60 protein-coding genes (2 of these 60 only partly in view) are annotated in these 54,396 nt (G+C 59.0%); 22 read left to right on the top strand and 38 right to left on the bottom strand.

Annotation, left to right across the window (positions count from 1 at the left end):
• The 5 genes from ACYZT5_RS24255 to ACYZT5_RS24235 all read right to left on the bottom strand — a co-directional run.
• Positions 1-469, bottom strand: the 5' end (the start) of a protein-coding gene (locus ACYZT5_RS24255) for a GGDEF domain-containing protein (RefSeq protein ID WP_462047730.1). Its footprint begins 1,604 nt before the window's first position; only the first 469 of its 2,073 coding nucleotides appear in the window; its start codon is at positions 467-469; its stop codon lies off the left edge, out of view.
• The gene (locus ACYZT5_RS24250) at positions 466-1,344 is read right to left on the bottom strand and encodes an endonuclease/exonuclease/phosphatase family protein (RefSeq protein ID WP_462047729.1); all 879 of its coding nucleotides are present in this window, start codon (positions 1,342-1,344) and stop codon (positions 466-468) included. The genes ACYZT5_RS24255 and ACYZT5_RS24250 overlap by 4 nt, the downstream gene beginning before the upstream one ends.
• Before the next feature lie 14 nt (positions 1,345-1,358).
• Positions 1,359-2,000, bottom strand: a complete 642-nt coding sequence (locus ACYZT5_RS24245) for a thiol:disulfide interchange protein DsbA/DsbL (RefSeq protein ID WP_462047728.1) — start codon at positions 1,998-2,000, stop codon at positions 1,359-1,361.
• A gap of 200 nt (positions 2,001-2,200) precedes the next feature.
• Entirely contained in the window at positions 2,201-2,812 is a 612-nt protein-coding gene (locus ACYZT5_RS24240; RefSeq protein WP_462047727.1) for a c-type cytochrome, read from the bottom strand.
• Positions 2,813-2,858: 46 nt separating this feature from the next.
• The gene (locus ACYZT5_RS24235; protein WP_123356939.1) at positions 2,859-3,149 is read right to left on the bottom strand and encodes a c-type cytochrome; all 291 of its coding nucleotides are present in this window, start codon (positions 3,147-3,149) and stop codon (positions 2,859-2,861) included.
• A gap of 191 nt (positions 3,150-3,340) precedes the next feature.
• Between ACYZT5_RS24235 and yihA the strand changes: the two genes are divergently transcribed.
• Complete coding sequence (gene yihA, locus ACYZT5_RS24230; protein ID WP_046044882.1) at positions 3,341-3,982, top strand: ribosome biogenesis GTP-binding protein YihA/YsxC; 642 nt, start codon at positions 3,341-3,343, stop codon at positions 3,980-3,982.
• Between the two features lie 301 nt (positions 3,983-4,283).
• On the opposite strand, the gene polA is transcribed toward yihA, so the two are convergent.
• A complete protein-coding gene (polA, locus tag ACYZT5_RS24225; protein WP_462047726.1) occupies positions 4,284-7,055 on the bottom strand; it encodes a DNA polymerase I in 2,772 nt (923 codons plus the stop codon).
• A 74-nt stretch (positions 7,056-7,129) separates the two neighbouring features.
• On the opposite strand from polA, the gene ACYZT5_RS24220 reads away from it, so the two are divergent.
• Both ACYZT5_RS24220 and ACYZT5_RS24215 read left to right on the top strand, forming a co-directional pair.
• Positions 7,130-7,420, top strand: coding sequence for a DUF2782 domain-containing protein (locus tag ACYZT5_RS24220; RefSeq protein WP_462047725.1), 291 nt, complete (start codon positions 7,130-7,132; stop codon positions 7,418-7,420).
• 58 nt (positions 7,421-7,478) lie between these two features.
• Complete coding sequence (locus ACYZT5_RS24215) at positions 7,479-8,429, top strand: homoserine kinase (RefSeq protein ID WP_462047724.1); 951 nt, start codon at positions 7,479-7,481, stop codon at positions 8,427-8,429.
• 118 nt (positions 8,430-8,547) lie between these two features.
• Here ACYZT5_RS24215 and znuA read toward each other — a convergent pair whose 3' ends face one another.
• Positions 8,548-9,468, bottom strand: coding sequence for a zinc ABC transporter substrate-binding protein ZnuA (znuA, locus tag ACYZT5_RS24210; RefSeq protein WP_462047723.1), 921 nt, complete (start codon positions 9,466-9,468; stop codon positions 8,548-8,550).
• A gap of 66 nt (positions 9,469-9,534) precedes the next feature.
• Here znuA and zur point away from each other — a divergent pair, with 66 nt between their 5' ends.
• Genes zur through ACYZT5_RS24190 form a run of 4 tightly spaced genes read left to right on the top strand, consistent with a single transcriptional unit; the run spans position 9,535 to position 12,337 of the window.
• Complete coding sequence (zur, locus tag ACYZT5_RS24205; RefSeq protein ID WP_462047722.1) at positions 9,535-10,017, top strand: zinc uptake transcriptional repressor Zur; 483 nt, start codon at positions 9,535-9,537, stop codon at positions 10,015-10,017.
• Positions 10,017-10,802, top strand: a complete 786-nt coding sequence (gene znuC, locus ACYZT5_RS24200; RefSeq protein WP_462047721.1) for a zinc ABC transporter ATP-binding protein ZnuC — start codon at positions 10,017-10,019, stop codon at positions 10,800-10,802. Before zur ends, znuC begins: the two co-directional genes overlap by 1 nt.
• On the top strand, positions 10,795-11,583 hold the full coding sequence (gene znuB / locus ACYZT5_RS24195; RefSeq protein WP_462047720.1) for a zinc ABC transporter permease subunit ZnuB: 789 nt from the start codon (positions 10,795-10,797) through the stop codon (positions 11,581-11,583). Before znuC ends, znuB begins: the two co-directional genes overlap by 8 nt.
• Positions 11,584-11,620: 37 nt before the next feature.
• Positions 11,621-12,337 (top strand): PA5502 family lipoprotein, encoded by a 717-nt coding sequence (locus ACYZT5_RS24190; protein ID WP_462047719.1) that lies wholly within the window; start codon positions 11,621-11,623, stop codon positions 12,335-12,337.
• A gap of 135 nt (positions 12,338-12,472) precedes the next feature.
• On the opposite strand, the gene katE is transcribed toward ACYZT5_RS24190, so the two are convergent.
• Positions 12,473-14,611, bottom strand: coding sequence for a catalase HPII (katE, locus tag ACYZT5_RS24185; protein ID WP_462047718.1), 2,139 nt, complete (start codon positions 14,609-14,611; stop codon positions 12,473-12,475).
• Positions 14,612-14,875: 264 nt separating this feature from the next.
• On the opposite strand from katE, the gene ACYZT5_RS24180 reads away from it, so the two are divergent.
• The 3 genes from ACYZT5_RS24180 (at position 14,876) to ACYZT5_RS24170 (ending at position 17,421) form a co-directional block, all read left to right on the top strand.
• Entirely contained in the window at positions 14,876-15,883 is a 1,008-nt protein-coding gene (locus ACYZT5_RS24180) for a methionine ABC transporter ATP-binding protein (protein ID WP_462047717.1), read from the top strand.
• Positions 15,883-16,557, top strand: coding sequence for a methionine ABC transporter permease (locus tag ACYZT5_RS24175; RefSeq protein WP_064675254.1), 675 nt, complete (start codon positions 15,883-15,885; stop codon positions 16,555-16,557). The genes ACYZT5_RS24180 and ACYZT5_RS24175 overlap by 1 nt, the downstream gene beginning before the upstream one ends.
• A 90-nt stretch (positions 16,558-16,647) precedes the next feature.
• On the top strand, positions 16,648-17,421 hold the full coding sequence (locus tag ACYZT5_RS24170; RefSeq protein ID WP_462047716.1) for a MetQ/NlpA family ABC transporter substrate-binding protein: 774 nt from the start codon (positions 16,648-16,650) through the stop codon (positions 17,419-17,421).
• 175 nt (positions 17,422-17,596) lie between these two features.
• On the opposite strand, the gene ACYZT5_RS24165 is transcribed toward ACYZT5_RS24170, so the two are convergent.
• The 5 genes from ACYZT5_RS24165 to ACYZT5_RS24145 are packed head-to-tail and all read right to left on the bottom strand — an operon-like array spanning position 17,597 to position 21,505.
• Positions 17,597-18,232: an SCO family protein gene (locus tag ACYZT5_RS24165; RefSeq protein ID WP_462047715.1), complete on the bottom strand. Its 636-nt coding sequence runs from the start codon at positions 18,230-18,232 to the stop codon at positions 17,597-17,599.
• Positions 18,229-19,128, bottom strand: coding sequence for a heme o synthase (cyoE, locus tag ACYZT5_RS24160; RefSeq protein ID WP_462047714.1), 900 nt, complete (start codon positions 19,126-19,128; stop codon positions 18,229-18,231). Before cyoE ends, ACYZT5_RS24165 begins: the two co-directional genes overlap by 4 nt.
• Positions 19,116-20,195 carry a COX15/CtaA family protein gene (locus ACYZT5_RS24155; protein ID WP_462047713.1) on the bottom strand — a complete coding sequence of 360 codons (1,080 nt, stop codon included), beginning with the start codon at positions 20,193-20,195 and terminating at the stop codon, positions 19,116-19,118. The genes cyoE and ACYZT5_RS24155 overlap by 13 nt, the downstream gene beginning before the upstream one ends.
• 10 nt (positions 20,196-20,205) lie before the next feature.
• Positions 20,206-20,799 (bottom strand): hypothetical protein, encoded by a 594-nt coding sequence (locus ACYZT5_RS24150; protein WP_462039651.1) that lies wholly within the window; start codon positions 20,797-20,799, stop codon positions 20,206-20,208.
• Positions 20,765-21,505, bottom strand: coding sequence for an SURF1 family protein (locus ACYZT5_RS24145; protein ID WP_462047712.1), 741 nt, complete (start codon positions 21,503-21,505; stop codon positions 20,765-20,767). Before ACYZT5_RS24145 ends, ACYZT5_RS24150 begins: the two co-directional genes overlap by 35 nt.
• A 70-nt stretch (positions 21,506-21,575) precedes the next feature.
• On the opposite strand from ACYZT5_RS24145, the gene ACYZT5_RS24140 reads away from it, so the two are divergent.
• Positions 21,576-21,779 carry a twin transmembrane helix small protein gene (locus ACYZT5_RS24140; RefSeq protein ID WP_094469789.1) on the top strand — a complete coding sequence of 68 codons (204 nt, stop codon included), beginning with the start codon at positions 21,576-21,578 and terminating at the stop codon, positions 21,777-21,779.
• 4 nt (positions 21,780-21,783) lie between these two features.
• On the opposite strand, the gene ACYZT5_RS24135 is transcribed toward ACYZT5_RS24140, so the two are convergent.
• The 4 genes from ACYZT5_RS24135 to coxB all read right to left on the bottom strand — a co-directional run bounded on the left by ACYZT5_RS24135 (position 21,784) and on the right by coxB (position 26,078).
• The gene (locus tag ACYZT5_RS24135) at positions 21,784-22,671 is read right to left on the bottom strand and encodes a cytochrome c oxidase subunit 3 (protein WP_462047711.1); all 888 of its coding nucleotides are present in this window, start codon (positions 22,669-22,671) and stop codon (positions 21,784-21,786) included.
• A 25-nt stretch (positions 22,672-22,696) separates the two neighbouring features.
• Positions 22,697-23,248, bottom strand: coding sequence for a cytochrome c oxidase assembly protein (locus tag ACYZT5_RS24130; protein ID WP_462047710.1), 552 nt, complete (start codon positions 23,246-23,248; stop codon positions 22,697-22,699).
• A gap of 27 nt (positions 23,249-23,275) precedes the next feature.
• The gene (ctaD, locus tag ACYZT5_RS24125) at positions 23,276-24,868 is read right to left on the bottom strand and encodes a cytochrome c oxidase subunit I (protein ID WP_462047709.1); all 1,593 of its coding nucleotides are present in this window, start codon (positions 24,866-24,868) and stop codon (positions 23,276-23,278) included.
• A gap of 82 nt (positions 24,869-24,950) precedes the next feature.
• Positions 24,951-26,078 carry a cytochrome c oxidase subunit II gene (gene coxB / locus ACYZT5_RS24120; RefSeq protein ID WP_462003434.1) on the bottom strand — a complete coding sequence of 376 codons (1,128 nt, stop codon included), beginning with the start codon at positions 26,076-26,078 and terminating at the stop codon, positions 24,951-24,953.
• A gap of 371 nt (positions 26,079-26,449) precedes the next feature.
• Between coxB and ACYZT5_RS24115 the strand changes: the two genes are divergently transcribed.
• Positions 26,450-27,100: a hypothetical protein gene (locus tag ACYZT5_RS24115; RefSeq protein ID WP_462047708.1), complete on the top strand. Its 651-nt coding sequence runs from the start codon at positions 26,450-26,452 to the stop codon at positions 27,098-27,100.
• A 122-nt stretch (positions 27,101-27,222) separates the two neighbouring features.
• Here ACYZT5_RS24115 and ACYZT5_RS24110 read toward each other — a convergent pair whose 3' ends face one another.
• The 6 genes from ACYZT5_RS24110 to ACYZT5_RS24085 form a co-directional block, all read right to left on the bottom strand.
• On the bottom strand, positions 27,223-28,749 hold the full coding sequence (locus ACYZT5_RS24110; protein WP_462047707.1) for a SulP family inorganic anion transporter: 1,527 nt from the start codon (positions 28,747-28,749) through the stop codon (positions 27,223-27,225).
• Positions 28,750-28,829: 80 nt separating this feature from the next.
• Positions 28,830-29,561: a carbonic anhydrase gene (locus tag ACYZT5_RS24105; protein WP_462047706.1), complete on the bottom strand. Its 732-nt coding sequence runs from the start codon at positions 29,559-29,561 to the stop codon at positions 28,830-28,832.
• 242 nt (positions 29,562-29,803) lie between these two features.
• Entirely contained in the window at positions 29,804-30,862 is a 1,059-nt protein-coding gene (locus ACYZT5_RS24100; protein WP_008152485.1) for a PA0069 family radical SAM protein, read from the bottom strand.
• 70 nt (positions 30,863-30,932) lie between these two features.
• On the bottom strand, positions 30,933-32,237 hold the full coding sequence (locus ACYZT5_RS24095; protein ID WP_462047705.1) for a c-type cytochrome: 1,305 nt from the start codon (positions 32,235-32,237) through the stop codon (positions 30,933-30,935).
• Between the two features lie 12 nt (positions 32,238-32,249).
• The gene (locus ACYZT5_RS24090) at positions 32,250-34,034 is read right to left on the bottom strand and encodes a GMC family oxidoreductase (protein WP_462047704.1); all 1,785 of its coding nucleotides are present in this window, start codon (positions 34,032-34,034) and stop codon (positions 32,250-32,252) included.
• 2 nt (positions 34,035-34,036) lie between these two features.
• Complete coding sequence (locus ACYZT5_RS24085; protein ID WP_462047703.1) at positions 34,037-34,777, bottom strand: gluconate 2-dehydrogenase subunit 3 family protein; 741 nt, start codon at positions 34,775-34,777, stop codon at positions 34,037-34,039.
• Between the two features lie 299 nt (positions 34,778-35,076).
• Here ACYZT5_RS24085 and ACYZT5_RS24080 point away from each other — a divergent pair, with 299 nt between their 5' ends.
• Entirely contained in the window at positions 35,077-35,721 is a 645-nt protein-coding gene (locus ACYZT5_RS24080) for a phosphatase domain-containing protein (protein WP_462047702.1), read from the top strand.
• A gap of 9 nt (positions 35,722-35,730) precedes the next feature.
• Here the strand turns inward: ACYZT5_RS24080 and ACYZT5_RS24075 are convergent, their stop codons facing one another.
• The 3 genes from ACYZT5_RS24075 to prlC form a co-directional block, all read right to left on the bottom strand.
• Positions 35,731-37,773 (bottom strand): M3 family metallopeptidase, encoded by a 2,043-nt coding sequence (locus ACYZT5_RS24075; RefSeq protein WP_462047701.1) that lies wholly within the window; start codon positions 37,771-37,773, stop codon positions 35,731-35,733.
• A gap of 114 nt (positions 37,774-37,887) precedes the next feature.
• Positions 37,888-38,175 (bottom strand): YheV family putative zinc ribbon protein, encoded by a 288-nt coding sequence (locus tag ACYZT5_RS24070; protein ID WP_462047700.1) that lies wholly within the window; start codon positions 38,173-38,175, stop codon positions 37,888-37,890.
• Complete coding sequence (prlC, locus tag ACYZT5_RS24065) at positions 38,172-40,250, bottom strand: oligopeptidase A (protein ID WP_462047699.1); 2,079 nt, start codon at positions 40,248-40,250, stop codon at positions 38,172-38,174. The genes ACYZT5_RS24070 and prlC overlap by 4 nt, the downstream gene beginning before the upstream one ends.
• A 76-nt stretch (positions 40,251-40,326) precedes the next feature.
• Between prlC and ACYZT5_RS24060 the strand changes: the two genes are divergently transcribed.
• Complete coding sequence (locus tag ACYZT5_RS24060) at positions 40,327-40,872, top strand: gamma carbonic anhydrase family protein (RefSeq protein WP_462047698.1); 546 nt, start codon at positions 40,327-40,329, stop codon at positions 40,870-40,872.
• Between the two features lie 26 nt (positions 40,873-40,898).
• A complete protein-coding gene (locus ACYZT5_RS24055) occupies positions 40,899-41,549 on the top strand; it encodes an HAD family hydrolase (protein WP_462047697.1) in 651 nt (216 codons plus the stop codon).
• A gap of 107 nt (positions 41,550-41,656) precedes the next feature.
• Here the strand turns inward: ACYZT5_RS24055 and ACYZT5_RS24050 are convergent, their stop codons facing one another.
• Entirely contained in the window at positions 41,657-42,733 is a 1,077-nt protein-coding gene (locus ACYZT5_RS24050) for an aminopeptidase (protein ID WP_462047696.1), read from the bottom strand.
• Between the two features lie 59 nt (positions 42,734-42,792).
• Here ACYZT5_RS24050 and ACYZT5_RS24045 point away from each other — a divergent pair, with 59 nt between their 5' ends.
• Together ACYZT5_RS24045 and ACYZT5_RS24040 are read left to right on the top strand one after the other, a co-directional pair.
• Positions 42,793-43,215, top strand: a complete 423-nt coding sequence (locus ACYZT5_RS24045) for a PA0061/PA0062 family lipoprotein (RefSeq protein ID WP_462047695.1) — start codon at positions 42,793-42,795, stop codon at positions 43,213-43,215.
• Positions 43,216-43,255: 40 nt separating this feature from the next.
• Entirely contained in the window at positions 43,256-43,678 is a 423-nt protein-coding gene (locus tag ACYZT5_RS24040) for a PA0061/PA0062 family lipoprotein (RefSeq protein ID WP_462047694.1), read from the top strand.
• Between the two features lie 6 nt (positions 43,679-43,684).
• Here ACYZT5_RS24040 and ACYZT5_RS24035 read toward each other — a convergent pair whose 3' ends face one another.
• Both ACYZT5_RS24035 and ACYZT5_RS24030 read right to left on the bottom strand, forming a co-directional pair.
• Entirely contained in the window at positions 43,685-43,918 is a 234-nt protein-coding gene (locus ACYZT5_RS24035; protein ID WP_008008029.1) for a DUF1161 domain-containing protein, read from the bottom strand.
• Between the two features lie 157 nt (positions 43,919-44,075).
• Entirely contained in the window at positions 44,076-44,507 is a 432-nt protein-coding gene (locus ACYZT5_RS24030) for an OsmC family protein (protein WP_008152515.1), read from the bottom strand.
• 240 nt (positions 44,508-44,747) lie between these two features.
• Between ACYZT5_RS24030 and ACYZT5_RS24025 the strand changes: the two genes are divergently transcribed.
• Positions 44,748-45,749 carry an LLM class flavin-dependent oxidoreductase gene (locus ACYZT5_RS24025; RefSeq protein WP_462047693.1) on the top strand — a complete coding sequence of 334 codons (1,002 nt, stop codon included), beginning with the start codon at positions 44,748-44,750 and terminating at the stop codon, positions 45,747-45,749.
• A 64-nt stretch (positions 45,750-45,813) separates the two neighbouring features.
• Here ACYZT5_RS24025 and ACYZT5_RS24020 read toward each other — a convergent pair whose 3' ends face one another.
• Both ACYZT5_RS24020 and ACYZT5_RS24015 read right to left on the bottom strand, forming a co-directional pair.
• Positions 45,814-46,038 carry a DUF1161 domain-containing protein gene (locus ACYZT5_RS24020; RefSeq protein ID WP_462047692.1) on the bottom strand — a complete coding sequence of 75 codons (225 nt, stop codon included), beginning with the start codon at positions 46,036-46,038 and terminating at the stop codon, positions 45,814-45,816.
• Positions 46,039-46,160: 122 nt separating this feature from the next.
• Positions 46,161-46,376: a dodecin gene (locus ACYZT5_RS24015; RefSeq protein WP_008027736.1), complete on the bottom strand. Its 216-nt coding sequence runs from the start codon at positions 46,374-46,376 to the stop codon at positions 46,161-46,163.
• A 155-nt stretch (positions 46,377-46,531) separates the two neighbouring features.
• Here ACYZT5_RS24015 and ACYZT5_RS24010 point away from each other — a divergent pair, with 155 nt between their 5' ends.
• Positions 46,532-46,858, top strand: coding sequence for an ElaB/YgaM/YqjD family protein (locus ACYZT5_RS24010; protein ID WP_008152522.1), 327 nt, complete (start codon positions 46,532-46,534; stop codon positions 46,856-46,858).
• On the opposite strand, the gene ACYZT5_RS24005 is transcribed toward ACYZT5_RS24010, so the two are convergent.
• A complete protein-coding gene (locus ACYZT5_RS24005) occupies positions 46,855-47,748 on the bottom strand; it encodes a LysR family transcriptional regulator (protein WP_462047691.1) in 894 nt (297 codons plus the stop codon). The two genes, ACYZT5_RS24010 and ACYZT5_RS24005, sit on opposite strands and share 4 nt — an antisense overlap.
• Positions 47,749-47,859: 111 nt before the next feature.
• On the opposite strand from ACYZT5_RS24005, the gene trpB reads away from it, so the two are divergent.
• The 3 genes from trpB (at position 47,860) to ACYZT5_RS23990 (ending at position 50,484) form a co-directional block, all read left to right on the top strand.
• On the top strand, positions 47,860-49,095 hold the full coding sequence (gene trpB, locus ACYZT5_RS24000; RefSeq protein WP_309674347.1) for a tryptophan synthase subunit beta: 1,236 nt from the start codon (positions 47,860-47,862) through the stop codon (positions 49,093-49,095).
• A complete protein-coding gene (gene trpA, locus ACYZT5_RS23995; protein WP_462047690.1) occupies positions 49,095-49,907 on the top strand; it encodes a tryptophan synthase subunit alpha in 813 nt (270 codons plus the stop codon). Before trpB ends, trpA begins: the two co-directional genes overlap by 1 nt.
• 121 nt (positions 49,908-50,028) lie before the next feature.
• A complete protein-coding gene (locus ACYZT5_RS23990; protein WP_462047689.1) occupies positions 50,029-50,484 on the top strand; it encodes an anti-virulence regulator CigR family protein in 456 nt (151 codons plus the stop codon).
• Positions 50,485-50,535: 51 nt separating this feature from the next.
• Here ACYZT5_RS23990 and ACYZT5_RS23985 read toward each other — a convergent pair whose 3' ends face one another.
• The 6 genes from ACYZT5_RS23985 to ACYZT5_RS23960 all read right to left on the bottom strand — a co-directional run.
• A complete protein-coding gene (locus ACYZT5_RS23985; RefSeq protein WP_462047688.1) occupies positions 50,536-52,497 on the bottom strand; it encodes a DUF7844 domain-containing protein in 1,962 nt (653 codons plus the stop codon).
• Complete coding sequence (locus ACYZT5_RS23980; protein ID WP_462047687.1) at positions 52,494-52,814, bottom strand: DUF2388 domain-containing protein; 321 nt, start codon at positions 52,812-52,814, stop codon at positions 52,494-52,496. The genes ACYZT5_RS23985 and ACYZT5_RS23980 overlap by 4 nt, the downstream gene beginning before the upstream one ends.
• A gap of 27 nt (positions 52,815-52,841) precedes the next feature.
• Complete coding sequence (locus ACYZT5_RS23975; RefSeq protein WP_462047686.1) at positions 52,842-53,159, bottom strand: DUF2388 domain-containing protein; 318 nt, start codon at positions 53,157-53,159, stop codon at positions 52,842-52,844.
• 107 nt (positions 53,160-53,266) lie between these two features.
• Positions 53,267-53,584 carry a DUF2388 domain-containing protein gene (locus ACYZT5_RS23970; protein ID WP_462047685.1) on the bottom strand — a complete coding sequence of 106 codons (318 nt, stop codon included), beginning with the start codon at positions 53,582-53,584 and terminating at the stop codon, positions 53,267-53,269.
• Between the two features lie 145 nt (positions 53,585-53,729).
• Positions 53,730-53,939 carry a DUF1127 domain-containing protein gene (locus ACYZT5_RS23965; protein ID WP_462047684.1) on the bottom strand — a complete coding sequence of 70 codons (210 nt, stop codon included), beginning with the start codon at positions 53,937-53,939 and terminating at the stop codon, positions 53,730-53,732.
• A 257-nt stretch (positions 53,940-54,196) separates the two neighbouring features.
• Positions 54,197-54,396 carry the 3' portion of a DUF1127 domain-containing protein gene (locus ACYZT5_RS23960; RefSeq protein ID WP_008154465.1) on the bottom strand. Its footprint extends 16 nt past the window's final position, so the window shows 200 of its 216 coding nt (coding positions 17-216); its start codon lies beyond the right edge, outside the window; it ends in the stop codon at positions 54,197-54,199.

The raw sequence follows: 54,396 nt of genomic DNA, 5'->3' as shown, positions 1-54,396 counted from the left end.
TTTCAAGCTGACCCAAGGCTTTGCCTTGCAGACCACTCAGTTCGCTGAGCAGCAACGGAATTTCGCGCGCCTGCCCGACCCTTGTATCCAGATGCTTGGCGAAGTTTTTCAGCGGCCGGGTCACTTCCCGGGGCAGCGGTAATGTTTGCAGCTGGGAGACCAGCGCGGTCAGTGCGGCGCTGGTCTGATTGACACGGGTTTCCCGGCGCTGTTCGGAGTCGAGCACGGCTTTTTCCAGCCGCGGGAGCAGGGCGGCCAGACCGGCGTCCATGTCATCGGAGCGCACGATTTCGCGCATTTCCTTCATGCACTGGTCAACCGCGCGATCGGTACCTTCTGCGGCCAGGGTGCTGCGCACCAGCCCGCGGCGCAGCAGATCGAGCCGGGCGTCCCATCGACGCTCGAGCTTTTCCTGTTGTTCGATGCTTTTGAGGTATTTCTCTTTCCAGCGCTGTGCTTCGTCGCTCATTCATGGGATCCGCGAGGGGCAGGACTCAACGCGGGCAATGCATCAGCCGTGAGCGAACCCGGCAGACGAATCTCTACCGCGACCGGCAGGTGATCGGAAATGGGTTGTGCCAGCACCTCGACCTTTTCAAGGGTCAGGGTAGGGCTCAGCAGAATATGATCCAGGCAGCGCTGCGGGCGCCAGCTAGGGAACGTCGCTTCCAGTTGCGGCGCGAGCAGACCAAGGTCGCGCAACGGGGAGTTTTGCAGCAAGTCACTGGCGTGGGTATTCATGTCGCCCATCAGCACCTGGTGTTTATAGCCGCCGATCAACTCGCGGATGTAAGCCAGTTGCATGCTGCGGGCGCGAGCGCCCAGCGCCAGGTGCATCATGACCACCACCAACGCCTCAGGACCTTCGCCAAAGCGCACCAGAATCGCCCCGCGACCCTTGGGCCCCGGTAGCGGATGATCTTCAATCGCCCACGGGCGCAGGCGGCTGAGCACACCATTGCTGTGCTGGCCGAGGCGACCGAGGTTGCGATTGAGTTGTTGATACCAGTAGGGGAATGCACCGAGCTGGGCCAGGTGTTCAACCTGGTTGACGTAGCCTGATCGCAGGCTGCCGCCATCGGCCTCCTGCAAGGCGACCAGATCGAAGTCGCCCAACAGGTTGCCGATCTTTTGCAGATTGTCGGCACGCCCGGTGTGCGGCAACAGATGCTGCCAGCCCCGGGTCAGGTAGTGCCGATAGCGCTCAGTACTGATGCCGACCTGGATATTGAAACTGAGCAAGCGCAGACGGCTATCTGCGGGCAAACCCGTCGATTCCAGATGATGCTCGTTGACCCGCGGATCATGCAGGCCAACGATGCGTTCAGTACCCCAGCGGCGCATGGCAGGCCCCGCGCTTAGTTGGCAGCAGCCTTGTTAGCCGCTCGCTCTTTGTCGACCAGTTTGTCGGCCAGTTGCAGTGCTTGTTCGGCACCGCCGGCAGAGCCCACGTCGAAGCGATACTTGCCGTTGACGATCATGGTTGGAACACCGGAGATTTCATATTTCTTGGCCAGCTCTTTGGCCTGGACGATCTTGCCCTTGATGGCGAAGGAGTTGAAGGTGGCCAGGAATTTGTCTTTGTCGACGCCCTGAGTGGCCAGGAACTCTGCCATTTCTTCTGGAGTCGTCAGTTTCTTGTGTTCTTTCTGGATGGCTTCGAAAACTGCCGCGTGAACCTTGTGCTCAACGCCCATGGCTTCCAGGGTCAGGAACATTTGACCGTGAGCATCCCAAGGGCCGCCGAACATGGCTGGAATACGCACGAAATTCACATCGGAAGGCAGTTTCTCAACCCAAGGATTGATCACCGGTTCAAAAGCGTAGCAGTGCGGGCAGCCGTACCAGAAGAGCTCCACGACTTCGATCTTGCCAGGCACGGCGACCGGAACCGGATTGGTCAGTTCGACATAAGGGGCGGCGGGTGCTTCAGCAGCTTGGGCAGTCATGCCGAACAGGCTGGCAGCGACGAGTGCGGCGCTGATGATCAGATTACGCATGCTTTACTCCTGGACAATTTGGGTCGCCTCGCGCGACCTGTTTTCAGACAGGTCCTGGCGGGCTTGAGTTCTGTAGTGTAACGGCAGCGGCCACAAAAAAGGGCGGCCAAAGCCACCCTTTTTATGCTTGCATCGACGGATTAATCGAGCGTTAACGTTGCAGGAGATGTGCACCTCTCGCAACGCCCGATTCGCCGGCCTTAGTGCAGGCCTTGAATGTAACTGGACACCGCTGCGATATCTTCGTCGCTCAGCCTTTTGGCAATGGTTTGCATGGTTTTGGTGTCACCGTCATTGGTGCGGCCGCCTTCTTCTTTGCGGAAGTCGGTCAGTTGCTTGCCAATGTATTGAGCGTGCTGCCCACCCAGATGCGGGAAGCCGGCGGCCGCGTTACCCGCGCCATTCGGCGAGTGGCAGCCGGTGCAAGCTGGCAGGCCCTTGGCCAGATCACCACCACGGAACAGGGCTTCACCGCGAGCCACGACTTTCGGGTCGGCGGCGCCAACGCTGCCTTTCTGGCTGGCGAAGTAGGCGGCGATATCGGCCAGGTCCTGATCGCTCAGGTTGGTCAGCAGCCCGGTCATTTCCAGTACCGTGCGTTTGCCGGACTTGATGTCGTGTAGCTGCTTGTTCAGATAACGTTCGCCCTGGCCTGCCAGTTTCGGAAAGTTAGGCGCCATACTGTTGCCATCCGGGCCATGACAGGCGCCACATACTGCGGCTTTCGCCTGGCCAGCAGTCGCATCACCTGCAGCATGGGCAATGCCGGAGATCCCCACGGTCAACAGCAGACTCACGATCAATTTGTTCATCAGCTAATCCAACTACGGCTAAGGGTTAAGGAGTTATGGGCCGGGATCACTCGCTCATCCACTGGATGATTGCTCGGTAATCCTCGGCACTGCAGTCCATGCACAAACCACGCGGCGGCATCGCCTTGAAACCCTGGGTCACGTGTTGCACCAGCGTCTCCATACCTTTCGCCAACCTCGGCGTCCAAGCTTCCTGATCGCCCTTTTGAGGCGCCATGGGTAGTTGGCCGGAATGACAGGCACCACAAACACGGTTGTACACAGCTTCCGGATCCTGTGTAGCCTGAGCGCTGTAAAGCGGCATCAAGACACCGGCAGCTAGCAGCCATTTCGTCATAAAACGACCTTTTCAGGGTTGAGAGCGTGCTGCGTTCTAGTGCGCAATCAAGGTCAATCGCTCTCGTGAACTTCATCCTACGCTGGGACAAAGCGCACACAAAATCTGCGGCATTATATACTGGCGTCACTGAAACGGAAACGACACTGCTCGCCGCGTCCATTCCCGGCGCCGCCCACATCGGAAATCCCATGCAACTCAAGAATCCCATCCTCGGTCTGTGCCAACAGTCCACCTTCATGCTCAGCGCTGCCAAAGTCGACCAATGTCCCGACGACGAAGGCTTTGAAGTGGCCTTCGCCGGGCGTTCCAACGCCGGCAAGTCCAGTGCTCTGAACACTCTGACGCACGCCAGTCTGGCGCGAACCTCGAAAACTCCGGGTCGCACACAGCTCTTGAACTTCTTCAAGCTAGACGATGATCGTCGTCTGGTCGACCTGCCGGGTTACGGTTACGCGAAAGTGCCTATCCCGTTGAAGCTGCACTGGCAGCGTCACCTGGAAGCCTATTTGGGTGGTCGTGAGAGTTTGAAAGGTCTGATTTTGATGATGGACATCCGTCATCCAATGACCGACTTCGACTTGCTGATGCTCGACTGGGCCGTCGCCAGCGGCATGCCGATGCACATTTTGCTGACCAAAGCCGACAAGCTGACCTACGGCGCAGCGAAAAACGTCCTGCTCAAAGTTCAGGCAGACATCCGCAAGGGTTGGGGTGATGCGATCAGTATCCAACTGTTTTCGGCGCCAAAACGCATGGGCCTGGAAGACGCCTACACTGTACTGGCGGGCTGGATGGAACTGGCGGACAAGGGTGCCGAGCTCGCGGAGTAAGCCATTTGCAAAAACCGCGGGCAAAAAAAACCCCGGACTTCTTATGGGGAGGGGGAAGTTCCGGGGTTCAAGTTCCGGACCGCTAGGGCGGGGTCCAGATTATCTGCCAACACTTAACACAACATTAGGAGCATCGAAGGGCTTCACCACCCATTCAGTAACTCTGAGTGGCGATTCAGAAGATTAGTTCAGAATTTTTTAAAAAGCCTTTGGAATAGCCCCGCGCATTTTCCGAACTAAGCGCCCTTCGTCCTTTCTGCCGCGGCACTATGCCGCAGCGGAAGTCGTCTTTTCAGACGGCTCAGTGAGCTTCATCCCAGTTATTTCCTACGCCAACCTCGACCAAAAGCGGCACATCAAGCTTCGCTGCGTCGCTCATGTGCGCGCGAATTTCATCACGGACCTGGTCGACCAAATCTTCCCGCACTTCCAGAACCAATTCATCGTGCACCTGCAGAATGACTTTGGCGTCGAGGCCTGACGCTGTCAGCCAGCTGTCCACTGCAATCATGGCTTTCTTGATGATGTCCGCCGCGGTGCCTTGCATCGGTGCGTTGATCGCTGTGCGTTCGGCACCTTTGCGCAGGGCCGGGTTTTTCGCATTGATTTCCGGCAGGTACAAGCGACGACCAAAGATGGTTTCGACGAAACCTTGCTCGGCGGCCTGGGCGCGGGTGCGCTCCATGTATTCCAGCACGCCTGGGTAACGGGCGAAGTAACGGTCGATGTAGGCCTGGGATTGCTTGCGATCAACGCCAATCTGCTTGGCCAGGCCAAACGCGCTCATGCCGTAGATCAAGCCGAAGTTGATCGCCTTGGCACTGCGCCGTTGGTCGGTGGTGACGTCCGCCAGTTCAACCCCGAAGACTTCCGCTGCGGTGGCTTTGTGCACGTCCAGATCGTTGCGGAAGGCGTGGAGCAAACCTTCGTCCTTGGCCAGGTGAGCCATGATCCGCAGTTCGATCTGTGAATAGTCGGCGGCCAGCAGCTTGTAGCCTTTGGGCGCGACGAACGCCTGACGAATCCGACGACCTTCGGCGGTGCGGATTGGAATGTTCTGCAGGTTCGGATCGCTGGACGACAAACGCCCGGTCGCCGCTACGGCTTGGTGATAAGAGGTGTGAATCCGTCCGGTGCGCGGATTGATCTGCTCTGGCAGGCGATCGGTGTAGGTGCTTTTCAGCTTGCTCATCGAGCGGTACTGCATCAGCACTTTGGGCAGCGGGAAATCCTGTTCGGCCAGTTCCGCCAGCACGGCTTCGGCGGTGGACGCCTGGCCCTTGGCTGTTTTGCTGAGGATCGGCAGGCCGAGTTTTTCGTACAGGATCACGCCCAATTGCTTCGGCGAGCCGAGGTTGAATTCTTCCCCGGCGATGGCGAACGCCTCACGCTCGAGGGCGACCATTTTCTCGCCCAGTTCAACGCTCTGGATGCCCAGCAAGTTGGCATCGACCAGCGCACCCTGACGTTCGATTCGTGCCAGCACCGGCACCAACGGCATTTCGATTTCGCTCAGGACCTTGCTCAGGCTCGGAATTGCGTTGAGCTTTTCCTGCAAGGTTTGATGCAAACGCAGCGTCACGTCGGCGTCTTCGGCGGCGTAAGGCCCGGCCAGCTCCAGGGAGATCTGGTCAAACGTCAGTTGCTTGGCGCCTTTGCCGGCGATGTCCTGAAAACCGGTGGTGGTGTGATTCAGATATTTGAGCGCCAGACTGTCCATGTCGTGACGGGTCGCGGTGGAGTCCAGCACGTAGGATTCGAGCATCGTGTCGAAAGCGACGCCTTGCACGGTGATACCGCAGCTCTGATCGCCACCAATGGCGCAGTTGGCCAGGATGTTCATGTCGAATTTGGCGTGTTGGCCGACCTTAAGCTTGTTCGGGTCTTCCAGGATCGGTTTCAGTGCCCGTAGCACGGTGTCGCGATCGAGCTGGTCGGGCACGCCCATGTAGGAGTGGGTCAATGGGATGTAGGCCGCTTCGTTGGCTTGTACAGCGAAAGACAGACCGACCAATTGCGCCTGCTGCGCATCGATGCCAGTGGTTTCGGTGTCGAAGGCAATCAGCTTGGCGTCGTTGAGCTTCTTCAGCCACAGGTCGAAGTCTGCCTGGGTGAGGATCGTTGTGTACTTGAGCTCAGTCTCGACAGCGGCTTCTTCAGCCACCGGAGCAGTCACTTCCTGGCCGGAACGCTTGGCGTCGCGCTGGTTCTCTTCGAACCAGCTCTTGAACTCCAGCACGGTATAGAGCTCGGCGAGCTTGTCGTGATCCGGCTTGCCCATTTGCAGGTCGTCGAGGCCGATATCAAGCGGCACGTCGATCTTGATGGTTGCCAATTGATAGGAGAGAAACGCCATCTCCTTGTGCTCTTCGAGCTTGGCCGGCAGGGTCTTGGCCCCGCGAATCGGTAGGGTCGGGACGATGTCGAGCTGCGAATAGAGCTCGGTCAGGCCACCGTTCACACCGACCAACAGGCCGGAGGCAGTCTTAGGACCAATGCCTGGAACGCCCGGAATGTTGTCGGAAGAATCGCCCATCAATGCCAGGTAATCGATGATCTGCTCGGGAGCGACGCCGAATTTCTCCTTCACGCCCTCTACGTCCAGCGCGCTACCGGTCATGGTATTGACCAAGGTAATGTGGCCGTCGACCAGTTGTGCCATGTCCTTGTCGCCGGTGGAGATCACCACTGGGCGGTCGGCCGCCGCGCTGCTGCGGGCCAGGGTGCCGATCACGTCATCGGCCTCGACGCCCTCGACGCACAACAGCGGAAAGCCCAGGGCGATCACGCTTTGGTGCAGCGGCTCGATCTGCACGCGCATGTCGTCGGGCATGCTCGGGCGGTTGGCTTTGTACTCGGCGAACATTTCGTCCCGGAATGTCCCACCCTTGGCGTCGAACACCACGGCGAACGGACTGTCGGGGTACTGCTTGCGCAGACTCTTGAGCATGTTCAGCACGCCCTTGACCGCACCGGTCGGCAGGCCTTTGGACGTGGTCAGTGGTGGGAGGGCGTGAAAGGCGCGGTACAGGTAAGAAGAACCGTCCACCAGGACGAGGGGAGCTTGGCTCATGAGCAGGATCAACCTTTTCGGCGGGTCCGGCGCTAGAATAGCGGGACCGTTGACGACAAAGGGACAAGGTTATCATGCGCACACTAAATCGCCTGTTGCTGGCTGGCATGTTTGCAATCGCACCATTGGCCGTCATGGCGGCGGACGATGCACCATCGCCGGAGCCGGAAGTCACCATTCGCACGGAAGGCGATAAAACCATCCAGGAATACCGCCAAAACGGTTTCCTGTACGCGATCAAGGTTACCCCGAAGGGCGCGCCGCCTTACTTTCTGGTGCGTGCGGACGGAACGGATGCAAACTTCATCCGCTCGGATCAGCCGGATATGCTGATCCCGTCGTGGAAGATTTTTGAGTGGAAGTAGTTTCTTAATTTCAATCGGCGCTGGCTCAAGCAGCGGCGCCCGTACTGGCAGTTCAAACATGTCTGTGTTCACCCCGCTGGCTCGGCCCGAGCTGGAAACCTTTCTCGCCCCTTACGGGCTCGGCCGCCTGCTTGATTTCCAGGGGATTGCCGCCGGTAGCGAAAACACCAATTTCTTTATCAGCCTGGAGCAAGGCGAATTTGTCCTGACGCTGGTTGAGCGTGGTCCGGTTCAGGAGATGCCGTTCTTCATTGAACTGCTCGACGTGCTGCACGACGCCGACCTGCCAGTGCCTTATGCATTGCGCACCACCGACGGCGTCGCCTTGCGCGAACTGGCCGGCAAACCTGCGCTGTTGCAGCCGCGTCTGGCCGGCAAGCACATCAAGGAAGCCAACGCGCAGCATTGCGCTCAGGTCGGCGAGTTGCTCGGTCATCTGCACCTTGCAACCCAGGCCAACATGATCAAGCGCAAGACGGATCGCGGCCTGGACTGGATGCTGGAGGAGGGTACGCAGTTGCTGTCGCACCTGAATGCCGAGCAGAGCGATCTGCTGCAACGGGCTCTGGACGAAATCACACAGAAGAAGACGAAAATTCTGGCGCTGCCGCGAGCCAACATCCACGCCGACCTGTTCCGCGATAACGCGATGTTCGAAGGCACTCACCTGACCGGCTTGATCGACTTCTACAACGCCTGTTCGGGGCCGATGCTCTACGACGTGGCGATTGCGTTGAACGACTGGTGTTCAGACGAGGACGGGTTGATCGACGGGCCGCGGGCGCGGGCGTTGCTCGGCGCTTATGCAGCGTTGCGACCGTTCATCGCGGCCGAGGCGGAGTTGTGGCCGACCATGCTGCGGGTGGCATGTGTGCGGTTCTGGTTGTCGCGGTTGATTGCGGCGGAGTCTTTCGCCGGGCAGGACGTGTTGATTCACGATCCGATGGAGTTTCAGCAGCGGTTGGCGCAGCGTCAGAAGGTCAGTACACCCTTGCCGTTCGCCCTTTAAAAGCTTCGCGGGCAAGCCTCGCTCCCACAGGGTTTGTGTCGTTCACAATATTGGCGAACGACACAAACCCTGTGGGAGCGTGGCTTGCCCGCGATTGGGGCCGACACAGTTTTCTGGACTACAGCGACTCCAGACACCCCGCCAAATCATTCCCCAACTTCTCCAGCACCTGCTCATATCCCTGAGCGGTCGCCGGCGTGTACCCGCCCAGCGCGTCCAGTTCCGCGAGTTTCACCGGCAGACCCGTCACCAGGGTTTCTGCCAGGCGCGGACGCAGCGGTGGTTCGCTAAACACGCAGGTTTTGCCGACCTCCTGCAGTCGAGTGCGCATCGCCGCGACGTGCTGGGCGCCGGGTTGGACCTCGGCCGCGACGCTGAACACGCCGGTGTGCTTGAGGCCGTAGGCGTCTTCAAAGTAGTCGAAGGCCTCGTGGAATACGAAATACGGTTTGCCTGCGATACCGGCCAGACGCGCCTTCAAGCGAAGATCCATCGCATCCAGACGCTCATCGAACGCCTTGAGGTTGCTTTGATAACGCGCTGCATTGGAAGGATCGGCTGCACTCAGGTCAGCAGCCATTTTTGTGGCGATTACGCGAGCGTTGACCGGCGAAAGCCACAAGTGCGCGTCCAGACTGCCGGGGCGGTGGTCGTGATCATGTTCGTCGGCTTCTTCTGCATGGGAGTGGTTATCTTCGGCGAAATGTCGCAGTTTCAGGCCCGGCAGGTCCTGCACGGCGACGCTGGGGAGCGTACGACCGTTCAGCACGCGAGGCAGGAAACCTTCCATGTCCGGGCCGATCCAGTAAACCAGATCCACCGATTGCACCTTCCGTACGTCGGATGGGCGCAAGGCATAGTTATGAGGCGAGGCACCGGGCGGCAGCAAGACTTCCGGAATCGCCACACCGTCCTGCACCGCCGCGGCGATCAGCTGTAGAGGCTTGATACTGGTGAGAACTTTGACTTCGGCGTGAGCTGAACCCATCAGCAGAAAAGTTGCGATAAATGCGACAAAGATAGAAAAAAGTCGGGGCACGATGAACACTCGAAGAGGCGAGAACGGGTAACATAATAACGTCTCTCACAAAACTCGTCGCCGCTCATGCCTAAAACACCGATTGCCAGCCGTCCCCACGACCACTCTCATTGCGTCCATAGCGCATTGTCTGAGGCCGACACTCTGTGCGCACGTCAAGGCCTGCGCCTGACCGCCTTGCGCCGGCGGGTGCTGGAGCTGGTATGGCAAAGCCACAAGCCGTTGGGTGCCTACGACATTCTCGCGGTGCTCAGCGAGCAGGACGGCCGCCGCGCGGCGCCGCCGACCGTGTACCGTGCGCTGGATTTCCTGTTGGAAAACGGCCTCGTACACCGCATCTCCTCGCTGAACGCTTTCGTCGGCTGCAATCACCCGGGACACGCCCACCAGGGCCAGTTCCTGATCTGCCGTGAATGCCACGCTGCGATTGAACTTGAACAAAAATCCATCAGCGACGCGATTATCGGCAGCGCCAAGGATGTCGGGTTTGTCGTGGAAGGCCAGACCGTTGAAGTGGTCGGCCTCTGCTCGGGTTGCCAGGGGGTTTGATGAGCAACGCGCTGATCCGTCTCGAGCAGGTTGCCGTCACCTTTGCCGGGCAAAGCGTGCTGGATAACATTGAGCTGAGCGTCGAGCCCGGGCAAATCGTCACCCTGATCGGCCCCAATGGTGCCGGCAAGACGACCCTGGTGCGCGCTGTTCTCGGTCTGTTGAAACCGGACAGCGGCAGCGTGTGGCGCAAGCCGAAACTGCGGGTCGGTTACATGCCGCAAAAACTTCACGTCGATCCGACGCTGCCGCTGTCGGTGCTGCGCTTTTTGCGTCTGGTGCCAGGCGTGGACCGCGCCATGGCCTTGGCGGCCCTCAAGGAAGTCGGCGCCGAACAGGTGATCGACAGCCCGGTGCAAAGTGTTTCCGGTGGCGAAATGCAGCGGGTGCTACTGGCGCGGGCATTGCTGCGCGAGCCGGAATTGCTGGTGCTCGACGAACCTGTGCAAGGCGTCGATGTGGCCGGTCAGGCCGAGCTCTACAGCTTGATCACACGACTGCGTGATCGTCACGGCTGCGGTGTGTTGATGGTGTCCCACGATCTGCACTTGGTGATGAGCACCACCGACCAGGTGGTCTGCCTCAACCGCCACGTTTGCTGTTCCGGTCATCCCGAGCAAGTCAGCGGCGATCCGGCTTTCGTCGAGCTGTTCGGAAAGAACGCACAAAGCCTGGCGATTTATCACCACCATCACGACCACGCCCATGACTTGCATGGTTCGGTGGTCAGCGCGGCCCCGTCGGCCCCTACCCACGTTCACGGAGATGGCTGCAAGCATGGCTGATTTTCTGCTCTACGCCCTGCTTGCAGGTCTGGCCCTGGCGTTGGTCGCGGGCCCGCTGGGTTCGTTCGTGGTCTGGCGGCGCATGGCCTATTTTGGCGACACCCTTTCCCATGCCGCGCTGCTCGGCGTGGCCTTGGGCTTTCTGCTGGATGTCAGCCCGACCGTTGCGGTCACCGTAGGCTGTTTACTGTTAGCCGTGCTGCTGGTGACCTTGCAACAGCGCCAACCGCTGGCGTCCGACACGCTTTTGGGAATTCTCGCACCGAGCACGCTCTCTCTGGGCTTGGTCGTACTAAGCTTCATGCACGAAGTGCGGATCGACCTGATGGCTTATCTGTTCGGCGACCTGCTGGCGATCAGTCCGACCGATCTGGCCTGGATACTCGGCGGCAGCGCGGCCGTTATGGCCTTGCTGGTGACATTGTGGCGGCCATTGCTGGCGATCACGGTGCACGAAGAATTGGCCAGGGTTGAAGGTCTGCCGGTGGCGGCGTTGCGCCTGACCCTGATGTTGTTGATTGCCGTGGTGATCGCGGTGGCGATGAAAATCGTCGGTGTGTTGCTGATTACTTCACTGCTGATCATCCCGGCGGCTGCGGCACAACGTCACGCCCGGTCACCGGAGCAGATGGCACTGGGCGCGAGCCTGCTGGGTATGCTCGCGGTCTGTGGCGGCCTGGCGCTGTCGTGGTTCAAGGACACCCCGGCGGGCCCATCGATTGTTGTGACGGCCGCCGCACTGTTTCTGCTGAGTTTTGTCCTGCCCCGTCGAGGGGTGTAGACTTGCTCGTTTTTTGCGCAAATAGAGAGTCGCAGGAATGAAGCTGTTAGCCTCCCGTTATCTGCTCCTTGTCGCATTTTCGCTGCTACTGGGCGCTTGCCAAAGCACGCCACCGGCGGCCACCGAGGCTACCGCTGCACGGGCCACGGCCATCGCACAGCTGGAAAAAAGCCTCGCCAGCAGCGAATTGGCTACTGCCGAAGATCAACTGGCTGCCTTGCAGGCCGAGTCGCCCAATGATCAATCCCTTGAGCAATACCAGCGACAACTGGCCGAAGCCTATCTGCGCCGCAGTCAGATCGTGCTGCAAAAAGGCGATGTGAATGCGGCTGCCACTGCTCTGAGCCGCGCCCGGGCGTTGATGCCCAAGGCTCCGGCGCTGACGGGTGGGGTCAACAACGCCATCGTTGATGCCCGCAAAGCTGAGCTGGATAGAGCCGAAGCTGCGCTCATGGCTGCCGAAGCCAAGCCACAGGCCAAAGTCATTGATCCGACGGCTGAAAGCACCACGGTTGCGTTGAACCTGACGGATATGACGAAGCTTCGTCGCCAATTGGATGCGATCGCCGCCGATGTGGTGAATTACCAGTGTGACGTGAGCATTCAGGCGCCACGCACCCAGGACTACCCTTGGTTGGCGACGTTGCTGACCAAGCGCGTGAAGAAGCTCGATGCTGATTTTGATCTGAATCTGGAGAAGCAGATTCTGCGCAATGTTCCTGCGCAGATGGTTTTGAGTCCGCGTAAACCTTAAAAGCTTCGCGGGCAAGCCTCGCTCCTACAGAGTCGCGTCGTTCATACCACTAGCGAACGACACAAATTCCGTAGGAACGAGCGGTGCGGCGATCCGACTTGCCCGCGAAGGCGTCCTCCCTACCAATAAAGAAACTTAAGCCGGAATCGCCTTGGCCTTAGGCTCCCTGTCCCACACCCGATGCTGCCCGATCGCGGCAAAAAACGGTTTGATCAACTTCGCATCCGTACCCACGATCAACCCCGCATCAGCCTCCAGCTTCAATACATCCAGCAACTGTTTGGCCTCGCCATGCAGTGCAATCGCCTTCAAGTGCTTGTACGCCTCCAGCAGGTAATGCAGCGCCACACCGTCGGTGCTTAACGCCTTGATCGACGCTGCGCCACCGGGCACAAACACCGCATCAAATGCCACCGAAGGCAAGCCTTCCATCGACGCATCGACCGGCAGTGTCTTGCCATCGGCGGTCGTCACCGGCGCAGACGTCGGGCCGAGCAGTTTGGCGTGCGCACCTTCGGCCTTCAGCGCTTTCTTCATTGCATCAATCGCTGCACCATCGACCCCATTGGCTGCCAGGATCACCACTTTGCGGGTTTTGATATCCGCCGGCAGCAAGTTGGCCTGACTCAGCGCCGGCGAGCGATCCAGCGAGGTCTTACGCACCTCGACCGTCCCGGCCTTCGGAGCCGGTAGACCAAGGTTCTGCGCCACACGCTTGGCCAGATCCAGGTCAATGTTGGCGAGGATTTCATTCACCTCGCGTGCGCGGATGTGCTCTCGTTCAACCTTGCCCAATTCAAAGCTATAAGCCGAGATGATGTGTTCCTGCTCGTGTTTGCTCATGCTGTGGAAAAACAGCCGCGCCTGGGAGAAGTGGTCGCTGAACGATTCGCTGCGCTGACGGATCTTGTTGGCGTCGATACGCTCTGGATAACTTTCAAAGCCGCCGTCCTGTGCTGCCGGCGGAGTTTCTTTCGGCCAGCCGCTATCAATCGAGTTCGGCTCATAGGACGCGCGGCCCTTGTCGATGGTGCTGCGATGCAGCGCATCCCGTTGATCATTGTGGAACGGCGCCACCGGGCGGTTGATCGGGATCTCGTGAAAGTTCGGCCCGCCGAGTCGGCTGATTTGTGTATCGGTGTAGGAAAACAGTCGACCTTGCAGCAATGGATCGTTGGAAAAGTCGATCCCCGGCACGATATGCCCAGGGCAGAACGCGACCTGTTCGGTTTCGGCGAAGAAGTTGTCGGGGTTGCGGTTGAGGGTCATTTTGCCCAGCGGGGTGATCGGCACCAGTTCTTCCGGGATCAGCTTGGTCGGGTCGAGGATGTCGAAGTCGAATTTATGTTCGTTTTCCTCCTCGATGACTTGAACGCCTAGTTCCCATTCCGGGTAGTCGCCCATCTCGATCGACTCCCAGAGATCGCGACGGTGGTAGTCGGTGTCTTTACCGGCGAGTTTCTGCGCTTCATCCCACACCAGCGAACAGGTCCCGGCCGTGGGGCGCCAGTGGAATTTGACGAAGCGCGATTTACCTTCGGCATTGATCAGGCGGAAGGTGTGCACCCCGAAGCCTTGCATGCTGCGCAGGCTTTTGGGGATCGCCCGGTCGGACATGGTCCAGATCACCATGTGCGCCGACTCCGGTACCAGCGAGACAAAATCCCAAAAGGTATCGTGAGCGGAGCCGCCGGTGGGGATCTCATTGTGCGGCTCGGGTTTTACCGCGTGCACGAAGTCAGGAAACTTGATCGCATCCTGAATGAAAAACACCGGCATGTTGTTGCCCACCAGGTCGAAGTTGCCTTCGTCGGTGAAAAACTTCACCGCGAAACCTCGCACGTCCCGCACGGTATCGCCCGACCCACGAGGGCCCTGCACCGTGGAGAAACGGACGAAAACCGGGGTTTTTTGGCTTGGATCTTGTAGGAACCCAGCCTTGGTCAGCACGGAATGGGTTTCATAGGTCTGGAAGTATCCGTGAGCACCCGTGCCGCGGGCGTGGACGATGCGCTCGGGAATGCGTTCATGGTCAAAGTGCGTGATCTTTTCACGCATGATGAAATCTTCCAGCAACGATGGCCCGCGCGCGCCGACCTTCAACGTGTTCTGGTTATCCGAGACTTTCACGCCCTGGTTGGTACGCAGGGCCTGTTCAGTGGCGTCGGAGCGAAATTGCTCCAGGCTGTCGAGCTTGGCATTGGTGTTGCCGCGGTCCAGGGTATCGGTCCCGGCCAGTGCGCTTTGGGTTGCGGCAGGTTTTTTAGTACTCATCAGACAAAACTCCTCGTTGCGATTCCTGCCGTAGCCAGGACTCTTGAGCAATTCCCCAGGCACGGCACCGGGGGCGTTTTCGAGTTGCCTAATTAGTGACTGATGACGTTTTGCGCCGTTCCTTTTTTCTAACCTTTGATCGCGTTATTGCCAAATGGAAGGTTGAATGCCGAATAAATGCTAATAACCTCTATACGGACAGGCTAAAATGCGCGCCCGGCTAACCGCTGATCCTTTTCCAACGCGCCCCACAAGGTTCGCTACGTGATCGAGTTTCAAAACGTCCACAAAACCTACCGCGTCGCCGGTAAGGATATTCCCGCCCTGCATCCGACCAGTCTGACGATTGAGAACGGTCAGGTCTTCGGCCTGATCGGCCATTCCGGTGCGGGAAAAAGTACCCTGCTGCGTCTGATCAATCGCCTGGAAAACTCCAGTGGCGGCAAGATTTTCGTCGACGGCGAAGAAGTGACTGCGCTTGACGCCAACAGCCTGCGGCGCTTCCGTCAGCAGGTCGGGATGATTTTCCAGCACTTCAACTTGCTGGCGTCCAAGACCGTGGCCGACAACGTCGCGCTGCCCCTGACCCTCGCCGGCGAACTGTCGCGCAGCGAGATCGACCAGCGTGTGGCCGAGTTGCTGGCGCGGGTCGGCCTGTCCGACCACGCCAGGAAATACCCGGCGCAATTGTCTGGCGGTCAGAAGCAGCGTGTCGGCATCGCCCGCGCCCTGGCAACCAAGCCGAAAATCCTGCTGTGCGACGAAGCCACCAGCGCACTGGACCCGCAGACCACTGCGTCGGTCCTGCAATTGCTGGCCGAGATCAATCGCGAGTTGAAGCTGACCATCGTGTTGATCACCCACGAGATGGACGTGATTCGCCGAGTCTGCGACCAAGTGGCGGTGATGGACGCTGGCGTGATCGTCGAGCAAGGTTCGGTGGCCGAGGTGTTCCTGCATCCGAAGCACCCGACCACCAAGCGTTTCGTGCAGGAAGACGAGCAGATTGACGAAAGCGAACAGCGCGATGACTTCGCTCACGTGCCGGGTCGCATCGTGCGTCTGACCTTCCAGGGCGAAGCGACCTACGCGCCGTTGCTGGGTACCGTCGCTCGGGAAACGGGTGTGGACTACAGCATCCTGGCCGGTCGTATCGACCGCATCAAAGACATCCCCTACGGGCAATTGACCCTGGCTGTCACCGGTGGCGACATGGAGGCGGCGTTCGCCCACTTCACCGCGGCTGACGTCCACATGGAGGTGCTGCGCTGATGGAAGTCCTGACAAGTTTCTTCGTCAATATCGACTGGTTTGAAATCTGGCTGGCCACCGGCGATACCTTGCTGATGCTTTTCGGTTCGCTGTTGTTCACCGTTTTGCTCGGCCTGCCCCTGGGCGTGCTCTTGTTCCTCTGCAGCCCGCGTCAGTTGCTGGAAGCCAAGGGCGTCTACGCGATGTTGTCGCTGGTGGTGAACATCTTGCGTTCGCTGCCGTTCATCATCCTGCTGATCGTGATGATCCCGTTCACCGTGTTGATCACCGGTACGTCCCTCGGTGTCGCCGGTGCGATTCCACCGCTGGTGGTGGGCGCCACGCCATTCTTCGCGCGACTGGTGGAAACCGCCCTGCGTGAAGTGGATCGCGGCATCATCGAGGCAACCCAGGCCATGGGCGCGACAACGCGGCAGATCATCACCAATGCCTTGCTGCCGGAAGCCCGTCCGGGCATCTTCGCGGCGATTACGGTGACAGCCATTACACTGGTGTCCTACACGGCGATGGCCGGTGTGGTCGGCGCGGGTGGTCTGGGTGACCTGGCGATTCGTTTTGGTTACCAGCGTTTCCAGACCGACGTGATGGTGGTCACCGTGGTGTTGCTGCTGGTGCTGGTCCAAGTGCTGCAAACCGTTGGCGATAAGTTGGTTGTGCACTTCTCCAGGAAATAAAGAGTCCCGTAAATAACAAATGAGCCGGCCATTCGCTGGCAGGCGCCAAATTCAGGCGTCGCAAGCGAGTACCCACAAGGAGTTAGCTGAATGAAAAAACTACTCGTCGCGTTCGCAGCCGTTGCAGCGTTCTCTGCTCAGGCCGATGAAACCCTGACCGTCGCAGCCACCCCGGTTCCGCACGCAGAAATCCTCGAATTCGTTAAACCGGCCCTGGCCAAAGAAGGCGTGGACCTGAAGGTCAAAGTCTTCACCGACTACATTCAGCCGAACGTGCAAGTTGCCGAAAAACGTCTGGACGCCAACTTCTTCCAGCACCAGCCGTACCTCGATGAGTTCAACAAGGCCAAGGGTACCAACCTGGTGGCCGTTGCCGGCGTGCACCTGGAACCGCTGGGCGCTTACTCCAGCAAGTACAAGGCACTGACCGAACTGCCAGGCGGCGCCAACGTAGTGATCCCGAACGACGCCACCAACGGCGGCCGTGCGCTGTTGCTGCTGGCGAAGGCTGGCGTGATCAAGCTGAAGGATTCGAACAACATCCTCTCGACCGTCAAGGACATCACCGAGAATTCAAAGGACCTGAAATTCCGTGAACTGGAAGCCGCGACCATCCCGCGCGTGCTGACGCAGGTTGACCTGGCGCTGATCAACACCAACTACGCGCTGGAAGCCAAGCTTGATCCGGCCAAGGATGCGCTGGTCATTGAAGGCAGCGACTCGCCTTACGTGAACATCCTCGTTGCCCGCCCAGACGATAAGGACAGCGAAGCGATGAAGAAGCTGGTTGCTGCCTTGCACAGCCCGGAAGTGAAAGCCTTCATCCTCGAGAAGTACAAAGGCGCGGTATTGCCGGCGTTCTGATTTAACCCTCTACACCTGATCGTTCCCACGCTCTGCGTGGGAATGCCTCACCGGACGCTCTGCGTCCGCTCTTGGGACGCGGAGCGTCCCTGGCTGCATTCCTTTGCTGCGCGTGGGAACGATCAGGTACAAAAAAACCGCAGCTTGGGCTGCGGTTTTTTTTGGGGTCGGTTTCTTACTTGCGGTTAAGCATCACCGGCAATTGCGCCACCAGTTTCTGGTTGTTCAACGGTGCACGAATGAACCCACGCTGCATCCCGTCCGGCCCGATCACTGCCAGGTTGCCGCTGTGGTCGACGGTGTAGTTCGGCTTGCTGGTGTCCGCCGGAATGAACGGAATGCTGACCGCATTGGCGAGTTTCTGGATGTCTTCGACCGAAGAAGCCGTCAGGCCTTTGAACTGCGGATCGAAGTAGCCCAGGTACTGCTTGAGCTGCTTGGGTGTGTCGCGGTTCGGGTCGACGCTGACCAGAATGATCTGCAACTTATCCACCGCTTCCGGCGGCAGCTCGCTTTTGATCTGGCGCAACTGGGCGAGGGTGGTTGGGCAGATGTCCGGGCAGAAGGTGTAGCCGAAGAACAGCAGCGACCATTTGTCTTTCAGCTCGTTGACCGCCACCGGTTTACCGTCCTGATCGGTCATCGTCACGTCCGGCAGGTTACGGCTTTGCGGCAACAGGATGATCCCGGCGTCGATCAACGCGGTCGGATCGCCTTGGCCTTTACCGGACAGCACTTTGTTAATGGTCAGGCCCAGGACCAGCGCGATCAGGGCGACGAGGATGAAGACGGTTTTCTGGGTTCGAGTCATAGGTTCAACAGTAAGTAGTGGTCTACGAGCAGCGCGATAAACAGCAGGAACAAGTAATAAATAGAGTACTTGAAGGTGTTGATCGCCGCGTGCGGCCGAGTGCCACGGTACAGCACCACGGCCCATTGCAGAAACCTCGCGCCAAGTCCCAGTGCGCAAATCAGGTAGAGCACGCCGCTCATGTGGATCACGTAAGGCATCAGGCTCACGGCCAACAGCGCGAAGGTATACAGCAGGATGTGAACCTTGGTGTAGTGCTCGCCATGGGTTACCGGCAGCATCGGAATGTCGGCCTTGGCGTATTCCTCTTTGCGGTGAATGGCCAGGGCCCAGAAGTGCGGCGGGGTCCAGGCGAAGATGATCAGCACCAGCAACAGGGGTTCGGCGCTGACGTGGCCGGTGGCGGCGGTCCAGCCGAGCAGTGGCGGGGCGGCGCCAGCCAGGCCACCGATGACGATGTTTTGCGGCGTCGCGCGCTTCAGGAAACCGGTGTAGACCACCGCATAGCCGAGCAGCGAGGCCAGCGTCAGCCAGGCCGTCAGTGGATTGGTGAAGGCCAGCAGTACGGTTTGCCCAAGCACCGCCAATACCAAGGCAAAAGTCAGCGCGGCCGCCGGTGACACTCGACCCTCTGCCAAGGGTCGTTTGTGCGTGCGGGCCATGACCGCATCGATCCGTCGGTCCACGACATGGTTGACCGCCGCCGCACCGCCGGCACACAAGGCGATCCCCAGATTGCCGAACACCAGCACCGTCCACGGCACCCCGGCGCGGGTCGCGAGGAACATCCCCACCAGCGAGGTGATGAGCATCAGCACCACCACTTTCGGCTTGGTCAGCTCCAGGTAGTCGCGCCAGATCGCCTGACTGTGACGTTCGCCGATCAGAGTCGCCATGGCATTTCTCCTTTTATTGTTATGGGCCCGGCTGAGTGTTTGCGCGGGCTGAACCGCCAGCGCGCAGGGGTTTGCTGCTTGACCCGAACCAGACTGGTTCGCGCGTGATAATTGACCAGCACCATCGTCAGTAACAGTGCCGCGCCGCCCGCGTTGTGAGCGACGGCCACGGGCAGTGGCAGGTGAAACAGCACATTGCTGATGCCGAGGGTGATTTGCGCGGCGAGTGCGATCAGCACCAGCCCGGCCAAGCGCGTCATGCCGACCACCTTGAGTTGCCAGGCCAGACCCAGCAACACCAGGGTCACCAGCAAAGCGCCGATGCGGTGAGTCAGGTGAATCGCCGTGCGGGCATCACTGTCCAGTTGCCCGCCGAGGTAGTTGGGGCCGATGTGTTGCGTCAGGTGAAAGCCGTTGGCGAAGTCAGCCGGCGGCAGCCACTGCCCGTGACAGGTCGGGAAGTCGATGCAAGCCACCGCTGCGTAGTTGGAACTGACCCAGCCACCGAGAGCGATTTGCCCGATCACCAGCAGCAACCCGGCGGTCGCCCAGTACTGCAATCGCCGTGGCACCGTCAGCGCCGGTAACACGCCGGACAATCGCAACGTCAGCAAAAACAGCAGGCTCAACGTCGCAAAACCACCGAGTAAATGCCCGGTGACCACCTGCGGCCAGAGCTTGAGCGTCACCGTCCACATGCCGAACGCTGCTTGGGCGAACACCACCGCCAGCAGAAACAACGGCAGCTTCACCGGTTGCCCTGGATGACGACGATGGACCCAGGCGCGGCCGGCCAATACCGAGATCAACAGCCCCAGCGTGCCGGCGAAATAGCGATGGACCATCTCGTTCCAGCTCTTGTGGGCCTCCACCGGTGCATCGGGAAAGTGCAGTTCGGCATGCGCCAACTGGGCTTCGCTTTTCGGCACGCTGATAAACCCGTAGCAACCGGGCCAGTCCGGGCAGCCGAGGCCGGCGTGGGTCAGGCGGGTGTAGGCGCCGAGCAACACCACAATCAGTGCCAGCAAGGTGGCAAACAGCGCGAGGCGAAATCCAGGTTTGGCCATGACGATGCCCTTATCCGATGTTCGACAGTTTCAGCAGATGGCGCAGGTCGTTGAGCAGATCCTTACCCTTCACCGTCGGGTCGTAGCGCAGCACCAGATTGCCGTGAGGGTCGATGATCCACAGCTGCGGCACAGCCTTGTCGCCGGCAGTTTTATGGAAGTCGGTCAGGTTCAGTGGATAGCGCTGCAATTGAGGATACTCGCGCGTGAGCTTGGCGTCGTAATCACTGCTCAGCGGTTGCGCCGCGGCGAGGGCGTGACTGGCGCGCCCGGCATCGCGGCCGAGGCCGATCTGGACTTGCCGCGCCAGGTACACCAATTGTTGGCAGTCGACCGAGCACTCCTTGGGCGCCGTGACCAGCAATTGCCAGCGATCCTCTTGCGCCTGCACGCCGAGGTCGGCGCGGGTCTGGCCGTTGCCGATCAGTTCGCCGTGGTAACTGCGACCCTCCGGCACCCAGAACTGCAATTTGTACATGCCGGTGGCGAGGATCATCGGACCGATCACCCCAAGCAGGATCAGCAGCAACTGCAAGCGCCCTTTACGCCGACTCGCGGGCGTTTTCGCCTCAGACATGCTGGGTGGATTCATGGCCGCTCCCATGGTGTTTCTCCTTTGCGTTGTGCCAGCCGAGATAGAGATAGAGGCCGAACAGGGCGATCGACATGGCGAACCACTGCACGGCATAAGCCAGGTGTTTTTCCGGCCCCATGGCAACTACTGGCCAATCGGCCTGGTAGGACGCGGGGCCGGTTTCTTCGCGTAATTCGTAGGAAAAACCTTCACGATCGAGCGCTGTCCAGAGCTTGGCCGGCTCGACCGCGGTGATCAGTTGTGGCCAGGTCGTGGTGCTCGGGTCGGCGTGCAATTGGAAGGTGGCACCGGGGGAGACGTAGACCCAGGCATTGAGACTCAATGCCTCTTTGGGTGTAGTGAATTGCGGCGGGGTGCGCCGATCCGGCCACGGCAGCCAGCCGCGATTGACCAGCAGCCAGAGCCCGGTCGCCTGATCCTGAAACGGTTGCAGCAGCTCGACGCCGACCTTGCCGCCACGCTGGCGGTTATCCAGCAACAGGCTGTGCGCGGCATCGAACTGACCATGTAGGCGAACGCGGCGGAAGGACGGATCCTCGGTGTGTAGCAGCTCGGTGCTGGCCATCGGTTCAGCCGCCCGACGCTCGGTATAGCTGTGCAGCAGCGCACTTTTCTCCGCGCCCCGGCTCAGTTGCCAGAACCCGAGTGACACCAGCATGGGCAGCAACAACGCCACCACCACGGTCGGCACGATGCCCGGCCGAAAGCGCTTCATGGCATCGCCAGAAAGTCGCTAGTTGCAATAGCTATACTCAAGTGCATCGCCTTTCCCCCGGAGTCTCACCATGCTCAAAGCAGCCATCGTCCTGATGCTGATTGCCACGGTTGTCAGCCTGTTCAGCGGCCTGTTTTTTCTGGTCAAGGACGACAGCAGCTCGAACCGCCTCGTCATTGCCTTGAGTGTTCGTGTTGCCCTGGCCGCCATCACCGTCGGCTTGATCGCCTGGGGTTTTTTCAGCGGCCAGTTGGTCTCTACTGCGCCTTGGTAAAGCCTCAGAGCACGTAGACGAAAACGAACAGACAGATCCACACCACGTCCACGAAGTGCCAGTACCAACTCGCTGCTTCGAAGCCAAACTGATGCTCGTTGTCGAAATGCCCGCGCATGATCCGCATCAGCATCACGAACAAGATGATGGTGCCGATGGTCACGTGGGCGCCGTGGAAACCGGTGAGCATGAAGAATGTTGCGCCGTAGATGCCCGAACCCAGGGTCAGGCCCAGTTCGTGATAGGCGTGAATGTACTCTTCGGCCTGAAAGCCGAGGAACGCGCTGCCCAGTAATACGGTGATCGCCAGCCAGATTTTCAGCGCGCCGCGATGGCCCTTTTTCAAGGCGTGGTGGGCGATGGTTATGGTGACGCTGGAACTCACCAGCAGAACGGTATTGAGCAGCGGCAAGCCCCAGGGGCTGATGACTTCCTTGGGTGGCGGGAAGAGTTGCGGGTCAGGGGTATGCAGCAATGGCCACGCAAACTGGAAGTTCGGCCAGAGCATGTGGGCGATGCCTTTGACCCCTTCACCACCGAGCGCCGGGCCGGAAATGTTACGCACATAAAACAGCGCGCCGAAGAACGCGATGAAGAACATCACCTCCGAGAAGATGAACCAGCTCATGCCCCAGCGGAACGAGCGATCCATCTGTGCGCTGTACAACCCGCCGCGACTTTCCTTGATCACTGTGCCGAACCAGCCGAACAGCATGTACGCCAGCAGCAGACCGCCGACGAAAAAGATCAGCGGGCCGTGGGAGTCCGGCCGCGCCGCTTTCAGATCGTTGAACCAGGTGGCCAGGCCGAACACCGTGACGAACATGCCGACGGTGGCGATGATCGGCCATTTGCTCTGTGCCGGAACGTAATAATGTTCATGAGTTGCCATTTATTGTTCTCCTTATCGGGCACGCTCAGCCGCCAGTATTTATAGCCACCGGTGGATGTCGGGCGGTGATATCGAACAGCGTGTAGGACAGCGTCAGGTGCTTCACATCCTTGGGCATGTCACGGTCAACGATGAAACGTACCGGCATCTCGATCCGTTGACCGGGCTGCAGCACTTGCTGGGTAAAGCAGAAACATTCGGTCTTGTGGAAGTACGCCGCCGCTGCGCTGGGCGCGATGCTCGGAACCGCCTGTGCGCTCATCGGGCGATCGGTCGGGTTGTGGGCGATGAAAATCATCTCGTTCACCGCCCCCGGGTTGGCCGTCAGCTCGTCACCTTTGGGATAGAAATCCCAGGACATGTCGGCGGCGTTGGTCGTCAGAAACTGCACGCGAACCTGCCGTGAGGTGTCGACCGTTTGCTCGCCCTCGTACTGCCCGGCGGTTTTGCCATTGATGCCGAACGCCTTGCACATCACGTCGTAGATCGGCACCAGGGCAAACCCGAAGACAAACATCGCCACCACCACCATCAGCAGGCGCGTGACCAGCTTCTTCAACGAAATCGAATCAGCCATGGTGGTGGGCCTCAAGGGCTACAGCGTTCATTTCACTTCCGGCGGCGTGGTGAAGGTGTGATACGGCGCCGGTGACGGAATGCTCCATTCCAGGCCTTCGGCCCCATCCCACGGTTTGGCCGGTGCTGGCGGGCCGCCGCGGATGGTTTTGATCACGATGAACAGGAAGAACAGCTGGGTGGCGCCGAACATGAACGCGCCGATCGACGACACCATGTTGAAGTCGGCGAATTGCAGGTTGTAGTCCGGAATTCGCCGCGGCATGCCCGCCAGCCCCACGAAGTGCATCGGGAAGAACGCCATGTTCATGCCGATGAACGAGAGCCAGAAGTGCAGCTTGCCAAGGGTTTCGTCGTACATGTGGCCGGTCCATTTCGGCATCCAGTAGTAAGCCGAAGCGAAGATCCCGAAGATCGCCCCCGGTACCAGTACGTAGTGGAAGTGCGCGACCACAAAATACGTGTCCTGGTACTGGAAGTCCGCCGGGGCGATGGCCAGCATCAACCCGGAGAACCCGCCAATGGAGAACAGGATGACGAACGCCACGGCGAACAGCATCGGTGTCTCGAAGGTCAGTGAGCCTTGCCACATGGTGCTGGCCCAGTTGAACACCTTCACTCCGGTCGGCACCGCGATCAAAAGCGTCGCGTACATGAAGAACAATTCGCCCACCAGCGGAATGCCGACCACGAACATGTGGTGCGCCCAGACGATGAATGACAGGAAGGCAATACTGGCCGTGGCATAGACCATCGAGGTGTAGCCAAACAGCGGCTTGCGCGAAAAGGCCGGAATGATCGAGCTGACGGCACCGAAGGCCGGCAGGATCATGATGTACACCTCGGGGTGACCGAAGAACCAGAACACGTGCTGGAACAGTACCGGGTCACCGCCACCGGCGGCACTGAAGAAGCTGGTGCCGAAGTGGATGTCCATCAGCATCATGGTCACGCAGCCGGCCAGTACCGGCATCACCGCGATCAGCAGGAACGCGGTTATCAGCCAGGTCCAAACGAACAGCGGCATTTTCATCAACGTCATGCCGGGGGCGCGCAGGTTGAGGATGGTGGCGATCACGTTGATCGCGCCCATGATCGAACTGATCCCCATCAAGTGGATGGCGAAGATGAAGAACGTCACGCTTTCCGGCGCGTAGGTCGTCGACAGCGGGGCGTAGAACGTCCAGCCGAAGTTCGGTCCGCCACCGGGGGTGAACAGGGTCGACACCAGCAGGATGAATGCTGCCGGCAACAGCCAGAAGCTGAAGTTGTTCATCCGTGGCAGGGCCATGTCCGGCGCGCCGATCATCAACGGGATCATCCAGTTGGCGAGGCCGACGAAGGCCGGCATCACCGCACCGAAGACCATCACCAGACCGTGCATGGTGGTCATCTGGTTGAAGAATTCCGGTTGGACGATTTGCAGTCCCGGCTGGAACAACTCGGCACGAATCACCATGGCGAACGAGCCGCCCAGCAAGAACATGGAGAACGCAAACCACAGGTACAGCGTGCCGATATCCTTGTGGTTGGTGGTCAGCACCCAGCGCATCAGGCCTTTGGCGGGGCCGTGGGCGTGCGCGGTGCCGGTATGAACATGGTCATCGATTACAGCAGTCATGTCCTGTCTCCTGCAAACGGATGGGCTGGGCAGGCCGGGGCGCGATGCCCCGACCGGTTCCTTACGTGCGCAATAGACCGGGTCATTTGCTTTCCGCCTGTTTCAGCTCCAGCACTTCTTTAGGGGTGACCATGTCGCCCTTGTTGTTGCCCCAGGCGTTACGTTCGTAGGTCACGACCGCTGCGATATCGACTTCCGAGAGCTGCTTGCCGAACGCCGCCATGGCGGTGCCGGGCTTGCCGTGGAAGACAATGCTCAGGTGACCTTCTTTCGGTCCGGTGGCAATTTTCGAGCCTTTGAGTGCCGGGAACATCGGCGGCAGGCCCTGACCTTCGGCCTGGTGACAGGCTACGCAGGTGGTGTGATAAATCTTGTCGCCGCGCTCTTTGAGCTCGTCGAGCGTCCATTCCTTGCTGGTCAGCTCTTTGAGCTGCATGGCTTCAGCCTTGCGTTCGCCCAGCCATTTTTCGTAATCAGCCTTTTCCTTGACCTCGACCACGATCGGCATGAAACCGTGATCCTTGCCGCACAATTCGGCGCATTGACCGCGGTAGATGCCGGGCTTGTCAATCCGGGTCCAGGCTTCGTTGACGAACCCCGGAATCGCATCACGCTTGACCGCAAAGGCCGGCACCCACCAGGAGTGGATGACGTCGGCGGAAGTCACCAGGAAGCGCACCTTGGCGCCGATCGGCAGCACCAAAGGCTTGTCGACCTCAAGCAAGTAGTGCTCGCTCTTGGCTTCCTTGTTGTGGATCTGATCGGCGGGCGTGGTCAGGTTGCTGAAGAACTCAACGTCCTGGCCAAGGTATTTGTAGTGCCACTTCCACTGATAGCCGGTGACCTGGATATCAATATCCGGCTCACTGGCGTCGTACATCTTGATCAGGGTTGCGGTAGCGGGAACCGCCATGGCCACCAGGATCAGGAAGGGCACGATGGTCCAGAGAATTTCGACGGTGGTGCTTTCATGAAATTTTGCGGCCACCTGCCCGGTCGAGCGGCGGTGGAGAATCATCGACCAGAACATGGCGCCGAAGACGATGATGCCGATCACTACACAGATCCAGAAAATGGTCATGTGCAGGTCAAATACTGCGTGACTGATTTCAGTCGCTCCCGGCGCCATATTCACAGTCCAGGCCGCTTGTGCCTGACTGAAAATCGACCACAACAGGAGGCCCATCCAGACGTGTGGATGTCGCATCATTGCGGGTTCCCCTTATCGTTCTTTTTATCCCGCCGGCTTTCACCTGCGGCAAGGGAGCGGCTTTTTCAGACTACAAACTTGAATCGCCGGGCCTTGCTACGTGTGCAGTCGGGCGTCATCAGCTAACTCGATTCCCACCCGAGTATAGACAGCGACTGCCACCTCGCAATGTGATGGAGTAAATGATCTGAAACAGCTGGGACTTGCGTTCTAGGTCACGAATGGAGAAGGATGCAGACGAGTGGTGGCAAACCGATATAACTTCGATGTCTCAAGGATGAAATATTTATGACAAATGCGTCTTAGCATTTTTCGTATGCCAGCTAAGTTATGTCTTCCCTATTTCATTGCCTTTGTTTCCTGGAGTTTTCATGAACACCGCCGCATTGCGCGAGCAGATCCAAAAAGCCCAACAACACGAAGCAGACACCGGCCTGCTGACTCGTCAGCTGGAAACCCAACTGCCACACCTTCACTCCGCCATCCAATTGCCGGAGGTTGACGCCAACGGCGTGATGACGCGTTTTGTGGCCGCGTATATAGAGCAAGTGCCAGATCTGCTGGACGCAGCCAATGAAGTCGCTAGGGAAGCGGGTATCGAATCACAGATCAAACCGGTGCTGAAAATCGCCGAGCAGTTCTTTCTCCAGCCGCCGGCGATCATGGCCGGTCATGTCGGTCTGGACAGCCTGCTGGACGAAGCCTATCTGGCGCACCGCCTGGTCGAAGAGGTCAATGACCTGTACATCAAGCATTTTGGCCAGCCACTGATCCCCTTGGACATGACTGTTGCCAACCTGATTGCCCACCAACTGATCGGCGAGGATTTTGCCAATCAATTGGATGAGGCGGTGCATCACGCCGTCGACGAGATGCTCAACGAAGACAGTTTCGCGCTGGAATCGGTGGAAGCCTACCGCGAGAAACTCAACAGCCCGGACACTGGCGCTGCGTGGAAACGCTGGCCGTGCCTGTCGCGTCAGTTAGGCGTAGGCCTTGAGCTGGATCAGCCTGCAGCTTGATCCAACTGAGTAAACCGAACACCTGTGGGAGCGAGCCTGCTCGCGATTGCGATATGTCATTCAACATTTATGTCGATTGATACACCGCCTTCGCGAGCAGGCTCGCTCCCACATTGTTACCTCTATGCCGTAGAACCGACGCCGGTGGTGGTTCGTAAGCGCCCTTCCAACCTACGCTTCAACCCCCGCGCTTCAATCAGCAGCTTCGAACCCTTCGCTGCATTGGCCCGACCCCATTCCTCCAGCAACTCCAGACACGAGTGATCGATGTAGCTCAAGTTATTGAGCGGCACATGCACCGTCGCGCCCGGTGGAATTGTCGCCAGCACTTGAGTCAGCGCCGGGACTTTGAGAAAAGTAGCTGCACCAATCAATCGCAGTTCCATTTCACCGTCCTTGGGCAGGTCGATCAGGCTGATTTTCAGCCGCGAAGCCTTCCAGGCCAGTTTGGCCAGGGTCAGACCGAAGCCAATCAGCACGCCGGTCAGCAGGTCGGTGAAGATGATTGCCAGAGCGGTCGCCGCGTAAGTAAACATCGGCATCCGGCCATAACGGCCGAGGCCGCGAAAGGCCTTGAGGTCAACCAGTTTGAAACCGGTGTAGACCAGAACGCCCGCCAGACTCGCCACCGGAATGCTTTGCAGCACGCTGGACAGCAGCAACACGAAAGCCAGCAGCCACAGACCATGGAACACCGCCGACAGTCGTGTGGTGGCGCCGGCCTGGACATTGGCCGAACTGCGTACGATCACGCCGGTCATCGGCAGCGCGCCGAGCAAACCGCAGAGCATGTTGCCGACGCCTTGAGCTGACAGTTCGCGATCGAAGTCCGAACGCTGGCCGCTGTGCATGCGGTCCACCGCAGCGGCCGAGAGCAGGGTTTCGGCGCTGGCGATAAACGCCACGGCAAACGCCGCAATCAGCAAGGTCGGGTCAGCCAGATTCAGCAAGTCGGCGGGTTTCAGCCAGTCGATGGCTTCCGCCAGGTTGGCCGGGACTTCCACTCGTTTAACCTGCAAGGCGAGTACCAGGCTGGCGACAGTCGCCAGACCTACGCCAAGGAGTGCACCGGGAATGAAGCGCAGGGAATGGGGGCGGAATTTTTCCCACAGCCACATCACCGCAATCGTCGATATTCCGAGCAAACCGGCTTGCCAGCCAAAGGAGGGCAAGGCCTGGACGACCGCAGCCGGGAAGGCTGCCAGATTATCCAGCCCCGAGGGCTTGGGCACGGAGTCGAGCATCACATGCACCTGTGACAACACGATCAACACGCCAATCCCGGCGAGCATTCCGTACACCACCGCAGGCGCCGTGACCCGAAACCAGCAGCCCAGTTTCAAGCGTCCGGCCACCAATTGCAGAAATCCGGCCAGCAGCAGAATGGGCCCGAGCATGGCGATACCATGCTGGCGCACCAGTTCGAACACCAGAACAGCCAAACCGGCCGCCGGGCCGCTGACTTGCAGTGGCGAACCGGCAATCCAGCCCACCACCAAGCCACCGATGATCCCGGTGATCAAACCTTTGGACGGCGGCAACCCCGAGGCGATGGCGATGCCCATGCACAAGGGCAGGGCGACGAGAAACACAACCACGGACGCTAGCAGCTCCCGTGGCAGAACAGCTTTGAGTTGAGCAGCACGCATGGTGACTCTCCCGAAGTTTTCTTCAGGCGTGGCGAAGCCAGGCTGCTTGATCAGCAACCTCGGCTAAACCACACAATGATTTAGAAGCGCGCTTTGGGCGTCGCCACCGGAATCGGATGGCTGCCATCGAGCGGCAGGAAACAACCCTTTTCCGCGTCGTAAGCTTTGATTTCGCTGGTTTCGATGTTGTAGATCCAACCATGGATAAACAGCTGACCATTGGCCATGCGCGAGGCTACCGACGGGTGCGTGCGCAAATGCTGCAGCTGGGCGATCACATTCTCCTCGGTGAGGACGTGCATGCTTTCGTTTTCGTCAGCGCAATGGCAGTTTTCCTGGACCATGGTTTTTGCCACTTCGGCATGACGCAACCAGGCTTTGACCGTCGGCATTTTTTCCAGGCTTTGCGGGTTGAGCACTGCGCGCATCGCGCCACAGTCCGAATGCCCGCAGATGATGATGTGCTGCACGCCGAGGGCCAGCACTGCGTATTCGATTGCCGTGGAAACACCGCCGTTCATTTGCCCATAAGGCGGCACAACGTTGCCAACGTTACGGGTCACGAACAGGTCGCCGGGGGCGCTTTGGGTGATCAGTTCAGGAACGATGCGCGAATCGGCGCAGGCGATGAACATCGCTCTGGGGCTCTGGGCCGTGGCAAGTTTTTTGAAGAGTTCTTCCTGCTGTGGAAAAACCTCGTGATGAAAATGCAAAAAGCCGTCAACGATATGCTGCAGCGCTGCATCGGCGGTTTCCGCCTCTGGTTGGGCTGAAGCCGACGCAGCCAACGGCTGTTTATCCTTGTCACTCATGATTCATCCTCTTTGGCGGAGTCAGGGAATTGTCCCGTTTTGTCCGGTGTGAAGCCAGTGGCTGTTTAAAAAACATCCAGGTCGAAAATCTCGACCCGTCAGTCACTCGATGAACAAGGTAGCCGTTGAAACTTAACTCAAACTGAATAAAACGCTCTAGGACGTGTGTTCCAGGTCACAAAAAACGTGACCGGCCTAAAGACCAGGTGCGTTTCCCACTACTCACCATAGGCCAATTGTCCTTAAATCAACGACATCTGGCGACCCGGCGGACAGAAGGCTTCGCAGTCCAGATTGAAACCTTCGCGACGATTGAGCCCCAGGCGTTTGATTGTTTTGGCAAATCGTTGCGCCAACAGGTCAGCAAATGGCCCTTCACCGCGCATTCGTGCGCCAAACCGACTGTCGTAGAGCTCACCGCCACGGCTTTGACGAATCAGACTCAACACATGAGCGGCACGCTGAGGATAGTGGGCCGCCAGCCATTCTTCGAACAGCGGCGCAACTTCCAGCGGCAGGCGCAGCATCATGTAGGCCGCACTTTGCGCACCCGCGGCATGAGCCTCGGTGAGCAGGCTTTCGAGTTCGCTGTCGTTGATCATCGGAATCATCGGCGAGCACAGAACTCCCACCGGAATTCCCGCTTCACGCATCACGCGGATCGCCCGTAACCGGGCCTTGGGTGCAGCGGCGCGCGGTTCGAGGATGCGTTTGAGCTCATCGTCCAGGGTAGTGAGGCTGATCATCACCGCCACCAGCCTTTGCTCGGCGAGTTCGGCCAGCAGGTCCAGATCCCGAAGAATCAGCGAGCCCTTGGTAATGATGGTCACGGGATGGCGATAGCGCAGCAGCACTTCGAGGGTTTTGCGGGTGATTTTGTGTTCGCGTTCGATCGGCTGATAAGGGTCCGTGTTGGAGCCCAGATTGATCGGCGCGCATTGATAGCCGCGCTTGGACAGTTGTTCTTCCAGCACATCGGCGGCGTTGGTCTTGGCGATCAGTTTGGTTTCGAAATCCAGCCCTGGCGACATGTCCCAATAAGCGTGGCTGGGCCGCGCGTAGCAATAGATGCAGCCGTGCTCGCAGCCGCGATAGGGATTGATCGAGCGATCGAAGGGCAAGTCCGGCGAGTTGTTACGAGTGATGATGGTTTTCGCCGTTTCGATGCGCACCTCGGTGCCTTGGGTGATCGGCGCTTCCTGGTACCAGCCGTCATCCTCGGCCACCGAGCGATTCGGCGCGAAGCGGTTGTGCGGGTTGGTGGCGGTGCCGCGACCGCGCGGGGGAAGAGGGGTGGACATGAAAACGCCTCTGTACTGTTTTTATATACAGTATAGAGGCGTTACTCATCTGGCTAGTGCCGCTGGGCAGTCAGTTTTTCTGGGTGATTTGCCCCAGATCGTCGCCCGATGTGGTCTTCATATCATCCGTGCGCCGGTTCGCCACCTCGCTCGCCTTGACCGGCGAGCCGCCGTTACCCCAGCTGCTGCGGATGAAACTCACCACGTCCGCCACTTCCTGATCCGACAAGCGCCACGCGAATCCCGGCATGGTAAAGGTCGAAGGAGCCATGTGGGTCGCTGGTAGAGTGCCGCCTTTGAGTACGATGTGAATCAGCGACGTCGGATCCTCCGATTGCAATACAGGGTTGCCCGCCAGCGCTGGGAACACTTTGGTGTAGCCATGACCATCGGTACGGTGGCAGGCCGCGCAATTGTCGATGTACACCGAAGCGCCGGGCTTGCTGTCGTCACCCTTCCACAGCGCCTGTGCGACCTGTTTGTCGTACTGGTGCGGCTGATCGTCGGGACCATTCGCCGGCAAGGACTTGAGGTAACGGGCAATTGCGGTCAGATCGTTGTCGGTCATGTACTGCATGCTGTGCGTCACCACATCACTCATGCCACCGAACACCGCGCTGCGATCGCTGCGACCGGTCTTGAGAAACTGCACCAGTTGTTCTTCGCTCCAGCTGCCGAGACCTTCCTTGTGATCGCCCCGCAGACTTTTCGCGATCCAGCCTTCAAGCGGCGCACTGCCTGACAGAAATGCGCTGCCTTCGCCTGCATTCAAGGCTTTTTCCTGCATGGTCAGGGCACGTGGCGTATGGCACGCGCCGCAATGTCCGAGGCCTTCCACCAGATAAGCCCCGCGATTGACCACGGCATCTTCACCCGGCGTGGCTGTGTAATCCTCGACGGCCGGCGCAAACATCCAGCGCCAACCCGCAAGTGGCCAGCGCATGCTCAACGGCCAGGGGATGTCGCTGTCCTTGTTCTCCTGAGTGACTGGCGCTACGCCCTGCATAAAGTAGGCGTACAAGGCTTTCATGTCCGATTCGCTGACGCGTGCGTAGGACGGATATGGCATGGCCGGGTACAGCGTACTGCCGTTTTTGGCGACGCCATGCCGGACTGCTTTATCGAAGTCCTCGAAGCTGTAGTCACCCAAGCCGGTTTTATCCGGAGTGATATTGGTGGAGTAGATCGTCCCGATCGGTGTTTCCATCGGTAGGCCACCGGCGAAGGGCTTGCCGTCCTTGGCGGTGTGGCATGCCACGCAGTCGCCCGCGCGGGCGAGGTACTCGCCTTGTTTGATCAGGTTTTGATCAATTTCTGCGGCGTTGATCGAGCCACAACCGAGCAGCACCAGAGTCGCGATAACACGTGTTTTCATGGTCATCGCTCCTTAAGCCTGAACCAGCGGGCCGGGATTTTTCAGGTACTGCTCGCGGATCGCCCGGGCCGACCAGTAGGTCAAGGCTGCCACCAGGCCGGTGGGGTTGTAGCCCAGGCCCTGTGGGAAAGCCGATGCTCCTGGGACGAAAACGTTATGCACATCCCAACTCTGCAAGTAACGGTTCAGGGCGCTGGTTTTCGGGTCGGTGCCCATGATCGCGCCACCGTTGAGGTGGGTGGTCTGGTAAGACGCGGTGTTGAAGTGATCGCCAACCTTCTTGCCCAGCACGGCGATGGCCTTGGGGTTCATCGCTTCGGCGATCTTGCCCATTTTCTCGACCATGAAGCGGTTCATCTTGATGTCGTTTTCCTGCCAGTCGAAGGTCATCCGCAACAGCGGCAAGCCGTAGGCATCGCGGTACACCGGGTCTAGATCGAGGTAGTTGCCGCGGTAGGATTGATGCGCACCGTGGGCGTCCATCGACACTTGATGGGTGTAGTAATCGGCCGTGGCACGTTTCCAGGCACTGCCCCAGGCCGGAGTGCCCGGCGGATTGGAGGTCCCGGCGATCGGTCGGCTGCCTGCCTGGTTGACCCACATCGGCGAGCCGCCGACGAAGCCATGAGGCCCGTGATCGAAGTTGTCGGCGTTGAAGTCGTCCACTGCCACGCCGTTACCGCCTGCACCGATAAAGTTGTTGGTGTGCGTGTCCTTGTCGAAGAACGCCTTGATCGTGGCCATGTTCTGGTAGGCAAAGTTCTTGCCGACCACGCCTTCGCCGCTGATCGGGTCGTACGGCTTGCCGATACCCGACAGCAACATCAGCCGCACATTGTGGAACTGGAAGGCACCGAGGATCACCAGGTCTGCAGGCTGTTCGATCTCCCGGCCCTGGCCGTCGATGTAGGTCACGCCTGTTGCCTTGCTCTTGGTGCTGTCGAGATTGACCTGCAACACGTGGGAGTTGGGCCGCAGCTCGAAATTGGGCAGCGGTTTGAGCGCCGGCAGAATGTTTACGTTCGGCGAGGCCTTGGAATACATGTAGCAGACATAGCCGCTGCAAAATCCGCAGAAGTTGCACGGCCCCATCTGTGCGCCGTAGGGATTGGTGTAGGGGCCTGACGTATTGGCCGAGGGCAGGTTGTAGGGTTTGTAACCCACTGCGGTGGCTGCGTTCTGAAACAACTGTGCGGATACGGTGTTCTTCTGCGATTCCAGCGGGAAATGATTCGAACGATCCGGCGCGTACGGATTGCCGCCCTTGCCTTCGCCGACCAACTGACCCTTCACTGTCCAGGCCTGACCCGACGTGCCGAAGACCTTTTCGGCGTAATCGAAAAACGGTTCCAGCTCTTCATAGCTGACGCCGAAGTCCTGGATGGTCATGTCCTTGGGGATGAAGCTTTTGCCGTAGCGTTCTTCGTAGTGGCTGCGCATGCGCAACTCGATCGGGTCGACCCGAAAGTGCACGCCGGACCAGTGCAGACCCGCGCCGCCCACGCCATTGCCCGGCAGGAACGCGCCCAATTGGCGGTTCGGCAGCGCGATGTCATTCACGCTATGGCGAATGGTCACGGTCTCCTTGGAAATGTCCTGGAAGAGTTTTTTACGCACGCTGTAGGTGAGTTCGTCGATCACCTGTGGATAGTTGCCGTCGGGGTAGGTGTCCTGCATCGGTCCGCGCTCCAGCGCCAGCACATTCAGGCCGGCTTCTGTCAGCTCCTTGGCCATGATCGCGCCCGTCCAGCCAAAACCGACGATCACTGCGTCGACCTTCTTCATTACCGTTGCCATGCTTACGCCCTCTCGCCGCGAATCGAAACTGCCGGGAAGGGGTATGGCTCGTTGCGTTCCACCCAATCCATGAAATCGGCGCGGGCGCCGGGGAAGCCGATCATGGTCCAGCCGATCATGCCTTTATTGCCGCCGTGAATCGGGTCGCAGAAGAACCCTTCTTTGGTGTTTTGCAGCAGCAGGTTGAAGAAAATCTTCGCTGGAACGCTGGCGAACTGAGGTTTTCCGGCCTCGAGTTGCTTGAGCAAATCGTCTCGGGTAGCGCTGTCTTGCTCAGCAAATACTTTACCGTTGAACGCTTTCGACCAAGCATCCGTAGCGGCGATGCCCAAGCGATAAATCTCTTTGGGCACCAGTTTGCTCTGCCAACCCATTTCTGGCGCAGCGTCTGCGTTGAACGGTCCCTGCATGAACCACAGCGCGCCGGCCGCGTAAGGCGTGTTCATTTGGCGGTCGATGTATTCGGGCACACCGGCTTCCAGGGCGCCTGGCCCTTGGGCATCGCTCGGAATCAGCTGGGCGACAGCAGCCTTGATAAACGTCCACTCTTCGGCGGTGAAGTAGGCAGGTTCATAGGTGCTGGTGCGGACCGGCGCTTTGCCGGCGCTGGCCGGAGCTGCTTCGGGTGCGGCCATCAGGACCGTGCTGCCCAGGCCGGTGCTGGCAACGGTAACCACCGGGATCAAGGTCAGGGATTTGCGCAAAAACTCACGCCGCGGGTTGTCTCGATCTTGATCGGACATAGGGGGGCACCTCATCAGGCATTAGCGGTTTTCAGCCATCTCGGAGGACGACTTTTCGTTTTGGCACCGACGCAGATCGCCCGCAAGCGCTGAGCAATAGGGCACATCGGTAATATTGAGAAACAAATGGTAGCAGGCTAAGCATAAAGATGAACCGTTTCAGCTAAAAAGCCTCGGTTTTGCGACGAAAGCGATCGGCTGATTCACGATTCTTTGACAGACGGCTCACAGGCCTTTGACCGCTCAGGGTTGAAGCTGGGTGTCATCTTCCCGCCTCTTCCTGAACGGTCCCCCCGAGCATGTCTCTACCGCGTTGTATCCCAGCGATTTGCCTGTCTCTGGCCGCACTTTTGAACCTCACGCTGGCCTTCGCCGACGACAGTGCCTTGCCCCGACCTGCGGAGTGGGCTCAATCGGTCGAGGTGCAATACAACCTCTTCAAAATGTCCCCGACGCTCTATCGCAGTGCATTGCCCGACCGAGGCGCGGTGCCGTTATTGGAAAAACTAAAGGTCGGGACGGTGATCACTTTCCTGCCCGAGTCGGATTCAAGCTGGTTGTCGACGCCAGGCATTGCACAGGTACAGCTGCCCTATCGCACCAACCATGTGGATGACGCGGATGTACTCAAGGCCCTTCGTGCGATCCAGACTGCCGAAACCACGGGACCGGTGTTGATGCACTGCAAACATGGTTCGGACCGCACTGGCCTGATGGCGGCCATGTACCGGGTCGTGGTGCAAGGCTGGAGCAAGGAAGACGCCATAAACGAAATGACCCAGGGCGGCTTTGGCGACAGCACCCATTTCAAGGACGGCGTCCGTTACATGATGCAGGCCGATGTCGACAAGCTCCGCACCGCGCTGGCCAACGGCGATTGCAGCACAAGTCCGTTCGCCAGCTGTTCGATGAAGAGTTGGTTCAAATCGGCCCACGTCGAGTAAACCGCTGCGTCAGCGGGCAACGGCCTCTGACGAAAGCGCGAAAAGGTCTTCGGCGATCGGCCGTTCAAGAAACACTTCCAGGGCGGTCAGCAAGGAGCGCGAATCACCCGGAGAAAAAAACGCCTCGCGAAAGGCTCGCCCTGTTTGCGCATTGAAGACCCAATCTTGGCGGAATCGCTTGAAAGCTTCGGTAGCCAGTACGATTGACCACGTGTAGGCGTAAACGGAGGCTGCATAACCGGTCACCATGTAGTCAAAACTGTTTGCGAACCGGCAGTACGACGGCAATTGCAAGTGGGGAACCTCCCGCTGTACGTCTTCAAAGACCTGCTGGACGCTACGTCCATCTCCCTGGCAACGGTGCAATTCGAAGTCGAACAAGGCACCCATCAGCAACTGCGCGGATTGCCAGCTGTTCTGGGTTTGAATGGCGGTCAGCGCCACCTCGACTCGCTCCTCGGTCAAGCGCGCACCGGTCTGATGATGGGCGGCCAGCCACAGCAGAAACGCCTGTGACAGGCACCAACGTTCGAACAACTGCCCGGTGAACTCTGCTGTATCGCGTCCCAGTTCAGAAATGCCGGAAAGGGTGTAGTGAGGCGAACGCGTCAGAATATGTTGCAAGCAATGACCAAACTCATGGAACAACACACGCAGGTCCAAGTGCGCGAGGAGGCAAGGATGATCGGCGTTTGCAGGTGTGAAGTTGCCGTGAAGAACGGCAATGGGCAGCGTCAATTGACCTTCGGCGCTTACTCGCCGGTTGCGGCGCGTGGCGGTCCAGGCGTAGTCCGCTGCCTCCTCTCGGTGGAAAGGATCAAGGTAAATATGTCCGATCATCTGCCCATGCTCGCTGATTTCAAACAGACGCACGCTGTCATGCCAGCGGCTGAACGTTTTCTGCTCGACGATCTGTATGCCGAACATGCGCTCGCTGAACAGGCACAGTCGGTGCAACGTTCCGTCCAGTGGAAAATAGTCCCGCAGGTTTTTCAGGGCGCCACCGAGGCGGTGCTGACGTAGTTGTTCGGCAAGAAACTCGCGGTCCCACGGTTGGATCTCGGCAATGCCCCGTTCGAGCGCAAACGCCTTGAGTTCCTGTGCGTCCTTCTCGATATCCGGCGTTGCCAGCGTTACTTGCTGCCGCAGGAATCCGCTGACTTGTGCGGTTGATTCCGCCATTTCCGTCGCCAGGGTGAGTTGTGCGAAATTTTCGTACCCGAGCAATCCGGCTTTTTGGTGACGCTGGGACAACAGCAACTCCAGTACGGGGCCATTATCGAATTGTCCGGCGTGCGGGCCTTGATCGGACGCTCGCGTGGCGTACGCAAAAAAGTATTCTTCGCGCAGCGCTCGATTTTCGGCATAGGTCATGACCCGATTGTAAGTGTCCTGCCCCAGACGGATCAGCCAGCCCTCATGTCCTGCCTGTTGCGCGTTGAGCGCCAGACGGACCTTTGTTGCCTGGGATAAACCGTTGAGTTGCGTGACGTCATCAATGCGTTTGCTCCAGGCCGCAGTGGCGTTTTCCAAATGGCTTAGAAACAGGCTTTCGAGCAGGCTGATGTGTAGATTCAGGCGAGCAAGTTGCTGCTGTTGTTCGGAGGCCAAGTGGATTCCCGACATGTGAAACCTGCGCAGAATCTTGGTCAGCACCGCTTTGCGGGACTCATCGAAACTCCGGGCAATCGGGCTTTGCGCCAGACGTTGGTACGCTCGGAACAGCGCTTGATTGCTCATCTTTTCAGTCTTGTACTGCGCCATGGCATCGACACACATAGCGCTCGCCGTCTTCCAGGCGTTGCCGTCGTGTTTCACCATCCCCAGGGTTTCGATGACGCCCATGGCCTCATCCAGACGCGCGTCGGTTTCATCGACTGCCAGGACCAGGTCATCCCAGGTCGGGAATGCGGATTGGGAGGCGATGATTTCAACAATGGCCTGACGGTTGTCAGCAATGATGGTTTCGATGGCCGCCACAAGATGTTCGGCGCGGACGGTCGACCAGGGTGGCAGGTCCCAGGCCTGCAAAAGCGGATTGGTGTCGGGCATGGCGTCTTCCTTGAGTAGAGGCTGAGTTCGGTCAGCCTATAAAGGAAGAGCAGGGGAAAGGTGGTAGATAGATACCACCTTCCAATCCGTTCAGGAGTGGAAGGTGGTGTTGACTCAGTGTTGCTCGTCAGGCTTTTTCTTCAGCTTCGGGTTCGGGAAAAACTGCACGGCCTGAACCTTGGCGTCCGGCACCTTCAGCGCTGAGGTGTTGACCCGTGTGCCCAACTCCTTGGGCACCGACAGGCCTTGTTCATTCAACGTGTCGGAATAACCGCAGGCCACGCACTCGCGGTGCGGGACTTCGTCTTCGTTCCACATCATCAACTTGTCCGGCTCGCTGCATGCCGGGCAGACCGCCCCGGCGATAAAGCGTCTTTTGGTCATCACAGGCCCCTCACTCATGCTGCCGCGACCTCACTCAGGCCGCTATGGCGCAAGAGTGCGTCAATCGACGGCGGGCGTCCCCGGAAGTCGACGAACAGCACCATCGGCTCCTGGGAACCACCGCGCGCCAGAATCGCTTCACGGAATGCGCGACCCGTGTCGGCGTTGAGGACGCCGTCTTCTTCGAACTTCGAGAAGGCATCGGCCGACAGCACTTCAGCCCATTTGTAGCTGTAGTAACCCGCCGCGTAACCGCCGGCGAAGATGTGGGCGAAGCTGTTAGGGAAACGGTTGTAGGCCGGTGGACGCATGACCGAGACCTCGTCACGCACACCTTCGAGTACTTGCAGCACGCTACGCCCGTCGCCGTGGGTGGTGTGGAGTTCGAAGTCGAACAGCGAGAACTCCAGCTGACGAACCATCATCAGGCCGGACTGGAAGTTCTTCGCCGCGAGCATTTTCTCCAGCAAGTCCTGAGGCAGCGGTTCGCCGGTTTCGTAGTGACCGGAGATCAGCGCCAGACCTTCCGGTTCCCAGCACCAGTTCTCCATGAACTGGCTTGGCAGCTCGACCGCATCCCAGGCCACGCCGTTGATGCCGGATACGCCGGCGTGTTCAACGCGGGTCAACAGGTGATGCAGGCCATGACCGAATTCGTGGAACAGGGTGGTGACTTCGTCGTGGGTCAGCAGGGCTGGCTTGCCGCTGTCGGCCGGGGTGAAGTTGCACACCAGGTTCGCCACCGGGCTCTGCAGTGCGCCTTCAGCCGTGCGGCGACGGTCGCGGGCGCCGTCCATCCAGGCACCGCCGCGCTTGTTGGCGCGGGCGTAGAGGTCGAAGAAGAAGCGACCGACGTGCTGGCCGTTTTCCTTGATTTCGAACAGGCGAACATCCGGGTGCCAAGTGTCGAAGCCTTTCTGCTCGGCGATTTCGATGCCGTACAGACGCTGGACGATAGCGAACAGACCGCCCAGCACTTTGTCGATCGGGAAGTAAGCGCGAAGGGTTTCCTGGGCGACGCTGTAGCGCTGCTCGCGAAGCTTTTCACCGTAGAAACCGCTGTCCCAGCTTTGCAGGTCCGGGCAGCCTTGTTCAGCGGCGTAAGCCTTGAGCTGTTCCAGATCCTGGGCGGCGAACGGCTTGCTGCGCTTGGCCAGATCGCGCAGGAAACTGAGTACCTGATCGCTGGACTCGGCCATTTTGGTTGCCAGGCTCAGCTCCGAGAAGCTGGCGAAACCGAGCAGCCTGGCGAGTTCCTGACGCAGGTCGAGGATTTCTACCATGACCGGGCCGTTATCGTTCTGACCGGCATTCGGGCCTTGGTCCGACGCACGGGTGCAGTAAGCGGCGTAGACTTCTTCGCGCAAGGCGCGGTCATGGGCGTAGGTCATCACCGCGTAGTAGCTCGGGAATTCCAGGGTGATCAGCCAGCCATCCAGGTCTTTGGCTTGGGCGGCGGCGGCCATTTGCGCCTTGGCCGAATCGGTCAGGCCGGCGAGGGAGGCTTCATCGGTGACGTGCTTGGTCCAGGCCTGAGTGGCGTCGAGCAACTGGTTGGAGAAGCGACTGCCCAGCTCCGACAATTTGCTCTGCACTTCGGCGTAACGCTTTTGTTCGGCTTCCGGCAGGTCGATACCCGACAAACGGAAGTCACGCAGTGAGTGTTCCAGGATAGTTTTCTGCGCCACGTCGAAACCGGCAGCTTCGGGGCTGTTGGCCAGTGCTTCGAACGCTTCAAACAGTTCGCGGTTCTGCCCCAGTTCGGTGGAATAGGCGCTCAAGGCTGGCAGGCAGGATTCGTAGGCTTCGCGCAGTTCGGCGCTGTTGCACACGGCATTCAGGTGGCTGACCGGGCTCCAGGCCGCGCCCAGTCGATCATTCAGCTCGTCCATCGCCAGCACCAGGCCAGCCCAGGTCGGTTGTTTGCCCTGGTTTTTGAGGATCTCGATAATGGCGGCGCGGTTGTCAGCCAGGATCTGTTCGATGGCCGGTTGCACGTGTTCGGCACGGATCGCCGAGAACGGCGGCAGGTCGTAGGACTGCAAAAGAGGGTTGTTCACGCTCACGGTTGGCACCTTGGCTGGAAGAAACATGCATGAAGAAACATAGCCCCATCATAATTACAATCGACGGCTACCGCAGCTATCAGCAAAAGAGAGAGAGCCTATCGTGACCCTTCGCAAGTATCAGAACCACACCCCGCTGCTCGGCAAAGGCGCCTTTGTCGACGGTTCGGCGGTGGTGATCGGCGACGTTGAAATCGGCGAAGACAGCTCGGTCTGGCCGCTGACGGTGATTCGTGGCGACATGCACCGTATTCGTGTTGGCGCGCGCACCAGCGTGCAGGACGGTTGTGTGCTGCACATCACCCATGCAGGGCCGTTCAATCCCGATGGCTTTGCGTTGCTGATTGGCGACGATGTGACCATCGCGCATAAAGTCATGCTCCACGGCTGCACCGTGGGCAATCGGATTCTGATTGGCATGGGCAGCATCGTCATGGACGGTGCGGTGGTCGACGACGATGTCATCATTGGTGCTGGCAGCCTGGTGCCGCCGGGCAAACGCCTGGAAAGCGGCTTCCTTTATGTGGGCAGCCCGGTGAAGCAGATCCGGCCGCTGACTGACAAGGAAAAAGCCTTTTTCACCTACAGCGCGGCGAATTACGTGAAGCTCAAGAATTTGCATCTGGCCGAAGGCTACGACCAGCTCTGACACTGCGCCCTTATTCAGGATTCAACATGCATTACCAAACCGTATTGTTTGACCTCGATGGCACCCTGACCGACCCGCGCGAGGGCATCACCCGTTCGATCCAGTTCGCCCTCAGCAAACTGGGCATCGATGAGCCCGACCTGACCAAGCTCGAACACTTCATCGGCCCGCCATTGTTGCAGGCGTTCATGCAGTTCTACGACTTCGACGAGCCCAAGGCCTGGGAGGCGGTGAACTTCTATCGCGAACGCTTCAAAGTCACCGGTTTGTACGAGAATCGTGTATTTGATGGCGTCACGCCGCTGCTGGAAACACTCAGCGGGCAAGGGCGACAGCTATATATCGCCACGTCCAAGCCATGGGTTTTCGCCCGGGAAATTGCTCGGCACTTCGACTTCGCCAAGCACTTTAAAGTGATCTATGGCAGCGAACTGGATGGAACCCGGACCAACAAAGTCGAGCTGATCTCCCACTTGATGGCCGAAGAAAGCCTGGATCCGGCCAACACCCTGATGATCGGCGACCGTAAGCACGATTTGATCGGTGCGCGCAGCAACGGGCTGGATGCGGCGGCGGTGGGTTACGGGTTTGGCAGTCGGGAAGAGTTGAGCGCTGAAGCACCGGCCTATCACTTCGAGACGCTGGAAGAGATGCATCAGGCGTTTTTGCAGCGTTAGTTGAATCGCCTTCGCGAGCAGGCTCGCTCCCACATTGGATCTGCGGTGTATAGATACCCTGTGGGAGCGAGCCTGCTCGCGAAGAGGCCCGCTCAGCCACCGAAACTTTATGATCCAGACAATACTTTCAAAGCCGCTTTACGCTCAACAACCGGTAAGGCTCCGAGCTTCTCGACGGCCGCATAAAACTTCACCCAATCCCCACCCGCCTGTCTGAACAATGCCGAAAACGCCGACACCCATTGGTCGTACAGCCCAAACGGCAACAGCCGGGCATTGTTCATCGGCGCATTGATCCACGCGTCATAGCGTTTGTCCCCGGCCCACTGGCTATCGCGCAGCTGCCGGTATTCACCCCGCAATCGCTCGAACTCGGCGGCTTTGCGCTGGCGCATCGGGTCGGCGGCCAGGGGGAGGGTGTACAGCCGTTCAAGTCGCGAGCGGGTATCCAGAACCAATTGAATAAACTGGTCCCGTTGCTGCACCTGCGCGCCGCTGTCTGGCGCGAGGCCGCGGAATGCACGCCATTGGCGGGTGCCTTCCTGTTCGACGAAGGTGGCGAAAGACTCATTGAATTCGGTGTCGTCCTTCACATAAAAGCGTTGATGCGCCAGTTCATGGAAGATCAGCGTGGCCAATCGTTCGTCGCCCCAGCCCATCATCGAACTGATGATCGGATCGTTGAACCAGCCGAGCGTCGAATAAGCCTCGACGCCACCGATCGACACGTCCATACCTTGCAGTCGTTGCAATGCCGCCTCACCGCGGGCCGCGCTCTGACTGTAAAAACCGCGATAGGCCACGCAACCGGCGACCGGGAAGCAATGGTTCTGCGGCGTCAGAGAAAATTCCGGCGTGGCGAAGACATTCCAGACTACGAATGGCCGGCCAATGTCGGCGTACAAACGGTAACTCTGGTTATCCGGCAGATGCAGCTGTTGGCTGGCGAACGTGCGGGCCTTTTGCGATTGAGTCAGGTGCGCACGCAATAGCTGATCGCGACCGGGATCGGCAATCACTGTGGAAACCGGCTCCCGTGCCCGCAGCAATTGCAGCTGACCACTGGCCAATTGGCCGTAATAGCTGACGCTGGCGCAACCGTTGAGCAACAAATACAACACACCCGGAAACAAAATGCGTAAAACGCGATCAAGTAACCCAAGGCTTGGAAGCGGCCTGATCAAAATGAATCATCCCTGGAGAGTCTGCCCGCAAGACTATCCCGCCTGACTGGAGCTCCGCTATGCGCACGTTGATGCTGACAGGAAGCCTGCTGATGCTGGCAGGTTGTGCTGGATTCGGATTACCTTCCCATGATCCGGCTCAAGCGTGGATCGACCTGGAATCGAAGCAGGAAGACACCGCGCTGCAAGCGCTGGAAGTCGATGACAAGGCCTCCACCGACAAGCGCTATTTCGAGGTTCAGCCAGGTAGCCATGAGCTGACGGTTCGTTACCAATTCCCGGTCGCGCCAACCAACATTGGGCCCGACGCCGAGCCGCTATGGCGTGACTGCCAGTTGAACGTGAAATTCAACGACTTCAACGCTGGCGAGCGGTATCAACTGCAGGCGGGGAATATCGGTTTTCGGCCGTGGGCAAAGCTCTATGATCAGCAGCGAAAAGTGATTGGCCGGGGTGTACCGGCAGGCTGCCAACGCAGTTGATCAGCGCTATGCTGAATGCCCAATCCTCGGGACATTTATCATGCGCAGGTTAATGCTATTGCTTGCTGCAAGCGTTGTTGCTGGCTGTCAGAGCCCGCTGCCGGCGGTAAATCCGCAGATGGCCTGGGTCGAATTCTCTACGCCATTCCCCAACGATAAATTGCTGATGGCCGAACGACTGGACAAGCAGCGATTGCGCGACGGGCGTTTTTTCCAGGTCACCCCCGGTAGCCATGAGCTGATTGTTCGATTCGACTTTGAAGTACCCGGTGGTGGGGGCATGGGCATGATGAGCGCTCCCACGGAACGCTTGTGCTACCTGACCATCAACTACGATCATTTCGAAGCCGGCCAGCGTTATGTACTGGAAGGCCGCTCGATAGCGTTCACCCCCGGCGCCCGGTTGTACAACGCCAAGCGTGAAATCGTCGCTGAAGACCGAGAGTCCTATTGCCTCATGTGAGGTGAATCAGCGGTCGTTCTTCTGGTAGATGATTTTCTTGGTGCCGTTTTCGCACGTGCCGACGACCATGTTCTGATCGTGCACTTCATCATTGGTGACGATCTCCAGGGTGTAGGACGAGACGTTATTGGCCTGGATCTTGGCTTCAATCTCGGCCTTGAGTTCTTCACAGGATTTCGGTGCGGCCAGGGCCGATGTGGCCAGCGCGCAGCAGATAACCGCCAAGGCAAAACGTTTCATGGTTGAAGCTCCTTTGAGGCAGCGCGCACGGTAATGCGCTTTCGCTGCTGTCATTTATTCGACCACAATCTCGCCAGCCAGGTTTTGTTTCAGGGCAAAAAAAGAACGCAGCCCGCCGAGGCTGCGATCTTTTATCGGGGCGCGCGACAACCCGCTATCAGCTGACCAACGTTGCATCCAGACTGATTTTCGCATTCAGCACTTTGGAAACCGGGCAGCCCTCTTTGGCTTTATTGCTCAGCTCCTCGAACTGCGCCTGAGTCGCCCCAGGAATTTTCGCCTTGAGAATCAATTTCACTGCCGTGATCGCAAAACCACCGTCCACTTGGTCCAGGGTGACTTCGGCATTGGTATCGATGCTGTCGGCCTTGAGACCGGCATCGCCGAGAATCATCGAAAACGCCATGGAGAAGCAGCCCGCGTGCGCCGCGCCGATCAGCTCTTCCGGATTGGTGCCCTTGCCGCCTTCGAAACGTGCCTTGAAGCCGTAGGGTGCTTCTCTGAGTACACCGGTTTCCGTGGAAATCGAGCCGATGCCGGTTTTCAGGTCACCTTCCCAATGAGCCGATGCTTTCTTCGTAATAGCCATGTCTGCCTCCTCAAGATCCGGCGCGAAGCGTCACGCCTTCGTGTTTTTCGGTTGCTAGGGTTCTGAGGATAGACGGTGGTGCAAAGTTCACCTGATCTGATAGGTCCGATTATTTCGTAGGATTTTTGGCCCTGCTATTGAAACTCGGGTATATGCCCTCATTGCATGAACACGCTTATAGATTCGGCAGGTTTTCGTTTGTAAGAAAAAACCTGCGCCCTCAATTGGAGAAGCAGGCTTATGAAACAACTGTCCGATATCAAGTTCTCGACCCTTGATCTGGTGCCTGTGCGGGAGAACGGCAGCGCGGCCCAGTCGCTGCGCAATTCCCTGGACCTGGCGCAGCACGTCGAGAAGTTCGGCTACAACCGTTTCTGGGTTGCCGAACACCACAACATGGACGGTATTGCCAGTTCGGCGACCTCGGTATTGCTTGGTTACTTGGCAGGTGGCACTTCGACTATACGTGTCGGCTCCGGTGGCGTGATGTTGCCCAACCACGCGCCGCTGGTGATCGCCGAGCAGTTCGGTACGCTCGAAAGTCTGTACCCGGGCCGGATTGACCTGGGCCTGGGTCGTGCCCCCGGTTCCGATCAGATGACCGCCCGCGCCTTGCGTCGTGAACGCTCCGGCAGCGCCGACGATTTCCCGGAGGACGTGGCGGAACTGATGCGCTACCTCGGTCCGCGCACCCCGGACCAGCGGATTATCGCGATGCCGGGCACCGGCACCCATGTCCCGGTCTGGTTGCTGGGCTCCAGCCTGTTCAGTGCACAACTGGCTGGCGAGCGCGGTTTGCCTTACGCCTTTGCCTCACATTTCGCACCGCGTTTCATGCATGAGGCCATTCGCGTCTACCGCAATCACTTCAAGCCTTCAGCGGTATTGGATAAACCCTACGTGATGCTCGGTGTTCCGTTGGTGGCTGCTGATACCGATGAGCAGGCCGATTATCTGGCGACCTCGGTCTACCAGCGCATCCTGGCGTTGATGCGTGGCCAGAGTCTGGTGCAACGTCCGCCGGTAAAAACCATGGACGGCCTGTGGCTGCCTCATGAGAAAGAGGCGGTCGGCGATTTCCTTGGTCTGGCCATGGTCGGCAGTCCGCAAAAAATCCGCGCCAAACTGGAAGTGCTGATCGAGCAGACCCAGGCGGACGAGCTGATTTTCACCTGCGACCTGTACGAACATGCCGATCGTGTGCACTCCTATGAGCTGCTGGCGCAGGTCATGAAGGGCTGACGCTCAAAAAACGAGCACAAAAAAGCCGACGTCATTGCGTCGGCTTTTTCATTTTCGAGGGAGGTCAGCCTTGCTTGTAGACGATTTGCTTGGAGCCTTTTTCACAGGTGCCGACGATTTTCCCGCCAGCAGCAGCGCCTTTATCGACGATTTCCAGTGAATAATTAGAAATGCCCTTGGCATCAAGTTTCGCTGTGATTTCAGCTTTCAGCTCTTCGCACGACTTGCCCTGAGCCAGGGCGGTTCCCGCAAGACTCAACAAACCTACCGCCAAAATAAAATACTTCATCGATCGCATTCCCTGGTCGGATCAATAGGGGCACCCAGCGATCAGCCGGATGTACTGATGTAGCGCTTTGCCATTCCCTATGGCGCTCGGCCAGCGCGCAATTTCCGAAGATTAGCTCAAACTCAGCTGCTGGCAATCCGGAAACCGACTTTGAGCGTCACCTGGAAGTGTGCAGCCTTGCCGTCCTTGATGTGCCCGCGGGTTTCGGTCACTTCGAACCATTCCATGTACTTGAGACTTTTACTGGCTTCGGCCAGTGCGTTGTTGATGGCGTCTTCAATGCTGCTGGTGGACGAGCCAACCAGTTCGACTTTCTTGTAGGTGTGATGGTCAGTCATGGCGTTCTCCTCAGGGTGTGAAATACAGCCTAGCAGTGATTTTTCGTCTTACTGCTGCCAGCCAATCCAAGAGGGGCGTTCAGATTTACTGCACTTTCTCGAACCCCTGAAGTCCCAACCAACACACGCAACTCAATCAATGCAGGAGAGCCACCATGGCCAACACCTCTTTACGTAAAGCCTCATTGCAAAGCATGGAAGCCGAGATCGAGAGTCTGCTGAAATCTTTGGAAAACTTGAAAGACGACGCCTCGGATGAGTCGCGTAAAACCCTAAAAGCCTTGAAAAGCAACGCCGAAAACGCGCTGAAGCATTCGCGCCATCTGCTCAGCGATGCGTATGAAGAAGTCAAAGTCAAAACCCGTGAAACCGGGATTGCCACGCGGGACTACGCGCAGGAACACCCTTGGACTACAGCGGGTGTCGCCGTCGGTGCATTGGGTCTGCTCGCGGCTTATCTGCTGTTCAAACGCGGTGATTAATCCGTCTGGCGCAGCTCGTTTTTGAGCCACTGCGCCAGTTGCCGAGCGCGCCCGTCCGCGGCGCGCTTGGGTAGCCACAACGCCAGTTGCGCCGGGGTTTCACTGAAGCCCCATGGCGCAACCAGGCGACCGGCCTTCAAGTCCTCGGCCACCAGCGGTTCAGGGGCAATCGCCACACCCAGCCCGGCCACTGCGGCCTCCAGCAAATAATACAAATGCTCGAAACCCTGACCGTACTTCAACGCCTTTGCGTCGAGGCCTATTTGCTGTGCCCAGCTAGGCCAGGCCTGTGGGCGTGAGGTGGTGTGCAGTAATGGCTCGTTCAGCAGCGCTGTCGGCGGTGCGTCTTGCAGACGTTCGTGGCCCGCGAATCGCGGGCTCATGACCGGGCCGATGCGTTCGCTCGCCAACTCATACACCTGCATGTCCGCTGGCCACGGTGGCTCGGCAAACACCAGCAAGGCATCCAGTCCCGGACGCCGTGGATCGAGATCACCCTCGCCAGCCGACAGGTGCAGGCGCAGGTCCGGCAGGTCGGTATTCAACCGTCCCAACCTGGGAATAAACCAGCGTGCCAGCAAGCTTCCCGAGCAACCCAGTACGAAAGGCGCATCGGCGGTACTTTGGGTCAGCTCTGCACAAACAGTCCGCAAGCGCTCGAACGCCTCACCGCTGGCATCGCGCAAACGAATGCCGGCATCTGTGAGTTTCAGGCCGCGTCCATCCTTGATGAACAGGCTCACGCCGAGGTGTTCTTCCAATACCTTGAGCTGACGGCTGACCGCGCCATGGGTGACGTGCAGCTGTTCTGCGGCCTTGCTGACGCTGTTCAAGCGGGCAGTCGCTTCGAAGGCTCGAAGGGCGTTCAGCGGAGGAAGGTCATGGCTCATTGGATTTGTGAGTTTTCCTGACAGGTTACGGCGATCTTATCGGTTTTCAGCTCAAAACATCAGGGGTAGAGTTAACCCCATTGTCATCTCACGCATTCACTGGAGCGACCCATGACCCAGACTAATCTGCGCAACGGCCCCGACGCCAACGGCCTGTTTGGCGCGTTCGGCGGCCGTTACGTCGCCGAAACCCTGATGCCGTTGATCCTCGACCTGGCCCGTGAATACGAATTGGCCAAGGATGATCCTGCGTTCAAAGAAGAATTGGCCTACTTCCAGCGCGACTACGTAGGTCGTCCAAGCCCGCTGTACTTTGCCGAACGTCTGACAGAGTTCTGCGGTGGCGCGAAGATTTACCTCAAGCGCGAAGAGCTGAACCACACCGGCGCGCACAAGATCAACAACTGCATTGGCCAGATCCTGCTGGCGCGGCGCATGGGCAAGAAACGCATCATCGCCGAGACCGGCGCTGGCATGCACGGCGTGGCGACGGCCACCGTGGCTGCACGTTTTGGCCTTGATTGCGTGATCTACATGGGCACCACTGACATCGAACGTCAGCAAGCCAACGTATTTCGCATGAAGCTGTTGGGCGCCGAAGTAATCCCGGTCGTGGCCGGTACCGGTACCTTGAAAGATGCGATGAACGAAGCCCTGCGTGACTGGGTGACCAACGTCGACAGCACCTTCTACCTGATCGGCACTGTGGCCGGTCCGCACCCTTATCCTGCGATGGTTCGTGACTTCCAGGCCGTTATCGGCAAAGAAACCCGTACTCAACTGCAAGCTCAGGAAGGTCGTCTGCCGGACAGCCTTGTGGCGTGTATCGGTGGTGGTTCCAACGCCATGGGCCTGTTTCACCCGTTTCTTGATGACAAGAGCGTCGAGATCATTGGCGTTGAAGCCGCCGGTTACGGCATCGAAACCGGCAAGCACGCAGCCAGCTTGAATGGCGGCGTACCGGGCGTGCTGCACGGTAACAGGACCTTCTTGCTGCAGGACGACGATGGCCAGATCATCGACGCTCATTCCATCTCTGCCGGCCTCGACTACCCAGGTATCGGACCGGAACACGCCTGGTTGCACGACATCGGCCGCGTTCAGTACACCTCGGTAACCGACGACGAAGCCCTCGACGCATTCCACAAATGCTGTCGCCTGGAAGGGATTATTCCTGCACTGGAAAGCGCCCATGCCCTGGCCGAAGTGTTCAAACGCGCACCGACCCTGCCAAAAGATCACCTGATGGTGGTCAACCTGTCCGGCCGTGGCGACAAAGACATGCAAACCGTGATGCACCACATGGAACACTCTCAGCAAGAGCAATCCAAGCAGGAGAAACACTGATGAGCCGCCTGCAAACGCGTTTTTCCGAACTCAAGGAACAGAATCGTGCCGCCTTGGTGACCTTCGTTACCGCTGGCGACCCGAGCTATGACACCTCTCTGGCGATCCTCAAAGGCTTGCCCGGCGCCGGTGCCGACGTGATCGAGTTGGGCATGCCCTTCACCGATCCAATGGCCGACGGCCCGGCAATCCAGTTGGCCAACATCCGCGCCCTCGGCGCCAAGCAGAACCTGGCGAAAACCCTGCAAATGGTTCGCGAGTTCCGTGAAGGCAACAGCGAGACGCCGCTGGTGTTGATGGGCTACTTCAACCCGATTCACATGTATGGCGTGCCGCGTTTCATTGCCGACGCCGTCGATGCCGGTGTTGACGGTCTGATCGTTGTCGACTTGCCGCCGGAGCATAACGGTGAGCTATGCGATCCGGCTCAGGCAGCAGGTCTGGATTTCATCCGTCTGACGACACCGACGACCGATGATGTGCGCCTGCCGACTGTTCTGAACGGCAGCTCTGGTTTCGTTTACTACGTGTCTGTTGCCGGTGTGACCGGTGCGGGCGCGGCGACTCTGGAGCATGTTGAAGAAGCGGTTGCCCGTCTGCGTCGCCATACTGATCTGCCGATCAGCATCGGTTTCGGCATTCGCACACCGGAGCAAGCGGCGTCCATCGCTCGCCTCGCGGACGGTGTGGTGGTGGGTTCGGCGTTGATCGATCACATCGCCAATGCGTCGACTCCGGATCAGGCTGTCGATGGCGTGTTGAGTCTTTGCGCGGCGCTGGCCGATGGCGTGCGTAAGGCCCGCGTCAGCTGAAGGTAAAGTTTCTGATACAGAGGAATTAGAGCCTCGCGGCACAGACTAAACAGCAAGACCGAGGGCTTCAGGACTACGTTCTGAAGCCCTTTTTGCTGTATGTGCAGTGAGGAAAGACCCGATGAAAATGCCGAAACGTCTGATTGCCAGCTTGGGTGTGCTGATGCTCAGTGCCACCCCGTTGCTGAATGCGAATGCCGACCAGCGCGACGATCACGACCGCGGCGGCCAGCAGCAGGGCCATTACGATAACCACGGTGACAATCATGGCGACGATCACCGTGGCCCGCAGGACAATCATCGCGGCGGGCCTCCGCCACGGGACTTCGGCCCGGTGCGCCAGACTATCCACGATAATCATGGCTATTTCGTACGCGGTGCTCCGCCCCCTCCGGGTATTCATCTGGTTCGTGGCCGGCCATTGCCTCACGGCTATTACGGCGAACGCCTGGATAACCGTGCCTTGGGCCGGTTGCCGTATTACCCAGGGTACGAATGGCGTCGTGCGGGCGGCGACATTGTACTGGTCGCCGTAGGAACCGGGATCGTTTATGAAATTCTCGAAGGGGTGCTTTGAAACAGCCTGTAGACGTTGGAGGCTTCGCGGATCAACCGCGTAGCCTATTGTTTACGGTAACTCCAACCCGCCCGACGCCTTGTGCAACTTCCTCAGATGCTCGCCGACTTGCTTCAGGTTGGCTTCATTGGCGGCCATCTCGGCCGCACGGCTCGGTTCGAGCAGCGCTCTCACCTCTTTGTCCAGAGCGCCTGTCAGTGCCTGAAGCTGCTTCTGCCGCAGGCTGCTTTCCGACTCCAGACGCTGCCACTCACTCGGCTGCGGCAATCCATAACCCCCGGTGCCAAGCAGCTCCGCCGGGCGGCTGAGGAATCCGCTGTTGGCAAGAATTTGCTGCAAGGTCGCGTTGGCTTTGTCCATGCCGCCGTTTTTCAATTCCCGAGCGCCCAGATAGCGCTGCTTTACTTCGTCCTGGGCCAGCACCAATTGTTGGCGGAAGGCTGCCTGCTCCAACAACAGCAAGGCTGCGCTGGTGCGCAAATCGGCTTGGTCGATCCATTGCCGGCGCTCTTCAGCTTTCAAGGCGAGCCAGTCTTCGACCTTTTCCTGCTTGATCGGCAAGTGTTTCTTCAGCACTTCGAACATCGCTTGATAACGATCGCGGAAGGAGTCGAAACGATAGCCCAGACGCAGCGCTTCGCGGGGATCATCAAGCACGCTGGTGTCCGCCAGTCCGCGGCCCTTGAGCACTTCCAGCAAGCCGTTGGGCATGATGTTGTCCAGCCCGACCAGTTTCGCGTTGTTGGTGCCGCTACGCAGTAACTTCAGGCCTTCTACCGCGCAGTTGTTGGACAGGAAGAAGTAGTTGCCGTCGTAACTCCAGTGCATCTCGGCGGCGTGTTCCACCACGTCTTCGATTTCGCCTCGCGACAAATTCAGCGGCACCGACGCGAGGCTGCGCAATTCGGTCTTGGTGTATTCGTCGATTACCTGGGCCAGCGGCAGGACAAACAGGCGCGACGGATATTTGCCCACCAATCCGTCCCAGCTCGACAGCTGCACGTCACCGACGAAGGCGCGGTAGGACAACACCAGATGCTGATCAAGATCCAGCCGACAATCCGGCCCACGTGGCCGGCCGGGTGCACAGATCACCAACCGCAACATGCTGTGGCCCCAGCGGCTGACCCAGTTCTGGTTGGCTTCAGCCAGCAGATAGTCGACGGCGTACACTCGTTCCGGATCGACCTTGCCCAGTGGCGTTTTGGCGAAATCGTTGCCGGCATTGAGGAAGGAGAAGGTTTTGCCACACGCGTCTTTAGCGGCGGGCGCCCAGCCGAAATGTTCTTTGTAATAGCGGTACAGCGCAGGACGGCGGCAGGCGTAGGCCGGGTCGAGAAGGAAATACTCCATGTTGACCGCGACAAATTCCTTGGGGCTGCTTGTTTCGTAAATGTCCGGGCTGCGGGCAATTTGCCGGTTATGTTGTTCGCGCTCGCCGCGGCGACCAACGTACTGCGGCCAGCCGGCGAGGTCGAGCAGGCGCGGGTCGTCGCTGAGGGTAAAACGCCGTGCTGATTGGCCGCGGCATTGATCCGGGATACCCACCAGTCCCGAGCTGCTGTTGCGCTGGGTGCAGCGCTGAATCAGCGTGCGTTCCGCTTCTGGCCACAGGCGCGAGCGGTCATAGATATGGGTAAGTTCGTGCAACACAGTGGCAAGCATTTCGCGGCGCACGGTGCCATGGGGACGATAGGTCTTCTTGGTAGCGGCGCTGCCGTCAGTGAGGCTGGCAAGCAGATTGCGGTTCAGATCGAGCTCGGACACCAGCGACGCCTGACCGTAAGCGTTGCTCGGCATGTCATCGGTCCAGCCGACGTCGATGCGTCGGTCGAGCTGCTCGATGAACCGCGGCGGCAGTGCCTGCATGGCTTCATCGAGCAACGCCTGACTGGCCTGCTGTTGAGCGGGGCTGAGGCCGTCGGTCTTGAGCCTTAATTGCAAGTCAGCCTGGGCCGTGTTGCCGAGCAGCAACATGACCCCGGCCAACAGCCAGGCGCCTGGCGACCTCACAGTGCGAGGATGGCTTCGGCGAGAACCTGATCACTGGCGTCGCGCGCTTCCGGTACGCGGGTGCGCAATGTGTTGAAGGCAGCTTCCAGGTGCGCGCCACGAATGTCGCCATCGCTGGCAACGAAACTGGCTGCATCGTCGTGGGCTTCACGAATGATCTTCGAGTCACGGATGGACGTCGTGGTATCGGAGGTGAAATCAAGGGTGCGCCGAGTGGCGTTGATGAGGATGTTACTGGTGGCGACCAGGGTGTGCGCCTGGGCCACATCAGCCAATAACAGCAGGCCAAGGGCGGCAACAATCAGAGGGCTACGCATGGAACGACTCCGCAAGAACAAGGATAACTATTGGACGAGAATTGCCTGCGCCAGTTCAAGGTCGCTGGCATGAAGTTTTGGCTGGGTCCGGCGCAGATAAATCAGGGCGGACTCCAGTTGTGCTCCTCGCAGTTGGCCGTCGCTGGCGATAAACGCCGCAGCATCATCTTGTGCCGCGAGGAGCAGCTTACGGTCGAAGGGGGCGGAGGTCACCATGCTTGTGGCGTAGCCGGTGGCCACGATGCCTTGTGTAGAAAGGTTGAAGGCGTCAAAGGCATGGGCCGAGCCCACCCAGCAGGCTGCCATGAAGGTCGGAGTAATCAGCAGATTTGAAAGAAAACGCATGAGACTCGATAGCTGAAAGCGAGTCCCAAGGCTAGCGCAATGCCCGGTTTAGAGCCAGCGCCGAAACATTGGGACACGGCGGGCGTGTCCCACGTCAGTGATGCCGCTTAAATCGTCAGTATGGCTTGCGCCAGTTGTGCATCAGTCGCGCTCAGCTGAGGTGCCTGGTGGCGAATATGGTCGAGTGCGCTTTCCAGTTTCACACCACGAATGGCGCCTTCGCTGGCAACGAAGCTGGCGGCGTCGTCACGGGCGGCGCGCACGATTTTGTCATCGCGAAAGGACGAAGTGACATCGGAGGTCGCATCGGACGTGGCCTTGAGCGCGTCGACGACGGTATCGGTGGTCACGATAAAGCTGGAGGCGTGGGAATTGGCTGCCACGGCAAGCAGGGCTGCAGCGCTGAGCAGACGAAGACGGGACATGGTGGAACTCCTTTGGAAAAACCGATTAAGAGGTGGCGCAGTGTCTGTTGAGTCAGACGCCAGTCAAGCAACGTTCGCCACGTTCTATCTGGATATTAGGCCTGTGGGTATCGGTTCGAACAGTCCCGTCTGCTCAAGCACCGAGCTAGCGCCAGAATGGTTTATCCAATTCGTTGAGACGATCCGCGCGGCTGATGCATAGGTCTGAGAGCTGCCGGTCATTGAGTTGGCCCAGTAAACGCCGGGTTCGGGCCCTTTCCAGGCAGTTTGCGAGGCTCCTCAGTAATTTACGAAACCAATGGGGGCGAGGCGTTGATTGAGGCGTGGAAACGGAAACATCCAGTAAGTGATTCATGGCGCGGTCCTTTTGTTGGCCATTCGGGATTTCAGGGTGATCCCTTCCTACCTACCGCAACAGACACACTACACTGAAATTGTACTGGTTCAGTTTCTAAAATAATAAAACTGTACCTGTTAAGGGCGGTCTCCTCTGTATGATCCGTATTGTTGCCCCAAAACGACAAAGCCCGTCGTGGTTTCCCACGACGGGCTTTGTTTTTTCAATTTGGATGCTGGCGGTGGACCCGGTGGGTCAGAGCCAGCGACGCTAACTTAGCGCCAGAACGGCTTGCTCAGCTCTTCGTAGCGTTGTGCTTCGCTAATTCCGGCGTCAGCCAGCAGACGCGAATCCAGACGAGCCAGTTGATGGCGGCTGGAGATGCGGCGCTGCCACAGCATCAGGTTAGCGAGAACGCGAAGTGGCGTGGAAGCCTGGGTTTTTACAGCGTTGTCTTCGAAAAACAGCTCGGAAC

The organism is Pseudomonas sp. LB3P14 (genome assembly GCF_054898045.1).
The sequence above is the reverse complement of the archived record's forward strand: the minus strand, read 5'-3'. Positions and strand labels throughout refer to the sequence as shown.

Bases quoted from the DNA above. Each gene is read 5' to 3' on its own strand.
- katE (WP_462047718.1), bottom strand. From the start codon at position 14,611: ATGAGTACTAAAAAACCTGCCGCAACCCAAAGCGCACTGGCCGGGACC.
- trpB (WP_309674347.1), top strand. From the start codon at position 47,860: ATGACCCAGACTAATCTGCGCAACGGCCCCGACGCCAACGGCCTGTTT.
- ACYZT5_RS24245 (WP_462047728.1), bottom strand. From the start codon at position 2,000: ATGCGTAATCTGATCATCAGCGCCGCACTCGTCGCTGCCAGCCTGTTC.
- ACYZT5_RS24025 (WP_462047693.1), top strand. From the start codon at position 44,748: ATGAAACAACTGTCCGATATCAAGTTCTCGACCCTTGATCTGGTGCCT.
- ACYZT5_RS24190 (WP_462047719.1), top strand. From the start codon at position 11,621: ATGAAGCTGTTAGCCTCCCGTTATCTGCTCCTTGTCGCATTTTCGCTG.
- ACYZT5_RS24235 (WP_123356939.1), bottom strand. From the start codon at position 3,149: ATGACGAAATGGCTGCTAGCTGCCGGTGTCTTGATGCCGCTTTACAGC.
- ACYZT5_RS24115 (WP_462047708.1), top strand. From the start codon at position 26,450: ATGAACACCGCCGCATTGCGCGAGCAGATCCAAAAAGCCCAACAACAC.
- ACYZT5_RS24240 (WP_462047727.1), bottom strand. From the start codon at position 2,812: ATGAACAAATTGATCGTGAGTCTGCTGTTGACCGTGGGGATCTCCGGC.
- ACYZT5_RS24095 (WP_462047705.1), bottom strand. From the start codon at position 32,237: ATGAAAACACGTGTTATCGCGACTCTGGTGCTGCTCGGTTGTGGCTCG.
- zur (WP_462047722.1), top strand. From the start codon at position 9,535: ATGCCTAAAACACCGATTGCCAGCCGTCCCCACGACCACTCTCATTGC.
- ACYZT5_RS24250 (WP_462047729.1), bottom strand. From the start codon at position 1,344: ATGCGCCGCTGGGGTACTGAACGCATCGTTGGCCTGCATGATCCGCGG.
- ACYZT5_RS24145 (WP_462047712.1), bottom strand. From the start codon at position 21,505: ATGAAGCGCTTTCGGCCGGGCATCGTGCCGACCGTGGTGGTGGCGTTG.
- ACYZT5_RS24085 (WP_462047703.1), bottom strand. From the start codon at position 34,777: ATGTCCGATCAAGATCGAGACAACCCGCGGCGTGAGTTTTTGCGCAAA.
- ACYZT5_RS24105 (WP_462047706.1), bottom strand. From the start codon at position 29,561: ATGAGTGACAAGGATAAACAGCCGTTGGCTGCGTCGGCTTCAGCCCAA.
- ACYZT5_RS24075 (WP_462047701.1), bottom strand. From the start codon at position 37,773: ATGCCCGACACCAATCCGCTTTTGCAGGCCTGGGACCTGCCACCCTGG.
- ACYZT5_RS24140 (WP_094469789.1), top strand. From the start codon at position 21,576: ATGCTCAAAGCAGCCATCGTCCTGATGCTGATTGCCACGGTTGTCAGC.
- ACYZT5_RS24010 (WP_008152522.1), top strand. From the start codon at position 46,532: ATGGCCAACACCTCTTTACGTAAAGCCTCATTGCAAAGCATGGAAGCC.
- ACYZT5_RS24020 (WP_462047692.1), bottom strand. From the start codon at position 46,038: ATGAAGTATTTTATTTTGGCGGTAGGTTTGTTGAGTCTTGCGGGAACC.
- polA (WP_462047726.1), bottom strand. From the start codon at position 7,055: ATGAGCCAAGCTCCCCTCGTCCTGGTGGACGGTTCTTCTTACCTGTAC.
- yihA (WP_046044882.1), top strand. From the start codon at position 3,341: ATGCAACTCAAGAATCCCATCCTCGGTCTGTGCCAACAGTCCACCTTC.
- ACYZT5_RS24220 (WP_462047725.1), top strand. From the start codon at position 7,130: ATGCGCACACTAAATCGCCTGTTGCTGGCTGGCATGTTTGCAATCGCA.
- ACYZT5_RS24175 (WP_064675254.1), top strand. From the start codon at position 15,883: ATGGAAGTCCTGACAAGTTTCTTCGTCAATATCGACTGGTTTGAAATC.
- ACYZT5_RS24170 (WP_462047716.1), top strand. From the start codon at position 16,648: ATGAAAAAACTACTCGTCGCGTTCGCAGCCGTTGCAGCGTTCTCTGCT.
- ACYZT5_RS24130 (WP_462047710.1), bottom strand. From the start codon at position 23,248: ATGGCTGATTCGATTTCGTTGAAGAAGCTGGTCACGCGCCTGCTGATG.
- ACYZT5_RS24135 (WP_462047711.1), bottom strand. From the start codon at position 22,671: ATGGCAACTCATGAACATTATTACGTTCCGGCACAGAGCAAATGGCCG.
- ACYZT5_RS24110 (WP_462047707.1), bottom strand. From the start codon at position 28,749: ATGCGTGCTGCTCAACTCAAAGCTGTTCTGCCACGGGAGCTGCTAGCG.
- cyoE (WP_462047714.1), bottom strand. From the start codon at position 19,128: ATGGCGACTCTGATCGGCGAACGTCACAGTCAGGCGATCTGGCGCGAC.
- ACYZT5_RS24150 (WP_462039651.1), bottom strand. From the start codon at position 20,799: ATGGGAGCGGCCATGAATCCACCCAGCATGTCTGAGGCGAAAACGCCC.
- ACYZT5_RS23980 (WP_462047687.1), bottom strand. From the start codon at position 52,814: ATGCGTAGCCCTCTGATTGTTGCCGCCCTTGGCCTGCTGTTATTGGCT.
- ACYZT5_RS23975 (WP_462047686.1), bottom strand. From the start codon at position 53,159: ATGCGTTTTCTTTCAAATCTGCTGATTACTCCGACCTTCATGGCAGCC.
- znuC (WP_462047721.1), top strand. From the start codon at position 10,017: ATGAGCAACGCGCTGATCCGTCTCGAGCAGGTTGCCGTCACCTTTGCC.
- ACYZT5_RS23970 (WP_462047685.1), bottom strand. From the start codon at position 53,584: ATGTCCCGTCTTCGTCTGCTCAGCGCTGCAGCCCTGCTTGCCGTGGCA.
- ACYZT5_RS24155 (WP_462047713.1), bottom strand. From the start codon at position 20,195: ATGGCCAAACCTGGATTTCGCCTCGCGCTGTTTGCCACCTTGCTGGCA.
- ctaD (WP_462047709.1), bottom strand. From the start codon at position 24,868: ATGACTGCTGTAATCGATGACCATGTTCATACCGGCACCGCGCACGCC.
- trpA (WP_462047690.1), top strand. From the start codon at position 49,095: ATGAGCCGCCTGCAAACGCGTTTTTCCGAACTCAAGGAACAGAATCGT.
- ACYZT5_RS24015 (WP_008027736.1), bottom strand. From the start codon at position 46,376: ATGACTGACCATCACACCTACAAGAAAGTCGAACTGGTTGGCTCGTCC.
- prlC (WP_462047699.1), bottom strand. From the start codon at position 40,250: ATGTTTCTTCCAGCCAAGGTGCCAACCGTGAGCGTGAACAACCCTCTT.
- ACYZT5_RS24030 (WP_008152515.1), bottom strand. From the start codon at position 44,507: ATGGCTATTACGAAGAAAGCATCGGCTCATTGGGAAGGTGACCTGAAA.
- ACYZT5_RS23990 (WP_462047689.1), top strand. From the start codon at position 50,029: ATGAAAATGCCGAAACGTCTGATTGCCAGCTTGGGTGTGCTGATGCTC.
- ACYZT5_RS24055 (WP_462047697.1), top strand. From the start codon at position 40,899: ATGCATTACCAAACCGTATTGTTTGACCTCGATGGCACCCTGACCGAC.
- ACYZT5_RS24040 (WP_462047694.1), top strand. From the start codon at position 43,256: ATGCGCAGGTTAATGCTATTGCTTGCTGCAAGCGTTGTTGCTGGCTGT.
- ACYZT5_RS24165 (WP_462047715.1), bottom strand. From the start codon at position 18,232: ATGACTCGAACCCAGAAAACCGTCTTCATCCTCGTCGCCCTGATCGCG.
- ACYZT5_RS24070 (WP_462047700.1), bottom strand. From the start codon at position 38,175: ATGAGTGAGGGGCCTGTGATGACCAAAAGACGCTTTATCGCCGGGGCG.
- ACYZT5_RS23965 (WP_462047684.1), bottom strand. From the start codon at position 53,939: ATGAATCACTTACTGGATGTTTCCGTTTCCACGCCTCAATCAACGCCT.
- ACYZT5_RS24080 (WP_462047702.1), top strand. From the start codon at position 35,077: ATGTCTCTACCGCGTTGTATCCCAGCGATTTGCCTGTCTCTGGCCGCA.
- ACYZT5_RS24090 (WP_462047704.1), bottom strand. From the start codon at position 34,034: ATGGCAACGGTAATGAAGAAGGTCGACGCAGTGATCGTCGGTTTTGGC.
- znuB (WP_462047720.1), top strand. From the start codon at position 10,795: ATGGCTGATTTTCTGCTCTACGCCCTGCTTGCAGGTCTGGCCCTGGCG.
- ACYZT5_RS24005 (WP_462047691.1), bottom strand. From the start codon at position 47,748: ATGAGCCATGACCTTCCTCCGCTGAACGCCCTTCGAGCCTTCGAAGCG.
- ACYZT5_RS24215 (WP_462047724.1), top strand. From the start codon at position 7,479: ATGTCTGTGTTCACCCCGCTGGCTCGGCCCGAGCTGGAAACCTTTCTC.
- coxB (WP_462003434.1), bottom strand. From the start codon at position 26,078: ATGATGCGACATCCACACGTCTGGATGGGCCTCCTGTTGTGGTCGATT.
- ACYZT5_RS24045 (WP_462047695.1), top strand. From the start codon at position 42,793: ATGCGCACGTTGATGCTGACAGGAAGCCTGCTGATGCTGGCAGGTTGT.
- ACYZT5_RS24100 (WP_008152485.1), bottom strand. From the start codon at position 30,862: ATGTCCACCCCTCTTCCCCCGCGCGGTCGCGGCACCGCCACCAACCCG.
- ACYZT5_RS24035 (WP_008008029.1), bottom strand. From the start codon at position 43,918: ATGAAACGTTTTGCCTTGGCGGTTATCTGCTGCGCGCTGGCCACATCG.